The 54,018-nt window shown below is 65.5% G+C and carries 58 protein-coding genes and 3 pseudogenes (2 of these 61 only partly in view); 29 read left to right on the top strand and 32 right to left on the bottom strand.

Going from position 1 to position 54,018, the window contains the following annotated elements; all coding sequences use genetic code 11:
• Positions 1-226: the 5' portion of an OsmC family protein gene (locus EN846_RS23735; protein WP_127392001.1), read on the bottom strand. Its footprint begins 332 nt before the window's first position; 226 of the gene's 558 nt are visible here — the first part of the coding sequence; its start codon is at positions 224-226; the stop codon falls past the left edge of the window.
• A 250-nt stretch (positions 227-476) separates the two neighbouring features.
• Positions 477-1,130: a TetR/AcrR family transcriptional regulator gene (locus tag EN846_RS23730; RefSeq protein ID WP_128346645.1), complete on the bottom strand. Its 654-nt coding sequence runs from the start codon at positions 1,128-1,130 to the stop codon at positions 477-479.
• An 80-nt stretch (positions 1,131-1,210) separates the two neighbouring features.
• Here EN846_RS23730 and EN846_RS23725 point away from each other — a divergent pair, with 80 nt between their 5' ends.
• Entirely contained in the window at positions 1,211-2,104 is an 894-nt protein-coding gene (locus tag EN846_RS23725) for a crotonase/enoyl-CoA hydratase family protein (protein WP_127392002.1), read from the top strand.
• Here the strand turns inward: EN846_RS23725 and EN846_RS23720 are convergent.
• From EN846_RS23720 to EN846_RS23700, 5 genes are all read right to left on the bottom strand, one after another.
• Entirely contained in the window at positions 2,065-2,379 is a 315-nt protein-coding gene (locus EN846_RS23720; RefSeq protein WP_127286164.1) for a cupredoxin family copper-binding protein, read from the bottom strand. The two genes, EN846_RS23725 and EN846_RS23720, sit on opposite strands and share 40 nt — an antisense overlap.
• Positions 2,376-2,900: a DUF4142 domain-containing protein gene (locus EN846_RS23715; RefSeq protein ID WP_127286165.1), complete on the bottom strand. Its 525-nt coding sequence runs from the start codon at positions 2,898-2,900 to the stop codon at positions 2,376-2,378. The genes EN846_RS23720 and EN846_RS23715 overlap by 4 nt, the downstream gene beginning before the upstream one ends.
• A gap of 86 nt (positions 2,901-2,986) precedes the next feature.
• Entirely contained in the window at positions 2,987-3,667 is a 681-nt protein-coding gene (locus EN846_RS23710) for an RNA polymerase sigma factor (RefSeq protein WP_187331456.1), read from the bottom strand.
• Positions 3,668-3,749: 82 nt separating this feature from the next.
• Positions 3,750-4,829, bottom strand: coding sequence for an HPP family protein (locus EN846_RS23705; protein ID WP_127392003.1), 1,080 nt, complete (start codon positions 4,827-4,829; stop codon positions 3,750-3,752).
• Between the two features lie 216 nt (positions 4,830-5,045).
• Entirely contained in the window at positions 5,046-6,218 is a 1,173-nt protein-coding gene (locus tag EN846_RS23700; protein WP_135913961.1) for a cystathionine beta-lyase, read from the bottom strand.
• Between the two features lie 308 nt (positions 6,219-6,526).
• Here EN846_RS23700 and EN846_RS23695 point away from each other — a divergent pair, with 308 nt between their 5' ends.
• The 7 genes from EN846_RS23695 (at position 6,527) to EN846_RS23665 (ending at position 13,577) form a co-directional block, all read left to right on the top strand.
• Positions 6,527-7,162: a DUF1326 domain-containing protein gene (locus tag EN846_RS23695; protein WP_128347158.1), complete on the top strand. Its 636-nt coding sequence runs from the start codon at positions 6,527-6,529 to the stop codon at positions 7,160-7,162.
• A gap of 7 nt (positions 7,163-7,169) precedes the next feature.
• Entirely contained in the window at positions 7,170-8,048 is an 879-nt protein-coding gene (locus EN846_RS23690) for a DUF2182 domain-containing protein (protein ID WP_127391494.1), read from the top strand.
• Between the two features lie 439 nt (positions 8,049-8,487).
• The gene (locus EN846_RS23685; RefSeq protein WP_127284736.1) at positions 8,488-9,516 is read left to right on the top strand and encodes an amino acid ABC transporter substrate-binding protein; all 1,029 of its coding nucleotides are present in this window, start codon (positions 8,488-8,490) and stop codon (positions 9,514-9,516) included.
• Positions 9,517-9,579: 63 nt separating this feature from the next.
• Positions 9,580-10,767, top strand: a complete 1,188-nt coding sequence (locus EN846_RS23680; protein WP_127391495.1) for an amino acid ABC transporter permease — start codon at positions 9,580-9,582, stop codon at positions 10,765-10,767.
• Positions 10,768-10,771: 4 nt separating this feature from the next.
• A complete protein-coding gene (locus EN846_RS23675; RefSeq protein ID WP_128346499.1) occupies positions 10,772-11,929 on the top strand; it encodes an amino acid ABC transporter permease in 1,158 nt (385 codons plus the stop codon).
• 75 nt (positions 11,930-12,004) lie between these two features.
• Positions 12,005-12,808: an amino acid ABC transporter ATP-binding protein gene (locus tag EN846_RS23670; protein ID WP_127284739.1), complete on the top strand. Its 804-nt coding sequence runs from the start codon at positions 12,005-12,007 to the stop codon at positions 12,806-12,808.
• A gap of 103 nt (positions 12,809-12,911) precedes the next feature.
• Positions 12,912-13,577: a TIGR02117 family protein gene (locus tag EN846_RS23665; protein ID WP_127391497.1), complete on the top strand. Its 666-nt coding sequence runs from the start codon at positions 12,912-12,914 to the stop codon at positions 13,575-13,577.
• A 74-nt stretch (positions 13,578-13,651) separates the two neighbouring features.
• Here the strand turns inward: EN846_RS23665 and EN846_RS23660 are convergent, their stop codons facing one another.
• Positions 13,652-14,887 carry an FAD-dependent monooxygenase gene (locus EN846_RS23660; RefSeq protein WP_127391498.1) on the bottom strand — a complete coding sequence of 412 codons (1,236 nt, stop codon included), beginning with the start codon at positions 14,885-14,887 and terminating at the stop codon, positions 13,652-13,654.
• A 19-nt stretch (positions 14,888-14,906) separates the two neighbouring features.
• A complete protein-coding gene (locus tag EN846_RS23655) occupies positions 14,907-15,152 on the bottom strand; it encodes a zinc-finger domain-containing protein (protein WP_127284742.1) in 246 nt (81 codons plus the stop codon).
• A gap of 215 nt (positions 15,153-15,367) precedes the next feature.
• Between EN846_RS23655 and EN846_RS23650 the strand changes: the two genes are divergently transcribed.
• Together EN846_RS23650 and ppx are read left to right on the top strand one after the other, a co-directional pair.
• Positions 15,368-17,563, top strand: coding sequence for an RNA degradosome polyphosphate kinase (locus EN846_RS23650; protein ID WP_127284743.1), 2,196 nt, complete (start codon positions 15,368-15,370; stop codon positions 17,561-17,563).
• Positions 17,560-19,095, top strand: a complete 1,536-nt coding sequence (gene ppx / locus EN846_RS23645; protein WP_127391499.1) for an exopolyphosphatase — start codon at positions 17,560-17,562, stop codon at positions 19,093-19,095. Before EN846_RS23650 ends, ppx begins: the two co-directional genes overlap by 4 nt.
• 114 nt (positions 19,096-19,209) lie before the next feature.
• Here ppx and EN846_RS23640 read toward each other — a convergent pair whose 3' ends face one another.
• The 5 genes from EN846_RS23640 to betI all read right to left on the bottom strand — a co-directional run bounded on the left by EN846_RS23640 (position 19,210) and on the right by betI (position 23,524).
• Positions 19,210-19,632, bottom strand: coding sequence for a DoxX family protein (locus tag EN846_RS23640; RefSeq protein WP_127391503.1), 423 nt, complete (start codon positions 19,630-19,632; stop codon positions 19,210-19,212).
• A 157-nt stretch (positions 19,633-19,789) separates the two neighbouring features.
• The gene (locus EN846_RS23635) at positions 19,790-20,212 is read right to left on the bottom strand and encodes a DoxX family protein (RefSeq protein ID WP_126055158.1); all 423 of its coding nucleotides are present in this window, start codon (positions 20,210-20,212) and stop codon (positions 19,790-19,792) included.
• A 113-nt stretch (positions 20,213-20,325) separates the two neighbouring features.
• The gene (gene fumC, locus EN846_RS23630) at positions 20,326-21,723 is read right to left on the bottom strand and encodes a class II fumarate hydratase (protein WP_127391500.1); all 1,398 of its coding nucleotides are present in this window, start codon (positions 21,721-21,723) and stop codon (positions 20,326-20,328) included.
• A gap of 281 nt (positions 21,724-22,004) precedes the next feature.
• Positions 22,005-22,781: an SDR family oxidoreductase gene (locus EN846_RS23625; RefSeq protein WP_127391501.1), complete on the bottom strand. Its 777-nt coding sequence runs from the start codon at positions 22,779-22,781 to the stop codon at positions 22,005-22,007.
• Between the two features lie 104 nt (positions 22,782-22,885).
• Positions 22,886-23,524: a transcriptional regulator BetI gene (gene betI / locus EN846_RS23620; RefSeq protein WP_127391502.1), complete on the bottom strand. Its 639-nt coding sequence runs from the start codon at positions 23,522-23,524 to the stop codon at positions 22,886-22,888.
• An 83-nt stretch (positions 23,525-23,607) separates the two neighbouring features.
• On the opposite strand from betI, the gene choX reads away from it, so the two are divergent.
• The 3 genes from choX to EN846_RS23605 are packed head-to-tail and all read left to right on the top strand — an operon-like array spanning position 23,608 to position 26,929.
• Positions 23,608-24,546: a choline ABC transporter substrate-binding protein gene (gene choX, locus EN846_RS23615; RefSeq protein ID WP_127284182.1), complete on the top strand. Its 939-nt coding sequence runs from the start codon at positions 23,608-23,610 to the stop codon at positions 24,544-24,546.
• Entirely contained in the window at positions 24,543-25,424 is an 882-nt protein-coding gene (locus EN846_RS23610) for an alpha/beta hydrolase (RefSeq protein WP_245493498.1), read from the top strand. Before choX ends, EN846_RS23610 begins: the two co-directional genes overlap by 4 nt.
• Complete coding sequence (locus EN846_RS23605) at positions 25,421-26,929, top strand: amidase (RefSeq protein ID WP_135859308.1); 1,509 nt, start codon at positions 25,421-25,423, stop codon at positions 26,927-26,929. Before EN846_RS23610 ends, EN846_RS23605 begins: the two co-directional genes overlap by 4 nt.
• Here the strand turns inward: EN846_RS23605 and EN846_RS35915 are convergent.
• On the bottom strand, positions 26,918-27,352 hold the full coding sequence (locus EN846_RS35915) for an NIPSNAP family protein (protein ID WP_245518728.1): 435 nt from the start codon (positions 27,350-27,352) through the stop codon (positions 26,918-26,920). The two genes, EN846_RS23605 and EN846_RS35915, sit on opposite strands and share 12 nt — an antisense overlap.
• A gap of 59 nt (positions 27,353-27,411) precedes the next feature.
• Positions 27,412-27,687 (bottom strand): annotated as a pseudogene (locus tag EN846_RS35910) (NIPSNAP family protein); the annotation flags it as partial.
• Between the two features lie 237 nt (positions 27,688-27,924).
• On the opposite strand from EN846_RS35910, the gene EN846_RS23595 reads away from it, so the two are divergent.
• Positions 27,925-28,581: a TetR/AcrR family transcriptional regulator gene (locus EN846_RS23595; protein ID WP_245493413.1), complete on the top strand. Its 657-nt coding sequence runs from the start codon at positions 27,925-27,927 to the stop codon at positions 28,579-28,581.
• A gap of 33 nt (positions 28,582-28,614) precedes the next feature.
• Here the strand turns inward: EN846_RS23595 and EN846_RS23590 are convergent, their stop codons facing one another.
• Positions 28,615-29,202 carry a hypothetical protein gene (locus tag EN846_RS23590; RefSeq protein WP_127393601.1) on the bottom strand — a complete coding sequence of 196 codons (588 nt, stop codon included), beginning with the start codon at positions 29,200-29,202 and terminating at the stop codon, positions 28,615-28,617.
• Positions 29,203-29,326: 124 nt separating this feature from the next.
• Between EN846_RS23590 and EN846_RS23585 the strand changes: the two genes are divergently transcribed.
• Complete coding sequence (locus EN846_RS23585) at positions 29,327-30,460, top strand: metallophosphoesterase (protein WP_127393600.1); 1,134 nt, start codon at positions 29,327-29,329, stop codon at positions 30,458-30,460.
• A gap of 18 nt (positions 30,461-30,478) precedes the next feature.
• Here EN846_RS23585 and EN846_RS23580 read toward each other — a convergent pair whose 3' ends face one another.
• On the bottom strand, positions 30,479-30,658 hold the full coding sequence (locus tag EN846_RS23580) for a CsbD family protein (RefSeq protein WP_127284176.1): 180 nt from the start codon (positions 30,656-30,658) through the stop codon (positions 30,479-30,481).
• Between the two features lie 168 nt (positions 30,659-30,826).
• Between EN846_RS23580 and EN846_RS23575 the strand changes: the two genes are divergently transcribed.
• The 6 genes and pseudogenes from EN846_RS23575 to EN846_RS23555 all read left to right on the top strand — a co-directional run bounded on the left by EN846_RS23575 (position 30,827) and on the right by EN846_RS23555 (position 34,273).
• On the top strand, positions 30,827-31,486 hold the full coding sequence (locus EN846_RS23575; RefSeq protein WP_127284175.1) for a glutathione S-transferase family protein: 660 nt from the start codon (positions 30,827-30,829) through the stop codon (positions 31,484-31,486).
• Between the two features lie 151 nt (positions 31,487-31,637).
• Positions 31,638-31,958, top strand: a complete 321-nt coding sequence (locus EN846_RS23570) for a metalloregulator ArsR/SmtB family transcription factor (protein ID WP_127284174.1) — start codon at positions 31,638-31,640, stop codon at positions 31,956-31,958.
• Positions 31,958-32,737, top strand: coding sequence for an SRPBCC domain-containing protein (locus tag EN846_RS23565; RefSeq protein WP_127309760.1), 780 nt, complete (start codon positions 31,958-31,960; stop codon positions 32,735-32,737). The genes EN846_RS23570 and EN846_RS23565 overlap by 1 nt, the downstream gene beginning before the upstream one ends.
• A gap of 291 nt (positions 32,738-33,028) precedes the next feature.
• Positions 33,029-33,187 (top strand): hypothetical protein, encoded by a 159-nt coding sequence (locus EN846_RS35245; protein ID WP_187331455.1) that lies wholly within the window; start codon positions 33,029-33,031, stop codon positions 33,185-33,187.
• A gap of 91 nt (positions 33,188-33,278) precedes the next feature.
• A pseudogene (locus EN846_RS35905) lies at positions 33,279-33,563 on the top strand (YkgJ family cysteine cluster protein); the annotation flags it as partial.
• 98 nt (positions 33,564-33,661) lie between these two features.
• Positions 33,662-34,273, top strand: a complete 612-nt coding sequence (locus EN846_RS23555) for a LysE family translocator (protein ID WP_127393744.1) — start codon at positions 33,662-33,664, stop codon at positions 34,271-34,273.
• 12 nt (positions 34,274-34,285) lie between these two features.
• Here the strand turns inward: EN846_RS23555 and EN846_RS23550 are convergent, their stop codons facing one another.
• Both EN846_RS23550 and EN846_RS23545 read right to left on the bottom strand, forming a co-directional pair.
• Positions 34,286-34,672 (bottom strand): nuclear transport factor 2 family protein, encoded by a 387-nt coding sequence (locus EN846_RS23550; protein WP_127393745.1) that lies wholly within the window; start codon positions 34,670-34,672, stop codon positions 34,286-34,288.
• Positions 34,673-34,689: 17 nt separating this feature from the next.
• A complete protein-coding gene (locus EN846_RS23545; protein WP_127393746.1) occupies positions 34,690-35,130 on the bottom strand; it encodes an OsmC family protein in 441 nt (146 codons plus the stop codon).
• 110 nt (positions 35,131-35,240) lie between these two features.
• Here EN846_RS23545 and EN846_RS23540 point away from each other — a divergent pair, with 110 nt between their 5' ends.
• The gene (locus EN846_RS23540) at positions 35,241-35,843 is read left to right on the top strand and encodes a TetR/AcrR family transcriptional regulator (RefSeq protein WP_127393747.1); all 603 of its coding nucleotides are present in this window, start codon (positions 35,241-35,243) and stop codon (positions 35,841-35,843) included.
• A 79-nt stretch (positions 35,844-35,922) separates the two neighbouring features.
• Here EN846_RS23540 and EN846_RS23535 read toward each other — a convergent pair whose 3' ends face one another.
• From EN846_RS23535 to EN846_RS23510, 6 genes are all read right to left on the bottom strand, one after another.
• A complete protein-coding gene (locus EN846_RS23535) occupies positions 35,923-36,363 on the bottom strand; it encodes a TadE/TadG family type IV pilus assembly protein (RefSeq protein WP_127393748.1) in 441 nt (146 codons plus the stop codon).
• Positions 36,360-36,965, bottom strand: coding sequence for a TadE/TadG family type IV pilus assembly protein (locus tag EN846_RS23530; RefSeq protein ID WP_127393750.1), 606 nt, complete (start codon positions 36,963-36,965; stop codon positions 36,360-36,362). The genes EN846_RS23535 and EN846_RS23530 overlap by 4 nt, the downstream gene beginning before the upstream one ends.
• Complete coding sequence (locus tag EN846_RS23525) at positions 36,965-39,022, bottom strand: pilus assembly protein TadG-related protein (protein WP_135859305.1); 2,058 nt, start codon at positions 39,020-39,022, stop codon at positions 36,965-36,967. The genes EN846_RS23530 and EN846_RS23525 overlap by 1 nt, the downstream gene beginning before the upstream one ends.
• Before the next feature lie 269 nt (positions 39,023-39,291).
• Complete coding sequence (gene groL / locus EN846_RS23520; RefSeq protein ID WP_135859304.1) at positions 39,292-40,944, bottom strand: chaperonin GroEL; 1,653 nt, start codon at positions 40,942-40,944, stop codon at positions 39,292-39,294.
• A 69-nt stretch (positions 40,945-41,013) separates the two neighbouring features.
• Entirely contained in the window at positions 41,014-41,310 is a 297-nt protein-coding gene (gene groES / locus EN846_RS23515; protein ID WP_006203049.1) for a co-chaperone GroES, read from the bottom strand.
• A gap of 231 nt (positions 41,311-41,541) precedes the next feature.
• A complete protein-coding gene (locus EN846_RS23510; protein ID WP_127392343.1) occupies positions 41,542-42,336 on the bottom strand; it encodes a class I SAM-dependent methyltransferase in 795 nt (264 codons plus the stop codon).
• Positions 42,337-42,403: 67 nt separating this feature from the next.
• On the opposite strand from EN846_RS23510, the gene EN846_RS23505 reads away from it, so the two are divergent.
• Positions 42,404-43,255, top strand: a complete 852-nt coding sequence (locus EN846_RS23505) for a hypothetical protein (RefSeq protein ID WP_127392344.1) — start codon at positions 42,404-42,406, stop codon at positions 43,253-43,255.
• Here the strand turns inward: EN846_RS23505 and EN846_RS23500 are convergent.
• Positions 43,252-44,013 carry an SDR family oxidoreductase gene (locus tag EN846_RS23500; protein ID WP_127392345.1) on the bottom strand — a complete coding sequence of 254 codons (762 nt, stop codon included), beginning with the start codon at positions 44,011-44,013 and terminating at the stop codon, positions 43,252-43,254. The two genes, EN846_RS23505 and EN846_RS23500, sit on opposite strands and share 4 nt — an antisense overlap.
• 107 nt (positions 44,014-44,120) lie before the next feature.
• Between EN846_RS23500 and EN846_RS23495 the strand changes: the two genes are divergently transcribed.
• Positions 44,121-45,017, top strand: coding sequence for a LysR family transcriptional regulator (locus tag EN846_RS23495; RefSeq protein ID WP_127392346.1), 897 nt, complete (start codon positions 44,121-44,123; stop codon positions 45,015-45,017).
• A gap of 6 nt (positions 45,018-45,023) precedes the next feature.
• Here the strand turns inward: EN846_RS23495 and EN846_RS23490 are convergent, their stop codons facing one another.
• Complete coding sequence (locus EN846_RS23490) at positions 45,024-45,650, bottom strand: TetR/AcrR family transcriptional regulator (protein ID WP_187331454.1); 627 nt, start codon at positions 45,648-45,650, stop codon at positions 45,024-45,026.
• 128 nt (positions 45,651-45,778) lie between these two features.
• On the opposite strand from EN846_RS23490, the gene EN846_RS23485 reads away from it, so the two are divergent.
• The 4 genes from EN846_RS23485 (at position 45,779) to EN846_RS23470 (ending at position 50,452) form a co-directional block, all read left to right on the top strand.
• Entirely contained in the window at positions 45,779-46,960 is a 1,182-nt protein-coding gene (locus tag EN846_RS23485; RefSeq protein WP_135913960.1) for an MFS transporter, read from the top strand.
• A gap of 13 nt (positions 46,961-46,973) precedes the next feature.
• Positions 46,974-48,254 (top strand): D-arabinono-1,4-lactone oxidase, encoded by a 1,281-nt coding sequence (locus EN846_RS23480; protein WP_127392348.1) that lies wholly within the window; start codon positions 46,974-46,976, stop codon positions 48,252-48,254.
• Positions 48,251-49,384: an alanine racemase gene (locus EN846_RS23475; protein ID WP_127392349.1), complete on the top strand. Its 1,134-nt coding sequence runs from the start codon at positions 48,251-48,253 to the stop codon at positions 49,382-49,384. The genes EN846_RS23480 and EN846_RS23475 overlap by 4 nt, the downstream gene beginning before the upstream one ends.
• Before the next feature lie 132 nt (positions 49,385-49,516).
• Positions 49,517-50,452 carry a bifunctional helix-turn-helix transcriptional regulator/GNAT family N-acetyltransferase gene (locus EN846_RS23470; protein WP_127285526.1) on the top strand — a complete coding sequence of 312 codons (936 nt, stop codon included), beginning with the start codon at positions 49,517-49,519 and terminating at the stop codon, positions 50,450-50,452.
• Here EN846_RS23470 and EN846_RS23465 read toward each other — a convergent pair.
• Positions 50,449-51,281, bottom strand: a pseudogene (locus EN846_RS23465) (AraC family transcriptional regulator). The gene EN846_RS23470 and the pseudogene EN846_RS23465 overlap by 4 nt on opposite strands.
• A gap of 149 nt (positions 51,282-51,430) precedes the next feature.
• On the opposite strand from EN846_RS23465, the gene EN846_RS23460 reads away from it, so the two are divergent.
• The gene (locus EN846_RS23460) at positions 51,431-52,930 is read left to right on the top strand and encodes a winged helix-turn-helix domain-containing protein (protein ID WP_127392350.1); all 1,500 of its coding nucleotides are present in this window, start codon (positions 51,431-51,433) and stop codon (positions 52,928-52,930) included.
• A gap of 14 nt (positions 52,931-52,944) precedes the next feature.
• Here EN846_RS23460 and EN846_RS23455 read toward each other — a convergent pair whose 3' ends face one another.
• From EN846_RS23455 to EN846_RS23445, 3 genes are all read right to left on the bottom strand, one after another.
• The gene (locus EN846_RS23455) at positions 52,945-53,277 is read right to left on the bottom strand and encodes a hypothetical protein (protein ID WP_135859303.1); all 333 of its coding nucleotides are present in this window, start codon (positions 53,275-53,277) and stop codon (positions 52,945-52,947) included.
• A gap of 29 nt (positions 53,278-53,306) precedes the next feature.
• Positions 53,307-53,717 carry a hypothetical protein gene (locus tag EN846_RS23450; protein WP_127285530.1) on the bottom strand — a complete coding sequence of 137 codons (411 nt, stop codon included), beginning with the start codon at positions 53,715-53,717 and terminating at the stop codon, positions 53,307-53,309.
• A gap of 75 nt (positions 53,718-53,792) precedes the next feature.
• Positions 53,793-54,018: the 3' portion of an efflux RND transporter permease subunit gene (locus EN846_RS23445; RefSeq protein WP_281015753.1), read on the bottom strand. Its footprint extends 2,876 nt past the window's final position; the window shows 226 of its 3,102 coding nt (coding positions 2,877-3,102); its start codon lies off the right edge, out of view; the stop codon is at positions 53,793-53,795.

The following is a 54,018-nucleotide window of genomic DNA, read 5'->3' as shown; positions in this document are numbered from 1 at the left end:
ACACCTCCGGATGGTCGGCGTCGAATGCGAAGGTGGTCTTGCGATGCTGGTCCTGGCCGAGACCGTAAAAACTCTCGACCGTCGAATGGCTGTGGGTGCCATCCTTCCATTCGCACGCCGCGCGCCACTTGAACTGCGCGGCCTCCGGGGCGTTGGTAAGCGCTTCTTTTGCGGCGAGCAGCGCCTCTACGTTGACGCCATTGTCGGCCTGTACTGCGGAAGCCATGATTATCCTCCCTACCTTGCACTGGCTGAAAAACCCGACCGTTTCACTGACCTCTTGATCAGCTTTGGCCGTGGGGCGGGCATGGTATGGGCAGCCAGGCGTTTCGACAAGTTGTTTCCGGCGGGTGCGGGGTCGCCCTTCGGAGCCAGAAATAGCTATTTCGATCAGGCCGTCCCGGCCCGCGCTGGTCTCGCGCCCGCTTGCCGCCGGCTCACTGGGGCGCCGTTCGAAAAGCGCGTGCCGACCGGCCTCAGCCTTTCGATCCTGGCGCCCGACCGATCACCCGCCCACGCCGCCGCGATGATCGACTGGCTGCTGGCGGAGCCGGCTCTGTCATCCTCACCTTGACCAGCGTCGCCGCGGCGTGGCCGGCGGCGCCTATGTAGTCGGGATCGTGGTGGATCAGCATGCTGGAGAAGGCGCCGTCCATCAAAAGCACGATCTCGCGCGCCAGCATGCCGGGCTCGCTGACGTTGTGGCTTGAAAGCTCTGCGGCCAGCCATTGTTCGAAATTGGTCTTGTGGCGCGACCCGGCCTTGACCGCCGGGTGTCCGGGCATGGCGGCGAGCTCGGCGGCGGTGCGCAGATAGCCGCAGCCTTTCCACTTCGGGTGCCGCGCCACGCGCGCCAGATTAGTGAAGATCGCCGCGACTTTTTTGTCGACGCCGCCCTCGGCGGCGTCGAACCAGCCGCCCATCTGCTTGATGTTGGGTTGGTCGCGGCCGTCGAGATAGGCGGCGATCAGATCGTCCTTGCTCCTGAAATGATAGTAGAGCGTGCGCTTGGTCAGCCCCGCCTTTTCGGCCACCGCGTCGACGCTGACCCGAGCGACGCCTTCGGCATAGAACAGCTTCGTCGCCGCATCGACGATGCGTTTGCGGGTGGGGCTGGCGGGCTCGCTCATGTCGCAAGTATACCGACTAGTGAATATACACACAACGCAAAAGCTGATCCTTTCCGGCAGTTCCATGCCGGAGAGAAAAAATGACCGAGCTTGTGCTTTGCGAAAACCACGACCGCGTCGCGGTGCTGACGCTCAATCGCCCCGAAAAACTCAACGCCTTGAATTACGCCTTGATCGATCGTCTGCTCGAAATGCTCGACAGGATCGAGACCGACGACGCCGTTCGCGCCGTCATCCTGACCGGAGCAGGCGAGCGCGCCTTCTCCGCCGGCGCCGACATCCACGAATTTTCGATCAGCGTCGCCACCGGCGCGGATGTAGCTCTGCGCGACTTCGTCATGCGCGGCCAGCGGCTGACGGCGCGGCTCGAAGCCTTCCGCAAGCCGGTCATCGCCGCCGTCAATGGAATTGCCTTCGGCGGCGGCTGCGAGATCACCGAGGCGGTGCCGCTGGCCATCGCCAGCGACCGCGCGCTGTTCGCCAAGCCCGAGATCAACCTCGCCATGCCGCCGACCTTCGGCGGCACACAGCGCCTGCCGCGGCTGGCCGGCCGCAAGCGGGCGCTGGAGCTGCTGCTGACGGGCGAGACCTTTTCGGCGGAGCGCGCCGCCGAGCTCGGCCTCGTCAACAGGATCGTGCCGCACACCGAGCTGATGCCTGCGGCCCGGGATCTCGCCCGGCGCATCCTCAGCCATTCGGCGACCGCGGTGGCCGGCATCCTCACCGCGGTGGCGCGCGGCATCAATCTCGGCATCGCCGAAGGCCTACTGGTCGAGGCGGAGCAGTTCGCCCGGCTGGTTCCGACCGCCGATCTGCGCGAGGGGCTCGACGCCTGGATGGAGCGCCGCAAACCCGCCTTTGGCGGTTCGTGGATGCACATCACCCGGCCAAGCGAGGCAAGGCGCGCCTCGGTGGCAATGGACCGCGCGGCGGCTCAGGGCGAAACGGCTACCCGGCCCCGCATGTTGGGATGAAAGCGGCAGAAATAGTCGACCGCGCCGGCTTCCTTGAGGGTCGTCTTTCCCGTCGATTTCGGCGGGATAATCACCTCCCAGCCGCCTTTCACCGTGGCCGTGTGGGCGAACGCATCCTTGTTCACCCACTCGATCGTGTCGCCGACCCTGGCCGTAACGCTTGCCGGCGAGAAGACGAGCTTGTCGATGGTCACCGTGATCGTCTCCGCCGGCGCCGGGCTGGCGGTGAGCGCCAGCGCCAGCGCCGCTAATGCCGGCCGTGTCAGCGCCGTCATTTCAGGCTGCCGGCGACATGCTCGGCATGCTGCTGATGCCCCTGGAAGATCTTCAGCCCGGTCTCCAGCAGGCTCTTCAACTCGGCATTGCTCGCCGACGGGATGAGCAGGGTCTCCAGCGCCCCGTTGACCTGCTTGTGGTAGGCCACCTCATTCTCGACATAGGCCTTGTCGAAGGCCGCGCCGTCGAGCTTGGCGAGCTTGCCGCGTTCTTCGGCCGCCGCCTTGGCCAGCGCCTGGCTCGTGGCGTTGTCCTCCGGCGTGACATTGAGCTTCTTGACCAGGTCGAGCGCCTGCTTGTTCACCGTCTCATGGTCGCGCACCATGTCGTTGGCGAAATCCACGACCTCCTTGGTCTTGGACTTCTCGATCGCCAGCTTGGCCGCCTCGATGTCGATCGTGCCCGCCGTGTAGGCGATGTGGGCGATCTGCGGATCGGTCGGCTTGTCGGCGGCCTGCGCCAGCGGCGCGGCGCCGAGCATGAGCAGGGCGGCGAGGGCAACGGTCGGTCGGGTAAACATGGCATCTCCTTCGCCCGGTGGTGCCGGGCTCGCGTTCTTCGGTTAACGCTGATTGGATGCGGGAAGGCCCGAAACGTTCCCGGGAATCAGCCTTCGATCCCCAGTCTTTTCATCACCGCCTCGGTCAGCCGCTCGCAGCGGCGGCCGGCGAAGGGGAAGGCGTCGAGCAGCACCGGGCCGATCTCGTCGTCCAGCGCCTTGCGCACCAGGGCGCGCGCCCGGTGCAGCCTCGTCTTGACGGTCTCGGGCTTGACGCCGAGCAGGTCGGCGGTCTCGTCCATGCTGAAGCCCTCTATGACGCGGGCGATGAACACGCTGCGGTAGACATCGGGCAGGCTGTCGGTCGCCCGTTCGACAAGTGCGAGGATCTGCCGCTGCGCCATCGTCCGCTCCGGATCGTCGCTCGCGTTGAGGGGAAACGGGATGATCTGCGCATCCGGATTCTCAGGCATCGCGACGGTGCGCTTTCGTTTCCGCAGCCGGCCGAGCGCCTCGTTGATGACGATGCGCGACAGCCAGGTCGAGAGCGAGGCATCGCCGCGAAAGGCGGCGAGGCTGGCGAAGGCGCGGACATAGGCCTCCTGGACGATGTCCTCGGCCTCGGCGTCGTTGCGTACCACGCCGCGCGCGATGCGGTAGAGCCGCTGGTTGTGCGTCTTGATGATCAGGCGGAAGGCGTCCGCCTCGCGCGCCAGCGCACGGCGCACAAGCGCCATGTCGCCAGATGCTGTTTCGGGCGCCGCGACAGCGGCAAGCTTCCTCATCATGCCCCGATCTCCTTGCACAGACGCTCCATCGGGACATTGGATGCGCTGGCCGCAAAAAGGTTCCCGGATTTTGGCGCCTATGTTAAGCCGCCGCCAGGCCCTTGTCTGCCGCCTGCACGCGCGCGGCTGCGGCCAAAAGGTCGGTCTGCGTGATCAGGCCGAGGATGCGCCGTTCGCCATCGACGATCACCGCCGCATGGCTGCGCCCGTCGGTCAGCACCGGCAGCAGGCTCATCGCCGGCGTGTCTGGCGAGGCGGTGCCGGCCTTCGACATCACGCCCTTCACCGTGTCGGTGGCTTTCGTCAGCTCGCGCAGGCCGACGGCGCCGACCAGCCTCGCTTCGGCGTCGACCACCGGCAAGGTGCGGATGTTGTGGTCGAGAAGCTGCTGCCGCGCCGCGTCGGCGGAGGCATCTTCCGGCACCGAGATCACGTCGCGCGACATGATGTCTTCGCAAAGCAGCGTGCGATGCGTGCGCACCATCGCCTGCAGCTCGACTTGCCTGAGCAACCGTTCGAGGTCGTCGCGCCCGATGTCGAAGGTCTCGTCGAGCGCGGTCAGCGCCGCGTCGATATCCTCGGGCCGGAAGCCGACGCGCTCGCGTGGCGCCGGATCGGCGGTGCCGTGGCTGTTGGCGGCGGGAGCGGCGACATGCGGATAGTTGCGCCGCGCCAGCCGGTGGAAGAGGAAGCCGAGCGTGACCAGGATGGTCGAGTTCAGCGCCACCGGCACGAACGGGAACAGGAAACCGGCGCTGATGACCGCCGGACCGCCGAGCACGGCGGTGAGCGCGGCGGCACCGCCCGGCGGGTGCAGGCAGCGCGTGAACGACATCGCCGCGATCGCCAGCGCCACGGCAAGGCCGGACGCGATCACCGGATCGTGCACGAAATGCGCCACGGTGACGCCGACCAGCGCCGAGATCGAATTGCCGCCGATGATCGACCAGGGCTGCGCCAGCGGGCTCGCCGGCACGGCGAAGAGAAGCACGGCCGAGGCGCCCATCGGCGCCACCAGCAGCGCCACATGCGGGCCGCCGCCCATCGCCAGCCCGCTGATCACGCCGGTCAGCGCGATGCCGATCGTGGCGCCGATGCAGGCCAGCAGCCGTTCGCGCAGCGTTGCGCCGGCAAGGATGGGGACAAAAAGGCGGAACGCCATGGCAAATCCTGCATGCAAGAGAAATTGCGCTGCCCGCAATGCAGCCGCGGTCGCGGATTTGGAAGCCAAACCAATCCGCGCATTTGCGATTGCGGAGAATATTATTGCGCGACGCGGGTCAGAGGGCTGTCGCCTGCGGCCTTCGCTTTCTCAATCGCGCCAAGGCCTTGCGGTCGTGTGCGGAATCGATCCCTCAACCCGGGTTGTCTTCGCAGGTCAGGCCGTTGCCGCCGCCGCCGCCAGTCCGCGCAACAGGTCGGCCTTGAGGTCGTCGACGTCCTCGAGCCCGACTTGGAGGCGGACCAGCGGCCCCTCATAGGAGCCCTTGGCGACGGTGCGGTCGCCGAGGAACACCGGCACCGCCAGGCTCTCATAGCCGCCCCAGGAATAGCCAAGGCCGAAGAGCTTCAGCGCGTCGAGAAAGGCGTGCTGCGCCTTCTGCCCGCCGCCCCTGAGCACGATCGAGAAGACGCCGCTCGAGCCGCAGAAGTCGCGCTTCCAGAGCGCGTGGTCGGGATGGCTCTCCAGCGCCGGGTAGAGCACCTGCGCCACGCCGGGCTGCTCCTCGAGCCAGCTCGCCAGGGCAAGCGTGCTCTTCCGGTGATGCTCGAGCCGGACCCCCATCGTGCGCAGGCCGCGCAGCACCTGGTAGATGTCGTCCGGGCCGGAGCAACAGCCAAGCGTGCAAAAACCCTCGTAGAGCTGCTTCCAGTACGTCTCGTTGGCCGAGACGGTGCCGAGCAGCACGTCCGAATGGCCGGCTGGGTATTTCGTCGCCGCATGGATCGAGATGTCGACGCTATGGTCGAGCGGCTTGAAATAGAGCGGCGTCGCCCAGGTGTTGTCCATCATGACGATGGCTCCGGCTTGATGCGCCGCCTTGGCGATCGCCGGGATGTCCTGCACCTCGTAGGTGTTCGATCCCGGCGATTCCGTAAACACCACCTTGGTGTTGGGCTTGATCAGCGCGGCGATGCCGGCGCCGATGTGCGGATCGTAATACTCGACCTCGATGCCCAGCCGCTTCAGCATCGTGTCGGCGAAGTGCCGTGTCGGGTGATAGACGCTGTCGACGATCAGGAGATGGTCGCCCGCCGCGAGGAAGGTGAGCAGCGGCACCGTCACCGCCGCCAGGCCGGAGGGTACCGCGATCGTGCCGGCCGAACCCTCCAGGGCGTCGACGGCCTGCGTCAGCGCGTCCATGGTCGGCGTGCCGCGCGTGCCGTAGGTGTATTTCTGGCTGCGCGCCGCCATCGACGCCGCGTCGGGATAGAGCACCGTCGAGGCATGCACGACCGGCGGATTGACGAAGCCGAAATAGTCGCGCGGATTGTTGCCGGAATGGGCAAGCCGCGTGTTGATTCCCATTTCGCCGTTGTCTTTTGCCATGTCTCTCGCCTGTGGTGGGGGTGACGCCAGCCATAATGCGGCGGCTCGGACCACGCAACCGCCCGGTGCCCGCCAGTCGGCGGTGTTTCAATGTGCCAAATCCTTGCCGGGCGGACCGCGGCGGAGCCTGGCTTAGGCGCCGGCGATCGGACTTTGATCCGACTATCAGGCCGTGTGGGAACGTTATATGTTACACGTCTAATATGATCATTGCCGGGTTGCCTTGATGCGCGCCGGACAATTTATCTGGCCGCGGTCCCGTCTCCCCCGCAATGCAGGCACTTCGCGCTAACCAAGGGAGGACTGTGATGCCCGACGTCAAGTGGACGATGAAGGCACGCGAATTCGTCAACTGCAACTGCGCCTATGGCTGCCCGTGCCAGTTCAACGCCTTGCCAACCGAAGGGTTCTGCCAGGCGGTCGTCGGCATGGAAATCGAAAAGGGCCAGCACGGCGACACCAGGCTTGACGGCTTGCGCTTCGCCGGCGTCTTTCGCTGGCCGGGTGCGATCCACCACGGCAAGGGCGAGGCCGCGGTGGTCATCGACGAGCGGGCAACGCAGGCGCAGCGCGACGCGCTGCTTCGCATCCTGAGCGGCCAGGATACCGAGCCCGGCGCCACCATCTTCCAGGTCTTCTCGACCACGCTGGAGAAAGTCCACGATCCGATCTTCGCCGCTATCGACTTCAACGTCGACATCGACGCAAGGACGGCCCGGTTGAGCGTGCCTGGCATTGCCGAGGGGTACGGCGAGCCGATCAAGAACCCTGTTACCGGCGCCGAGCATCGGGCGCGCATCGACCTGCCGCATGGCTTCGAATACACGCTCGCTGAAGCCGGACGCGGCTGGACCAAGGCGACCGGCCCGATCAAATTCGAGGTCGCGGACACGCACAGCCACTTCGCCGAAATCCACCTTTCGCAAAGCGGCGTCGTGCACTGACGCCGCCATGCCCGACACGGCCCTCGAGGCGGTGCTGCGGCGCGACCGCGCGGTCGTCGCCGCGGCGCTCGTCGTCATTGCGGTGCTCGCCTGGGCCTATCTGCTGTGGCTCGCAGCCGACATGAGCATGCCCGCCACGCCCGCGCAGGCGGGCGGCGACATGGCCGGCATGAACATGTCCGATCCGAGCACCATGGACATGAGCGGCATGGACATGCCGGGCATGGATATGGGCGAGGCGGTCGCGCCGGCTTTCCGCGCCTGGGCGGCGGCCGATTTCGGCTTCATCTTCGCCATGTGGGCGGTGATGATGGTCGGCATGATGACGCCGTCGGTGGCGCCGATGCTGCTGCTTTATGCCGGCGTCGGCCGCAAGGCCGCGGCGAGCGGGCGCACCATCGCGTCGACGGGATGGTTCTTCAGCGGCTATCTGCTGGTCTGGATCGGCTTCAGCCTTGCCGCGACCGGCGCGCAATGGCTGCTCGCCCGTCTCGCCTTGCTCGATCCGATGATGGCGACCAACAGCGGCATCCTCGGCGGCGTCATCCTGATTGCCGCCGGTATCTACCAATGGACGCCGATGAAGGGCGTCTGCCTCAGCCAATGCCAGGCGCCGATCGCCTTCCTGACCAGACATGGCGGATTCCGCACCGCGGCGCTAGGCGCGCTGCGGCTGGGTATCGCGCACGGCGCCTATTGCCTCGGCTGCTGCTGGGCGTTGATGGCGCTCCTGTTCGTCGGCGGCGTCATGAACGTGCTCTGGATCGCGGCGATCGCCATCCTCATCCTGCTGGAAAAGACTGTCCCGACGGGCCGAGCTCTCCCGCGAATCTCCGGCGCGGTGATGGTGGCGATCGGCGTCTGGCTGCTCGCCGGCGCCGGGTGATCGTCCGCCTGCTAATCTTCATGCATGTTGATTTGTATTGATGAATGCAGCCGTCGTCCGGTTCGCCCGTGGCGGTCGCCGGCGAGGTCTTCCCCAATGAAACAAGAACAAACGCCAGGCTGATCTTTGCCGGTGTTGGGCTCATGCGGAAGGGCGGACTTTGCCGACTCTGGTTGCACGCTCCGGCTAATTTGCGGGCGCGTTTGGCCGCAATTCGGGCATTTGCGGCAATCGGTTTTCAAACTCTTTGGGAAACGGTCATTTCCCTTGACCTCACAGGAATAATCGCCTTCGATGCAGTTCGTGAATGGGAGGCAGCGCGTCGGTTGCGATGCGGGGATCCGGGAGTGGCCGGAAAGGGAGCTGCGTTCACACGGGAAAAAGATCAGGGTCGCCTGAGAACAGGGTCACCTGTAAAACAGAAAAGGGTATGTGGGTCATGAAACATATTGCATTCGGTATTCTCGGCGCCGCCGCGCTTGGGTTTACGGCATCGGCGGCTTCGGCCGGCACGCTCGACACTGTCAAGCAGAAGGGCTTCATCCAGTGCGGCGTCTCCACCGGTCTGGCCGGCTTCTCGGCGCCGGACGACAAGGGTGACTGGCAGGGCATCGACGCCGACTTCTGCCGCGCCGTCGCGGCCGCCGTCTTCGGCGACGGCTCCAAGGTCAAGTTCACACCGCTCAGCGCCAAGGAGCGCTTCACCGCGCTGCAGTCGGGCGAGGTCGACATCCTGTCGCGCAACACCACCTGGACCATCAATCGCGACACCGCGCTCGGTCTGAACTTCATCGGCGTCACCTACTATGACGGCCAGGGTTTCATGATCAACGCCAAGAAGCTGCCGGGCGTGAACTCGGCGCTGCAGCTTTCAGGCGCCGCCGTCTGCGTGCAGAGCGGCACCACGACCGAGCTCAACCTCGCCGACTACTTCAAGTCGAACAAGATGGAGTACAACCCCGTCGTGTTCGAGAAGCTGGAAGAGGTCAACGCCGCCTATGACGCCGGCCGCTGCGACGTCTACACCACCGACCAGTCGGGCCTCTACGGCATCCGCCTGACGCTGGGTTCGCCCGCCGACCATGTCGTGCTGCCCGAGATCATCTCCAAGGAGCCGCTCGGCCCGGCCGTGCGTCAGGGCGACGACCAGTGGTACCACATCGTCAAGTGGACCTATTTCGCGCTGCTCGACGCCGAGGAACTCGGCATCACCAAGGCCAATGTCGAGGAGATGAAGGCCTCCGACAACCCCGAGATCAAGCGCGTGCTCGGCCAGGAGGCTGACACCAAAATCGGCACCGATCTCGGCGTCTCCAACGACTGGGTCGTGAACATCGTCAAGGCTGTCGGCAATTACGGCGAAGTGTTCGAGAAGAATGTCGGCTCGGGCAGCCCGCTCAAGATCGCGCGCGGCATCAACGCGCTCTGGACCAAAGGCGGTCTGCAATACGCTCCGCCGATCCGCTGATCGAAATGTGATCCGGGAGGCAGGCTGTCTGCCTCCCGGTTTCTCTTTCCAGGGGACGGTCGCATGGCATCGCAGGAAATCCTTCGCGAGGAGCCGAGCAGGGCTTCCTTCATCAATGACCCTAAGGTACGCAGCCTTTTCTTCCAGACGCTGGTCATCGTCATTCTGTTCGGCTCGGTCTGGTGGATCGTGCAAAACGTCATCGACAATCTGGCACGCCTGCACATCGCCTCCGGCTTCGGCTTCCTGAAGGGGCGGGCCGGCTTCGATATCTCGGACACGCCGATCGCCTATACGTCGGATTCGACCTATGGCCGCGCCATCATCGTCGGGCTGATCAACACGATCATCGTCGCCGTCGCCGGCATCATCACCGCCACGATCATCGGCTTCGTCGTCGGCATCGGTCGTCTTTCGCAGAACTGGCTGATCCGCAAGATCTGCACGGTCTATGTCGAAATCTTCCGCAACATTCCGCCGCTGCTGGTCATCTTCTTCTGGTATTCCGGTGTGCTCGCCGTGCTGCCGCCGCCGCGCGAGAGCTACAACCTGCCCTTCGGCTCCTTCCTCAACCAGCGCGGCTTCTATTTTCCGCGCGCCGTCTGGGGTGACGGCTCCTGGCTGATCCTGGTCGCCTTCCTCGTCGGCCTGGCCATGGCGTGGTTCGTCGCCCGCACGGCCCGCCAGCGGCAGATGGTGACCGGTCAGCAGTTCCCGGTGTTCTGGACGTCGATAGCGCTGATCGCCGGCCTGCCGCTGCTTGCCTACGCGCTTAGCGGCTTCCCGCTGAGCTTTGATTTTCCGAAGCAATCGACCTTCAACCTGACCGGTGGCTTCCAGGTCAAGCCGGAATTCCTGTCGCTCTATCTGGCGCTGTCCTGCTACACGGCAGCCTTCATCGCCGAGATCGTGCGTGCCGGTATCAGGGGCGTCAGCAGAGGCCAGACCGAGGCCGCCGGGGCGCTGGGGCTGCGCTCGGGCCCGATCCTGCGGCTGGTCGTGGTGCCGCAGGCCATGCGCATCGTCATCCCGCCGCTGACCAGCCAGTATCTCAACCTGACCAAGAACTCCTCGCTGGCGATCGCCATCGGCTATCCCGATCTCACCGCCACCGCCGGCACGGTGCTCAACCAGACCGGCCAGGCGGTCGAGGGCGTGCTGATCATGATGATCGCCTATCTGGTGCTGAGCCTCGTGACCTCCGCGGTCATGAACGTCGTCAACGCCAGAATGGCATTGGTGGAGAGGTAGGACCATGCAGGAACATGATATGTCCTGGGTGCGTACCGAGATGGCTCTCGCCCAGCCGGCGCCGCCAAGCGAACGCGGGCTCTATGCCTGGGTGCGCAAGAACCTGATCGCCACCCCCGGCGACACCATCCTGACCATCCTCGGCATTCTCATCGTCGCCTGGATCCTGCCGCAGGTCATCAACTGGGCTCTGCTCAACGCCCAGTGGACGGGTCCGGATCGCACCGTCTGCGCCACCGTCGCGCAGGGCGGCATCCAGCCGGACGGCTGGAGCGGCGCCTGCTGGGCCTTCGTCAACGCCAAGTTCGGCCAGTTCATGTTCGGCCGCTATCCGATCGAGGAGCGCTGGCGGCCGATCCTCGTCGCCATCCTGTTCGTGGCGCTGCTGGTCCCGATGCTGATCCCGCGCGTGCCGCGCAAGGGGTTGAACGCCATCCTCTTGTTCCTCGTTCTGCCGATCGTCTCGTTCTTCCTGCTGATCGGCGGCGTGTTCGGCCTGCCGCATGTCGAGACTTCGCTGTGGGGCGGGCTGCTGGTCACGCTCAGCCTGTCCTTCGTCGGCATCGCTGTCTCGCTGCCGCTCGGCACGGTGCTCGCGCTCGGCCGGCGCTCCAAGATGCCGGCCATCAAGTTGCTGTGCGTCATCTTCATCGAGACTGTGCGTGGTATCCCGCTCATCACGGTGCTGTTCTTCGTCAGCGTCATGCTGCCGCTGTTCCTGCCGGAGGGCGTCACCTTCGACAAGTTCCTGAGGGCGCTGATCGGCGTCTCGCTGTTTGCCGCCGCCTATATGGCGGAGGTGGTGCGCGGCGGCCTGCAGGCGATTCCGAAAGGGCAGTATGAGGGCGCCGATTCGCTCGGCCTCGGCTACTGGCAGAAGATGGGCCTGATCGTGCTGCCGCAGGCGCTGAAGCTGGTCATTCCCGGCATCGTCAACACCTTCATCGGCATGTTCAAGGACACCAGCCTGGTGCTGATCATCTCGATGTTCGACCTGCTCGGCGTCGTCAAGCAGAACTTCTCCGACGCCAACTGGGCGACGCCGCAGACCGCGAAATCCGGCCTGGTGTTCGCCGCCTTCGTGTTCTGGCTGTTCTGCTTCGGCATGTCGCGCTATTCAATGTACACGGAGCGCCGGCTCGACACCGGCTACAAACGCTGATGCATGTCGCCCAAGAGTGTATTGCGGTTTTGGGGTAACGACATGCATCAAAGACAACGATAAGGGGAATTGGCCATGACCACCGAAAACGCCGTCAGCGCGGACGACCTCAAGGTCGATGCCAAGAAGATGCACATCTCGACGACCGACGTCGCCATCGACATCGTCGGCATGCACAAATGGTACGGCGAGTTCCATGTGCTGAAGGACATCAACCTCAAGGTGATGCGCGGCGAGCGCATCGTCATCTGCGGCCCGTCCGGCTCCGGCAAGTCGACCATGATCCGCTGCATCAACCGGCTGGAGGAGCACCAGAAGGGCAAGATCATCGTCGATGGCAAGGAACTGACCAACGATCTGAAGAAGATCGACGAGGTGCGCCGCGAGGTCGGCATGGTGTTCCAGCACTTCAACCTGTTCCCGCATCTGACCATTCTGGAGAATTGCACGCTGGCGCCGATCTGGGTGCGCAAGACACCGAAGAAGCAGGCCGAGGAAATCGCCATGCATTTCCTCAAGCGCGTCAAGATCCCTGAGCAGGCCAACAAATATCCGGGCCAGCTTTCGGGCGGCCAGCAGCAGCGCGTGGCGATCGCGCGCTCGCTGTGCATGAACCCGCGCATCATGCTGTTCGACGAGCCGACCTCGGCGCTTGATCCGGAAATGATCAAGGAAGTGCTGGAGACGATGGTGGGTCTGGCCGAGGAAGGCATGACCATGCTCTGCGTCACCCACGAGATGGGCTTTGCCCGCAAGGTCGCCAACCGGGTGATCTTCATGGACCAGGGCCAGATCGTCGAGCAGAACACGCCGGCCGAGTTCTTCGACCATCCGCGCCACGAGCGCACGAAACTGTTCCTGTCGCAGATCCTGCACTGAGCGGTTCCCATATCGAACGCAGAAGCCCGGCCGCAATGCGGCCGGGCTTTTTTCATATGCACGGGCCGAGGCGATCCGTCGTGAGGCCGCAAAGGTGTCGTCGATGAGAAGGTTCTGGCGTTTCCTTGTTGGCCTGCTGGCCGCGTTCGCGCTCACCGCGGCGCTCGGTACGCTGGTGCCGCGCCCGCTTTGGCCGGCGGCCGCAGCGGGCGAGGGCAGCAGGCGCATCCTGGTGCTGAGCAAACCGATCCACACTGACATCGCCATCCCCGTCGATGAAGAGGTGCGCCGGCGGTTCCATTTCCTCACCGATGCCGGCATTCCGGCCGACGTGCCGGAGGTGCGCTACATCGTCTTCGGCTGGGGCGGCCGTGCCTTCTACCTGGAAACGCCGACGTGGTCGGAGCTGAAGGCGGTGCCGGTCCTCAAGGCGCTGACGCTCGACGCCTCGGTGATGCATGTCGATGTCGCCGGCGCAATCAGCGAACCGCATCCCGATGTCGCCGGTTTCGACATCGACGACGATCGTTTCTCAGCGCTGCTCGACTATATAGCGGCGAGCTTCCGGCAGGGACCGAACGGCCCGATGGCCATCGACAATACCGGCTATTCCCGCTTCGACCGCTTCTACGAGGCCAACGGCCATTTCAACGCGCTGGTCGGCTGCAACACCTGGACGGCAGCCGCGCTGCGCACCGCCGGCCTGCGCACCGGCTGGTGGAACCCGCTGCCCGTGTCGCTGGGGTGGTCGATGCGGTTGTATGATTGAAGCCAATCATGAGCGCCTCATTCGTTCGCGCTGTCCCGCCAGCCGATCGCAATTGCGATCGCCCACTAAGGCGGTCAACGCCGCACCACCTTCCGCGCCTCCCACCCGTAGAGCCAGTCCAGATCGGCCGCGAGCTTCTCCGCCGGCCGCGTCGCCAGCACCAGGTTGCGCGCGATCGCCACCGGCCCCCGGGCATGCCAGGCAAGCCGGTTGAGCGCGCCGCGCCTCAGTACCTTCGCGATGCGCGGCCGCCTCAGGTTCTCCCAGACGGCAAGGCTCTGCCCTGGATCGTCGGGGAAGTCGGCGACCATGCCGGCAAGCATCGCGGCGTCCTCTATTGCCATGGCGGCGCCCTGCGCCGCGAACGGCGTCATCGCATGCGCGGCGTCGCCAATGAGCGCGATCCCGGCTGGCGTCGTCCAGCGCTGCTGGGCGACGGTATGGATCGGAAACGCCGTCCACGGACTGGCCTGCGCGACAAGCCTTGCCAGCGCCGGCGCCGTGCCGCGCATGGCGCCTGAGAGGATGGCCGGGTCGGCATGGCCGGACCAGCCTTCGGCGATGCGCTCGCCCCTGGTGAAGGCGGCGAGGTTGAAGGCGCTGCCTTGGCTCACCGGATAGGCCACCAGGTGGAAGCCAGGATGCAGAAAGGTGGTGACGCAGTCCGTGCCGCCGACCGTTGCAAAGGCTTCTCCGGCGGCACTTTCAGCCGCGACCGTCGCGCGCCAGGCAAGCTCGCCCGAGAAGCGGCTCTTGCCGAAGCCCGGCTCCATGACGGCGAGCTTTTCGCGAAGCGACGACCAGACGCCGTCGGCGCCGACCAGCAATTGGCCGCTGGCCTCGATCCTGCGCCCGTCCGCTTCGACCGTCACCGCAACGCCTTGCGGCCCGGTGGCAAGGCCTGTTACTCGTGCGCCGGTGACGAGTTCGATGTCGCGGCACTCCGCGGCCTGCGCTGTCAGCGCCGCCTGTACGTCGGCACGGTGGGCGACGAGATAGGGCGCACCCCAACGGCTCTCGCCGGCTTGCCCCAGCGGCACCCGCGCCAGTTCACTGAGCGTCGCGGCGTCCTTCAGCACCACCGCCTCCGGCCGAACGGCATGCGGAAGCAACCGATCGAGCACGCCGACCTGCCTGAGGATGCGCGTCGCGTTGGGGGAAAGTTGGATGCCGGCGCCGGCCGCTTCGAGTCGCGGCGCCTGTTCGAAAATCTGCACGCGATGGCCGCGTTCGGCGAACGCAATGGCCGCGGTTAACCCGGCGATACCCGCTCCGGCGATGACGACTTGCCGGGAGCGCGCGTCGTCCATCAGATCTGTCGCGAAAGAGTCAGGCGGCCTGGTCGATATAGAGGCAGCCCGGCGGCACCGTTTCCGTCGCCTTCAGCTTCGACGAATAACGGTAGAGCGTCGAGCAATAGGGGCAGACCTTCTCGTTGTCGTCGCCCATGTCGAGGAAGACATGCGGATGGTCGAAAGGCGGGTTGGCGCCCGTGCACATGAATTCTCTGACGCCGATGTCGATCGCCGGATGGCCCGCATCGTTCTGGAAATGGGGAATGGAACCGCCTGCCATCGTCGTCTCCAATTTGGTCTCGGCCTGCTTTCGGCCAGTTTGCATCTGGATCATAACCGGCCTCTTTGCAAGATCGATGAAATGAAACTGTCGCAAAACCCTGTCAGAGGATAAGTTGAGCCGGTTAACCGGCTGGAGCATTTTTGCAGCCAGGCGTAATGCCTGGCTCCGAAAGGATGTTCAAGGAAACCGGGGCAGGGGCAAGAGCAGGAATCATGAACGAACTGAAGCCGGTGCAAAGCGAATTCATCACCATCGAGGCGGCAAGCCCGGAAGCCGGCAATCCAGACCGTTTCGTCAATCGCGAGTTCTCCTGGCTGCAGTTCAACCGCCGCGTGCTGGAAGAATCGCTGAATGCGAACCATCCGCTGCTCGAACGGGTCCGCTTTCTGTCGATCTCGGCCGCCAATCTCGACGAGTTCTTCATGGTCCGCGTCGCCGGCCTCGCCGGCCAGGTGCGCGAGGGCATCGCCCTCAAGAGCCCGGACGGCCGCACGCCGGAGCAGCAGCTCGAACAATTGCTGCGCGAGGTCGAGCGCCTGCAGGAGGACCAGCAGAAAAGCCTGTCGGCGCTGATGCAGCTGCTCAACAAGGAAGGCATCGAGAGCATCACTCGCGACGCGCTGACCAAGGACGAGAGGGCCTGGCTGGAAGAACATTTCCAGGATCAGGTGTTCCCGGTGCTGACCCCGCTGTCGATCGACCCGGCGCACCCGTTCCCGTTCATCCCCAATCTCGGCTTTTCGATGGCGCTGCAATTGCGCCACCGCAAGAACGGCGAGGAGATGAGCGCGCTGCTGCGCCTGCCGGTGGCCCTGAAGCGCTTCATCCGCCTGCCCGACCGCAAGAACCATGTCCGCTTCATCCCGCTCGAGGAAGCGGTCGGCCTCTATATCGGCAAGCTCTTCCCGGGCTACGAGGTCAAGGGCTCCGGCACCTTCCGCCTCATCCGCGACAGCGATATCGAGGTCGAGGAAGAGTCCGAGGATCTGGTGCGCCTGTTCGAGACGGCGCTGAAGCGGCGTCGCCGCGGTTCGGTCATCCGCATCGAGTTCGACATGTCGATGCCACCCGCGCTGCGCGACTTCGTCGCCGGCGAGCTCGGCGTTTCGTCGAGCCGCATCAGCGTCTTGACCGGTCCGCTGGCGCTGAGCCAGATCTCCGAGATCGTCGCCGTCGCGCGCGACGATTTGAAGTTCACGCCCTACAATCCGCGCTTTCCCGAGCGCATCCGCGAGCATGGCGGCGACTGCTTCGCCGCCATCCGCGAGAAGGACATCGTCGTCCACCACCCCTACGAATCCTTCGACGTGGTGGTGCAGTTCCTTCGCCAGGCGATGGCCGACCCGGAAGTGGTGGCGATCAAGCAGACGCTCTACCGCACCTCCAACGACAGCCCGATCGTCCGAGCGCTGGTCGACGCGGCCGAGGCCGGCAAGTCGGTGACGGCGCTGGTCGAGCTCAAGGCGCGCTTCGACGAGGAGGCCAATATCCGCTGGGCACGCGACCTCGAACGCGCCGGCGTCCAGGTCGTGTTCGGCTTCCTCGAACTGAAGACCCACGCCAAGATGTCGCTGGTGGTGCGGCGCGAGGACGGCAAGCTGCGCAACTACGTGCATCTCGGCACCGGCAACTACCATCCGGTCACCGCGCGCATCTACACCGACCTGTCGTTCTTCACCACCGACGCTACGATCGCGCGCGATGTCGCCCAGCTCTTCAACTTCATCACCGGCTATGCCGAGCCGGCCGAGGAGATGCGGCTGGCGGTCTCGCCGTTCACGCTGCGCAAGCGCATCCTGAAGCACATTTCGGACGAGATCGCCCATGCGCGCGAGGGCCGGCCGGCCCGCATCTGGATGAAGATGAACGCGCTGGTCGATCCGATCATCATCGACGCGCTCTACGATGCCAGCCGCGCCGGCGTCGAGATCGACCTCGTCGTGCGCGGCATCTGCTGTTTGAGGCCGCAGGTGCCGGGCCTGTCGGAAAACATAAGGGTGAAATCGATCGTCGGCCGCTTCCTCGAGCATAGCCGCATCTACTGCTTCGGCGACGGCCACGGCCTGCCTTCGGACGAGGCGATCGTCTACATCTCCTCGGCCGATCTGATGCCGCGCAATCTCGACCGCCGCGTCGAGACCATGGTGCCGATCACCAATCCAACTGTGCATGAACAGGTGCTTGGCCAGATCATGCTGGGCAACATCATGGACAACCAGCAAAGTTTCGACGTATTGGCTGACGGAACCTCCCGGCGCGTCGTGCTTGAGGAGGGCGAGGAACCGTTCAACGCGCAGGAATATTTCATGACCAATCCGAGCCTGTCCGGACGGGGTGACGCGCTGAAGTCACATGCGCCCAAGCGCATAGCCCAGTTCAAGCGCCGCAAGAAGAACGGCGCCGCGTGATTTCTACTTCCCAGGGCCGGCTCCAGGACCGGCGGCCGCTGTCGATCATCGACATCGGCTCGAACTCGATCCGCCTCGTCGTCTACGAAGGGTTGGCGCGCTCGCCGACTGTGCTGTTCAACGAAAAGATGCTGGCCGGCCTCGGCCGCGGCATCGTTTCGACCGGCAAGCTCGACCCCGAGGCGGTGACCCGCTCGATGGAGGAGTTCCGCCGCTTCCGCGCGCTCTCCGATCAGGCGGGCGCGGAGCACATGTATGTGCTGGCGACCGCCGCCGCGCGCGAGGCTGTCAACGGCCCCGATTTCATCCACCGCGCAGAGGATGTGCTGAAGACCGAGATCCGGGTGCTTTCCGGGCGCCAGGAGGCGCATTATTCGGCGCTCGGCGTCATCTCAGGCTTCCACCCGGCCAATGGCATCGCCGGCGACCTTGGCGGCGGCAGCCTCGAGCTGATCGACATCAATGGCGAGGCGATCGGCGACGGCATCACCCTGCCCCTCGGCGGCCTGCGCCTGCAGGACATGGCCAAGAACTCGCTCGCCCAGGCGCAGAAGATCGCGCGCGAGCAGTTGGCGCGGGCAAAGCTGCTGAAGGGCGGGCAGGGCAGGGTCTTCTACGCCGTCGGCGGCACCTGGCGAAACCTCGCCCGGCTGCACATGGAGATGAGCAACTATCCGCTCGGCGTCATGCACCACTACGAGATACCGGCCGACAGCGCCCTGAGCTTCCTGAAGCAGGTGACGAAGGCCGAGATCGAGAAGGTCAGGGGCATCGAGGGCATCTCCAAGAATCGTCGCTCGCTGCTGCCCTATGGCGCCGTCGTGCTGCAGGAGATCATGGCGGCGATGCAGCCGTCCAAGATCGTCGTCTCGGCGCTCGGCGTGCGCGAGGGCTTCCTCTATTCGCTGCTCGACGAAGCCGAACAGAAGGCCGATCCGCTGATCTCGGCCGCCGAGGAGCTTGCGCTGTTGCGCTCGCGCTCGGTCCACCACGCGCATGAGCTGGTCGAGTGGACCGGCAAGGCCTTCGCCGCCTTCGGCATCGACGAGACCGGGGACGAGGCACGATACCGCCATGCCGCCTGCCTGCTGGCCGACATCGGCTGGCGCGCGCATCCCGAATATCGCGGCCGGCAGTCGCTCAACATCATCGCGCATGCCTCCTTCATAGGCGTGGACCATCCCGGCCGCGCCTATCTGGCGCTGGCCGGCGCCTACCGCCATGACGGTATCTTCAACGAGGGCATCGCCCCCGAGATCAAGGCGCTGGCGCCGCCGCGCATCCTGGAGCGCGCCCGCCTGCTGGCGGCGATGATGCGCGTCGTCTACCTGCTGACGGCGGCGATGCCGGGCATCATGCCCCGGCTGAAATGGGAAAACCGACCCAACGGCGCGCTGGCCCTGGTGCTGCCGGCCTCGCTCGCCGACCTTTATGGCGAGCGGCCGGCCGGTCGGCTGGCGCAGTTGGCCAGGATCACCAATCGCCGGCTGGTGCTGGCGGTCGAGAATGGGCCAAGCGTCTCGGTCAAATAGGGTGTCTCGGTGAAAATGGTGGGCAGCGCCAAAAAGGCCCACCCGCATCTGGCGCGAAATCATCGCCGCCAATTTTCAACGCGCCTGAGCGAGCCGGCCAATTGGCCGGCCTGGTCAAGTCAGCTGATCTGCGATTCCAACCAGCCGCCCGTCGACCGACCAGGCACCGGCGCCGGCCATCGCCAGCGCCAGGAAGCCGCCTGCGATCGCGATGTCCTTCATCAGCATCTGCTGGTGCAGGAAGGCGAGCATCGCGTCGTCGCCGCCCTGGCCGTAATGACCGATGAAGCCGGCAACGATGCAGAAGGCCGCGAGCAGCAGGGCAACGATCCGCGTCTGGAAGCCGACGAGGACGAGCGCTCCGGCGATCAGCTCGAACAGGCCGGTGCCCCAGGCTGCGAGCGCCGGCAGGGGCAGGCCGAGGCCGGCGAAATAGCTGGTCGTGCCGGAAATATTGGCCAGCGCCTGGAAGCCGGAAGGGATGAAGAGGGCGGCAAGCAGCAGCCGGGACAGGAGAAGCAGCACGTTGCGGAGCATCATCACCTCCCTGCCGGCGACTCCGGCCCGGCATGCCGATCAGTCTACGCTGCCGGGGCTCGCACGGGAATTGGCTAACGAGGCTGCTCTAAGGACAACGAAAAAGCGGCGCGGAAAATTCCGCGCCGCTTTGTCTAGTTCGGGATTTGAGCGTGGCTCAGCCGCGCTTGGCGTCGATCGAGTAGGAACCGGCGCCAGACGAAGCCAGCACGATGAAGCCGCCGGCGATGGCGAGGTTCTTGAGGAACTGGATCATCTGCATCTGGTCGGCCCAGCCGGTGTGGGCGACCAGCCCGGTGGCAACCGTGAAGATCGCCAGCACCCAGGCCACGATGCGGGTCTGGAAGCCGACGAGGACGGCGAGGCCGCCGAGCAGTTCGATGAGGCCGACGAGGACGGCGGTCACGGTCGGCAGCGGCAGGCCGAGGCTGCCAAAATAGCCGGCGGTGCCGGCAATCGCGGTGAGCTTGCCGAAGCCCGAAAGCAGGAAGATGACGGCCAGCAGGATGCGGCCGAGCAGGATGGTGGTGGAGCTGTTGGAAGCGACGCCGGAACCGGCGACAGAAGTGTTGATGGACATGGGACTCTCTCCGGGAGGATTGGAATGACAACCCAGATAGAGCAGGCAGACTGTTCACCAAAGATGCCGATCTGGCGACAGATTGTTCACCCGGTTACGTCGGTGATACTAGCTTACCCCGGATGCGTCATGTCCTCCGGCCGTACCAGCCGGTCGTAGTCGGCCTCGCTGACCAGCCCTGTAGCCAGTGCTTCCTCGCGCAGGGTGGTGCCCTTCTTGTGCGCCGTCTTGGCGATCTTGGCGGCGTTGTCGTAGCCGATGGTCGGCGCCAGCGCCGTCACCAGCATCAGCGAGCGGTCGAGCGCGGCCTTGATGTTGTCCTCGCGCGCCTCGATGCCGACGACGCAATTGTCGGTGAAGGAGACCGAGGCATCGGCCAGAAGCTGCACCGACTGCAGGAAATTGTAGGCCATCAGCGGGTTGTAGACGTTGAGCTCGAAATGGCCCTGGCTGCCGGCGAAGGTCAGCGCCGCGTTGTTCCCGAACACCTGGACGCAGACCTGCGTCAGCGCCTCGCACTGGGTCGGGTTGACCTTGCCCGGCATGATCGAGGAGCCCGGCTCGTTTTCCGGCAGCGACAGCTCGCCGAGCCCGGAGCGCGGGCCGGAGCCGAGGAAGCGGATGTCGTTGGCGATCTTGAACAGCGCCGCCGCAGCAGCGTTGATCGCGCCGTGCGAGAACACCATGGAATCGTGCGCGGCAAGCGCCTCGAACTTGTTCGGCGCGGTGACGAAGGCGATGCCGGTGATGGCGGCGATGCGGTCGGCCACTTTCTCGGCGAAGCCGACCGGCGCGTTGAGGCCGGTGCCGACGGCGGTGCCGCCCTGCGCCAGCTCCTGTAGGCCGGGCAGCGTCATCTCGATGCGCTTGATCGAGGAGGCGACCTGTGCGGCATAGCCGGAGAATTCCTGTCCCAGCGTCAGCGGCGTGGCATCCTGCGTATGCGTGCGGCCGATCTTGATGATGTGCGCGAACGCGTGGCTCTTCGCCTCCAGCGCCTTGTGCAGGTGCTTCAGCGCCGGCAGCAGGTCGTGCACGATGCGTTCGGCGCAGGCGATGTGCATGGCCGTCGGATAGGTGTCGTTCGACGACTGGCTCATATTGACGTGGTCGTTCGGGTGCACCGGCTTCTTCGAGCCCATGACGCCGCCGAGCAGCTCGATCGCCCGGTTGGAGATCACCTCATTGGCGTTCATGTTGGACTGCGTGCCCGAGCCGGTCTGCCACACCACCAGCGGGAAATGGTCGTTGAGCTTGCCGTCGATGACCTCCTGAGCGGCCTCGATGATCGCCTTGCCGAGCGCTGGATCGAGCCGCTTCAGCTCCATATTGGCTTCGGCCGCGGCGCGCTTGACGATGCCCAGCGCGCGCACGATCGACGCCGGCTGCTTTTCCCAGCCGATCTTGAAATTGCCCAGCGAACGTTGCGCCTGCGCGCCCCAGTAGCGGTCGGCGGCGACCTCGATGGGACCGAATGTGTCGGTTTCGGTTCTGGTCTTCTCAGCGCTCACTGGAGGTCTCCGGTTGTCGAATTCGGCAACGGCGTATCGCGTTGCACAAATGGCATCAAGCGGAGATTGGGGGCGAAGAAGATGCAAATCGGTTGAAGAGTTAGCTAATCTCCCCCCTTGTGGGGGAGATGCCCGGCAGGGCAGAGCGGGCGCGAAGGATCACGGCACCTGGGATGATCCGAGCTGCCATTTCATCCGGCCCTCAATGGGCTGAAACGCTGGCGGGACAGCGCCCCCTCTGGCCTGCCGGCCATCTCCCCACAAGGGGGGAGATCGGCTATTCACCCCGCCGTGTAGCCGCCGTCGATGGCAAAGACGCCGCCGCTGGTCCAGGCAGCCTCGTCGCTGGCGAGATGGACGGCGATGCCGGCAAGGTCGCCGGTGCGGCCGATGCGCCCGAGCGGATAGCTGCGCTCGACATGGGCCTTCAACTCGTCTTGCGCGGAGGCCGGCAGGTTTTCGATCGACTTGCGCCGCATTGCGGTGTCGATCGTGCCTGGCGCGATCGCATTGACCCTTATGCCGCGCGGTCCGAGCTCGAAGGCGAGCGACTTGGTCAGCGAGTTCAGCGCGCCCTTGGAGAGCGAATAGAGGCTCGACGGCCGGTTCGGAATCATCTTGTTGGCGAAATAGGAGGAGATGTTGATGATCGAGACACCGGCGCCGAAATGCGGCAACAGCCGCTGCGTCAGGAAGAACGCCGCCGTCACGTTGAGCGCGAAGGAATGCTGGAACTGCGCCTCGCTGACCGTCTCGAACGGCACGAGATAGGCGACGCCGGCATTGTTGACGAGAATATCAAGCAGTTGGCCGGATGCTTTCACCCGGGCAACCGTCGCATCGATGCCGGCGCCGGTCGCGAGATCGGCCGATAGCGTTTCGACCGCCGCGCCACCCTTCGCCTCGCTTGCCATCGCGTCGCGCGCCGTTGCCAGCTTGCCGGCATCGCGGCCGACGATCAGCACATCGGCGCCTTCGCGCAAAAAGGCCTCCGAGATCGCCAGGCCGATCCCGTCCGATCCGCCCGTCACCAGCGCCCGCTTGCCGTGAAGTCGCATGGGATCCTCCGTCATTGCGCGACGAGTGCATCGCTGACGGGCAAGCGCGGTCAAGCCGAAGGCCTATCGCACAGTATGAACTTCGGCTGGGGGACGGTCTGCGCTTAACCGCCGGCCGGGACAGGCTCCCGCATGGCCAGCCTCGCCGCGACATAGCTCTTCACCTGTCGGATCGCCTGTTCGCGCGACACGCTTCCAGGCTGCAGGCCGAGCCGCAGCCATAGACCGTCGATCAGCGCCGTGACGCCAAGCGCAATCTCCTCGGCGTCCTCGGGCAAGGCAAGGGCGCTGAGCCCGGACAAAAGATTGGAGCGCATGCGCGCATGCAGCACCTTCTGGATACGCGCCAGCTTCTCGTCGCGCGGCACCTCGGCGCAGAGCGACAGCCAGGCATAGCACAGCGATGGCTGGAACAGGTGCGGTTCGAAATTGCCGTCGATGATGGCATCCACCCGCTGCATCGGCGTCTGCGCGTGCCGCAGCCGCGCCACCACGGCCTTGCGCAGGACGAGGTTCGATTCGCGCATCGCGTGCTCGAAGAGTTCCTGCTTGCTGCTGAAATAGTGCAGCACGATGCCCTTCGAGGCGCCTGCCTGCGCGGCGACCTTCTCGATTGTGGCGCCGGCAATGCCTTCGCGTTGAAGCACGGCAAAGGCCGCCTGCCGCAGCTCCGTGCGGCGTATGTCGCTGAGACGCTTGAGTTTCAAGGGCGAATTCCGTGCATCGAGAATCGAGGTTGACATTTTCGTCCGCTGAGATCAAGAATTGACCAATGGGACAATATACAAACCAATTGGTCAACAAACCGCGAATGAGGAGAACCGAAATGCATCGCTTGATAGGGGCAGGCGCCGCGCTCTGCGTGCTGGCGCTCTCGACGCAACCGGGCCTGGCGGCCGAGTCCAAGGAATGCAGCGCTGTTCGCATGGCCGAACCCGGCTGGAACGATCTCGCCTTCACCACGGGGATCGCCAACGTCCTGCTTCAAGCGCTCGGCTATCAGCCGCAGAGCCAGGTGCTAGGCATCAACGTCATCTACGAGGGCATGAAGAACAACGATCTCGACCTGTTCCTGGGCTACTGGGATCCCGCGATGGTCACCTATTACGAGCCTTACAAGAAGGATGGTTCGGTCGAGAATGTGCGCGTCAATCTCGAGGGCGCCAAATACACCTTCGCGGTGCCCACCTATGTCTGGGAGGCCGGTGTCAAGGACTTCTCCGACCTGCACAAGTTCGCCGACAAGTTCGGTAAGAAGATGTACGGCATCGAGCCCGGATCCAACCAGTTGATGATGGACGCCATAGCCGACCCGTCGCTGGACCTCGGCGGCTGGCAGGTCGTGGAGTCGAGCGAAGCCGGCATGCTTTCGGAGGTCGGCTACGAGATCAAGGAAAAGCAGTTCATCGTCTTCCAGGGCTGGGCGCCGCATCCGATGAACACCATGTACGACTTCAAGTATCTGACCGGCGGCGACAAGTTCTATGGGCCCAATTTCGGCGCCGCGACGGTGACGACGCAGGTCCGCAAGGGCTACCTCCAGCAATGTCCGAATGTCGCGCAGCTGTTGAAGAATCTCGCCTTCGATGTCGATTTCGAGAATGTCGGCATGGGCTATCTGATCAATGACGGCATGAAGCCCGAGGAGGCTGGACTGAAGGCGATCACGCTGAACAAGGACCGCCTCGACGCCTGGCTCGCTGGCGTGACCACCTTCGAGGGCAAGCCGGGCCTTGCCGCCGTCAAGGAAAAGCTCGGCCTGTGAGCTCTGCTGCGCTCGCCCCTTGGCCGGAACAGGAAGCCTGGGCCAGCCGCAAACGGGTCATCGACCTCGACGGCCTCGAAATGGCCTATGTCGAGTTCGCCGGATCGGAACCGGCGCTGCTGTTGGTGCACGGCTTCACCGACACCAGCCGCAGCTTCTCGCTTCTGGCGCCGCACCTTGCCGGCCGCCGATTGGTCATTCCCGACCTGCGCGGCCATGGCGCCTCGCTGGCAGGAAGGGGCTATGGCATCGGCGACTTCGCCAGCGATCTCGCGGGGTTGGTCCGCAACTTGCGGCTGGAGCGGCCGGTTGTGGTCGGCCATTCGCTGGGCGCCATGATCGCGCTCGAGTTGGCTGCACGGCAACCGGAACTCATCGGCGGGCTGGTGCTGTTGGCCGGCACTCTGAAGCCCGATCTGGCAGTGGACCATCCAATGGTTGCAGGCGTGCGGGAACTGCGCGATCCGATATCGCCGGCGGACCCGTTTTATGCCTGGTGGCATGCCTGCCAGCCCGGCGTGCCGCGGGCTTTTCTCGCCGCCGCCGCCAAGGAGGCGTCGGCGATGCCGGCGTCACGCTGGCGCACCCTTCTGGACGAAATACGCGGAACGGACCTCACCGCCGCCGCGCGCGCCTTGCGTGTCGCGGCACTTGTCATCGGCGGCGGGCGCGATCCGATCTTCGACGCAACCCATCAGCGACGGCTGGCTGAGGAAATTCCCGCCGCGAGGCTCGTGGCCGCAGCCCATTGCGGGCACAATCCGCACTGGGAAGATCCGACGCTGGTCGCGGCCACCATCTCCGATTACGTCCAGACGCGGACCGAAGGCGGGCAAAGCCGCATGGGCGGAGCCGTTTCGAGGCGAGGGCGCTCATGAACCTGGCGCAATACATGGCATCAGACGCCGTCGCCCTGGCCGGCCACGTCCGCTCCGGCGAACTGTCCGCCGTCGAAATTGCCGAAGCCGCGATCGAAGCGATCGAATTGCTCAACCCGGCGATCAATGCGGTGACGCTGATCGACGCGGAGCGCGCGCTGTCTGCCGCAGCGCGCTGCGACGCGAAGGCCGCGTTGGCGGGCGTGCCGTTCCTGGTCAAGGACACCGGCGTTTATGTGCGGGAGTGGCCGACCACCCACGCGTCGCTCTATTTCAGGGATGCCGCGCCGAAGCCCGACAGCGAAATCGTCAGGCGCTGGCGGAACGCCGGCCTGACCTTGCTCGGCAAGACCAACACGCCGGAATTCGCCAATGACTTCGTCACCGAGCCCGTTGTTCACGGCCCGACCTTGAACCCGTGGGACCTGTCGGTGACGGCGGGCGGTTCGAGCGGCGGCGCGGCGGCCGCGGTGGCAAGCGGCATGGTGCCGGTTGCCCACGGTTCCGACATCGGCGGCTCGATCCGGGTGCCGGCGGCCTGTTGCGGCGTGTTCGGCATGAAGCCGTCGCGAGGCCTCAATCCCGTCGGCCCCTATCGCGATCAGGTCGGCGCCGGACTTTTCGTCGAGAACGTTCTTTCGCGAACCGTTCGTGACACCGCCGCAATGCTCGACATCACCGTCGGCCCCGAACCGGGCGCGCCATGCTTCGTGTCGAGATCGGTGCCCTCCTATCTGGATTGGCTGTCGTCGCCGGCCGAGCGCATGCGCATTGCCTGCGTGGCGCATCGGCCGGATGGCGCGCCGGTGGCGGCGGAGATCGAGGAGAAGTTCCGGCAAGCCATGGCGCTGCTGGAGGAGATGGGGCACGAGGTGATTGAGGGCCGCTTTCCGCCGGAGGCCGATGGCGGCGCCGAATGGAGCATTTTCTGGATGTCGGAGGTCGCGTTGCTCGTCGACGAGCGGGCCAACGATATCGGCCGCATGCCTCTGCCCGGCGAAATCGAAGCGCTGAGTTTGCATGCGCTGGACCGTTTCCGCCGCTCGTCGGCCGCCGACTATTTGAAGGCGCAGGCCCGACAGCATCGGGCATCGCTGGCGATGGCAAGGACGTTCGACGGCTTCGACCTGATCATGACGCCGGCGACAGCCGACTTGCCGCCCCTAATTGGCGCTGTCCGTGGCGATGACGCCGCGTTCGATTATGCAGCATGGGTGGATCGGGCCTACGGCTTCGCGCCGTTCACGGAAATCTTCAACGTGACCGGACAACCTGCCGCCAGCCTCCCGCTTTTCCTGTCCAAAGACGGCCTGCCGATCGGCATTCAGCTTGCCGGTCGGCCCAATGAGGACCATAGGCTGCTTGGAATTTCCTACGCGCTGGAACAGGCAACCGGCTGGAGCAAGCGTCGTCCGCCCGTCCAGGTCAGGCTTGCCGCGCTCGCCATCGAGTTGGGCGGCACCTGCCCCCGGAATGGAGCGATTACCGCAAGGCTAGCCGAGTAGCGATCGCGATGTCGGCGAGAGCCGCAATGTTTCCGTCGGCCTGGTCTGGTCTGCCTGCGCCCCGCCTCGAAACGCCTGCCATGCCGGCAAGGCGGCGAGGGCGGTTTGCGACCGGCGGCGCGCGTCTTCGTGGTCGAAGCCGATGACGCCGAGAAAGACGTTTTCGGCCGATCGCACCGGCAGGCGCGGAAAGGTATTTTCCGCATGCTCGCTGATGAAGGCGCCAAGCAGGCGGGCGCCGTTCGCCGCGAGCAGCGGGGCGGCATCCGTTTCGAAACGCTCGGCGTAGTCGGCTTCGGCGCCCGGATGCAAATGATGAATCTGAATCTCAACAATGACAGGCAAGCGCTTCTTATCGCGTTTTCGACCCCATCGCAAGCTGGCCGTCGCACCCTCGACAGGTCGAACCCGGCGCCCGGCCATGCCGGCTTCAGCAGCAGCACGTCGTCGGAATCGATCATCGTCGCATTGGCGGCCTCCTTGTGCGCGGCCCACACCGGGCCGCTATAGAAGGCCGTCAGCGCCTCCTTCCGCGCCGCCATGTCCGCGAAGCCGCGCATCCACACGAACATGTCCGGACGGTCGAGGTCGCGAAACTGGCCGATGATGGTCATGCCCGCCGCCTCCTGGCTTTCGATGAACTCGCGCTCGAAGAGGTCGATCAGCGTTTCGCGCCGTCTGGGCTTTAGCGTGTACTGCCTGAGTTCCACGATCGGTGACGCAAGGCGTGCAGAGGTTTCGTTTCGAGCAAGGTCCATTGTCGACTCCAAAACAGGGTGATCATCCTGTTTTGTAAAACAGACCGGTTGTCCTGTTTTGTCAATCTGCTATTTCTCTCTTCCTTCTCCCTGTGCGGGAGAGGTGGATTGGCGCGCAGCGCCAAGACGGATGAGGGTGCCGGACGGATCGCCGTTCTTGCCAGGCTGGAGCACCCTTCATCCGCCTTCACTTGGTTCAGGCACCTTCTCTCCCAAGGGAAGATGGAGGAGATGGCGATGCGCCAAAAACGCACCAACGACCCGGAAGGCATGCGCCGGCGCGTGCTCGACGTGGCGGAGGAATCCTTCCAGGCGCGCGGCTATCATGCCTCCAGTCTAGGTGACCTGATGGCGGCGGCGGGCGTCACCGGCGGCGCGCTGCATCACCATTTCCCGACCAAGAAGGCGCTGGCGCTGGCGGTGATCGAGGAGCGGGTGGCCGCCGCCGTCGATCAGACCTGGATCGCGCCGGTGCGCGCCGCATCCTCGGCGCGCGAAGGCGTCCGCGCCGTGTTCGAGGCGGTGGCGGCGGAACTGGAACGGCAAGGTTTTGTGCGCGGCTGTCCGCTCAACAACCTCGCGCATGAACTGTCGCTCGCCGACCCGGACTTCCGCATCGCGCTTGCCGGCATTTTTGCCGGCTGGCGGCTGGCGATCGCCGACAAGCTGCGGGTCGACCGGCAAGCGGGCCGGGACGAGGGCACGGACCCCGAGCGCTATGCCACGCTGGCGGTCGCCGCCTATTCGGGCGCCATGTCGATGGCCAAGACGGCGCAGGATGCGGGTCTGCTGCGGGATTGCCTGGCGGGGTTGGAGCAGGGCGCCCCATCCTCACAGAGCGGATTGGTAGAGAGGCGGCGCCGCAGGGTGCTGCCGCGACCGAGAACCCTTTGATGTCGGCCCGCCAGCGCTTCCGGCCGTCAGGCGCTACTGCGGCAGCGGCTTGATCGTCTCGTAGCCGACCACGCTTTCCGAATTCGTTCCCTCGTCATAGCGCCGGGCCAGCGATGCGCCGAGATCCGGCGCGTAGAGCGCGGTGAACGTGTCCAGCGTCTCGCCGGCCTGGTTCTTGATCGTCTCCTTGACCGCCAGCACATTGTATTTGCAGCCGCCGAGGCTGAACGTCTCCTTGCCCTTCACCGCCAGTTCCAGCGTCTTTGTGCCTTTCGGCTGCTTCTTCGGCGACAGCTCGACGAACTGCGTCGTGCTCTTCGCGCCAGCTTTGAGCGGAAACAGCTTTTTCAGGTCGCCAAGCGGGATCATCGCCAGATGGCCGGTCGTGCTGTCGCGAAACACCTCGATCAGCCCGGCATAGAGATACTGCGTCTGCGGCGATTCCGACTGGTATGTGTTGGCGACCGAAACCATGCCGCCGGCCGCCGGCCGGAACTCGCTGCGGACGCCCGGCATCTCCAGCACGAAGCCGGTCTTGGCGGTCTTGGCGTCGACGCATTCGGCGCCATGCGCGGTGCCCGCCGCGGCAAGCAGGGCCATGCCGATCGTTGCGGCCTTCATCGCATCCTCCTCTTCCCGCTCAAGTTGAAGGCGCAAGACTGCCAGACCCATTCCGCCATGTCGATGCTTGGCGGGTCGGGGAGGGAACTGGACGGCCGGGCGCCGCCTGTGCTGAATCTCGGCCATGATGACTCGCTTGCCCATCCGATCAATTTCCCGGCGCAGCGCCCTGAAGCAGTTGGCGGGCTTCGCCGCGGCCGGCGCTTTTGCTCGCCAGGCCTTCGGCCAGACCGGAAAGCGCATCCAGCCGATCGACGCCACCTTCCTGTTTATCGCTGATATCCACGCCTGCCGCATGGCGAGCGGGCTGAGCCCCAACTGCCTGCAGGAGGGCAAGACCGATGCCGCGCTGCTGCGCAGCGTCGCCGCGCTGAACGGCATCGCCGACAAGCAATGGCCGGCCGAGATCGGTGGCGTCGCCACCGGCCTGCGTTCGGCCGGCAGCCGCATCGGCACGCCGCTTGGCCTGGTCACCGGCGGCGACATCACCGACGACGGCGGCGGCCAAGTCACCGAGCCCAGCGAGGGCACGCAGCTGCTGCAGTTCAGCCAGCGCTACCAGCAGGGCATCGGCCCAGACCGCGTCCACATGCCCGTCTATGTCGGGCTCGGTAACCACGACCTCGACCAGAACGGCTCGCCGCCGCATGTCGACTGGTACCGCCGCGAATTGCGCGACTATGTCGAGGTCAACCATCGCGCCGGCGTGTTCTTCAAGCCGCCGGTGCCGGCGACCGACTATGACGTCGACACCGACTGCTATTCCTGGGATTGGGGCGGCCTGCATCTCGTCCAGACGCACCGCTTCGCCGGCGACACCGGCCATGGAGCGCTGAGCAGCCTGCCATGGCTGAAGCAGGACCTGGCTACCTATGCCGGCGACGGCCGCCCGGTCGTCCTGTTCCAGCACTATGGCTGGGATATCTTTTCGACGGAGCGCTGGGATCCGGCCAAGCGGACCTATGACGACGGCGGCACCGGCGCACCGCATTGGTGGGGCGAGGCGGATCGCCAGGCGCTGCTGGCGGCCCTCAAGGGCTACAACGTCATCGCAATCTTCCACGGCCATCAGCACGAGGTGCCGATGATCTACCGCCGCGACGGGCTCGACCTGTTCAAGCCGAAGGCCGCCTATATGGGCGGCTTCGCGCTGGCGCGAGTGACCGGCGACAGCATGGACGTGGTGCTCGGCGAAGCGGCCGGCGACCATGGCGAGGTTGTCTTCACCAACGCGTTCACGAAGGCGCTTCAGGCATGACCGCGAAGGCCTGCCAAATCACATCGCCTTTTTGATCACGGCTTTCATGTCGCCACAGGCCTTCTGCACCTTGCCCGTAGCCTTGTCCGCGATGCCCCTGATTTGCATCGGACGGTTTCCGGTGGCCTTGCCAACCGTCTGCCGGATCGAGCCTTTGATCTGCTTGGCCAGGCCCGCAATCTGGTCGATGTTCACCATCTCCGCATCTCCCGGAGATCCAATCGCGAGAGAAACGGGCTGATGTGCCTCCCGGTTCCGCACAGTCGAAGCGAGCCGCGCGAAGGCGCTGGATGGCAATATCGTCAGCGAAACGCTTTGCCGCTTCGCCGCGCGCCACTAAGGTGGCGGGAAAACAGGGGAACCGCCTTGGCTGAATTCACGCTCTTCATCGGCAACAAATGTTTCTCCTCCTGGTCGCTCAGGCCTTGGGTGGCGATGCGGCATCTGGAGATCCCGTTCGAGGAGAGTTTTGTGCGCCTGCGCACGCCGGAGACCTTTGCCAATCTGGCCAAGGTGTCGCCGACCGGCCTGGTGCCGGTGTTGAATCACAATGGCAGGATCGTCTGGGAAACCCTTGCGATCCTTGAATATCTGGCCGACCTTTATCCCGAGAAAAAGCTCTGGCCGGACGATCTCGGCGCCCGCGCCCTGGCGCGCTCGGTGGCGACCGAGATGCATTCCGGCTTTCGCGAGGTCCGCTATGGCTGGCCGATGAACCTGCGCCGGCCGAAGAGCCACAAGCCGCTCGATCCCGAGGGCGAGGTCCAGCGGGCTCGCATCGAGGCGATCTGGCGGCAATGCCGCGCCGAATACGGCAAGGGCGGCCCGTTCCTGTTCGGCCATTTCACCGCGGCCGACGCCATGTACGCTCCGATCATCACCCGCTTCGACACCTATGGCGGGGAACTCGCGCCCGATACGCGGGCCTATGTCGACGCCGTGCTGTCGACACCGGCGATGCGGCATTGGTACGCGGAGGCGGCGAAGGAACCGTGGCCGGAGCCCGGTCCTCACGAACAGGACTGACCACTAGGAGGGCCTCCGACAGGCTCAAGGCGATCCTCGACGGCCGGGGCGGTTTCGGCATGGGCTTTCAGCCTCGGCAACGACATATCGGGTGAAGAAAATTGACCACCATCCCGGTTCGGCATAATACGTAACCAAATGGATACGTATTATGCCGCAAGCTGATCCTGACCGCTCCGTTTTCCGCGCTATCGCCGACCCGACGCGCCGCGCCATCCTCGACCGCTTGCGGCTGGGTCCGGCGCCGGTCAACGAACTGGCCGCGGCCTTTTCGCAGAGCCGGCCGGCGATCTCCAAGCACCTGCGCATCCTGCGCGAGCTCAACGTCGTCTCCGAGCAGAAGTACGGCCGCGAGCGGCTCTATCGGCTGGAACCGGCCGAACTGAAGGACGTCGCCGACTGGATCCTGCCCTACCGCGACTTCTGGCAGGCGAGCCTCGGCAATCTGAAATCCTATCTGGAGCAAGAGTGATGGCGGGCAACGACAGACCACGCGCGATCGCCGACGTGTCGGCTGGCACCATCCTGGCCACGGTGACGATCGCCGTGCCGCCGGAGCGGGTGTTCCGCGCGATCACCGCCGCGGACCAGATCCCGCTCTGGTGGGGTGCGGACGACATGTACCGCACCACGAAGCACACCGCCGACGTCCGGCCGGGCGGCGCCTGGCGCTCCGAAGGCAAGGGCGCCGACGGCCGTGATTTCCACGTCCAGGGCGAATATGTCGAGGTCGAGCCGCCGCACCGCCTGGTGATGACCTGGAGGGCGCCGTGGGACGGCGACCAGGTGACGACCGTCACCTACACGCTGGAGCCGGTGGAGACCGGAACGCGGCTGACGCTGCGCCACGAGGGTTTTGGCGCGCGCCACGACTCCTGCCGCGACCATGGCTTCGGCTGGGAGCGGGTGCTGGGCTGGCTCGGTCAGTTCCTCGCCGCCGAGGCAGGCATCAAGCCGTCCGGCGTGTTCCATTGCCGGCTGATCCCGCCGCGCCCGGATTTCGCCTTCACCCTGACTGAGGAGGAGCGGGCACTGATGGGCCGCCATGCCGACTATCTGCGGACCCAGCTTCGCGAGGGGAGAATGATGATCGCTGGCCCGGTCGCCGACCCGACCGGGCCCTGGGGCCTGTGCATCCTTCGCGTCGGCACCGAAGCCGAGGCGAGGGCGGTGACCGATGCCGATCCGGTTGTGCGGTCGGGCCGCGGCTTCCGCTACGAGGTGCTGCCGATGATGAGCGTGATCATGTGAGCGCCATAAAAGAACGCCCCTCGCGCGGTTTATTGCGTGGGGGCGTCCTTTTGCCGTCCGAAAACTTGAGATTGCTCTCATGAACCGACGACATCACCATAACGGCTGACCTCGGCATCGGTTCCACAGCCGGCGAAGAAAAATTGCAGCCTCTGTCAGCGCGACTGTGCGGCACCCGGGCGCAAGGCTGGCCTTTTCCGTTTCCGCGGCGCCGATCTGTGCTAGGACCGGCTGGGATTCGTCGATCGACGCGCAGTGCCGCGCGACCCCATGCTCACGGCAAGGAAAGACATGGCCATCAAATTCTCCGCCAAGGCTCCATCCGCGTCTCCGCCTGCAGCCAAGCCGGCCAAGCCGGCCGCCGCGCCGAAGGCCGATAAGCCGGCCGCGACCGACCTGTTCGACGGGTCGGCGGAAACGCCGCCTCGCAAGACCAAAAAGAAGAAATAGCGCTTTGCCGCACGAGGCCGATCACGAAGATTCGAACTGGCCATCCGGCTTTGCCAGCGGCCTCGGCTGGACAGGTGTCGCTGAAGGCGTCGTCTTTGATTGCCAGAGCTGCGGCGCCTGCTGTTCCTACTCGGCCGAATGGCCGCGTTTCTCGACGGAAGACGACGCGCAGCTCGATCGCATCCCGGAGAAATTCGTGTCGGCCGACCTGTCCGGCATGCGCTGCGAGGGCGTGCGCTGTTCCGCGCTCTCCGGCGAGATCGGCAAGCAGACGGCCTGCGGCATCTATGAGCTCCGCCCCGATGTCTGCCGCGCCTGCATGCCCGGCGGCGACGACTGCCTGATGGCGCGTGCCGCGCATGGGCTGCCGCTTGTTGGTCTCCCCCTCGAGGGGGGAGATTGCTCACCGACCCCGCTTGCCCCGCCTCAAGCGGCCGGATACCTTCCGCGCCGGGCAGGGGCTGCGGAGGATCTATGAGCATCGAATTCTTGTTGACGACGCTGATCGTCGTCGCCTCGCCGGGCACCGGCGTTCTCTACACGCTCAGCGCCGGCCTTTCGCGCGGCGCTCGCGCCTCGATCATTGCCGCCTTCGGCTGCACGCTGGGCATCATCCCGCATATGGCGGCCGCCATCACTGGCCTTGCCGCGGTGCTGCACACCAGCGCTGTCGCCTTCGAGACGCTGAAATATCTGGGCGTCGCCTATCTGCTCTACATGGCCTGGAACACGCTGAAGGAGAAGGGCGGCCTCAGTGTCGACGAGAACGTCGCGCCGCGCTCGGCCGGCAAGGTGATCACGTCCGGCATCCTGATCAACATCCTCAATCCGAAGCTGTCGATCTTCTTCTTTGCCTTCCTGCCGCAATTCGTCAGCACCACCGAACCGAACGCGTTTTCGAAGATGCTGGAGCTCTCCGGCGTCTTCATGCTCGTCACCTTCGTCGTCTTCGCCGGCTACGGCATCTTCGCGGCCTCGATCCGCAGCCATGTCGTGTCGCGGCCGAAGGTGCTGACCTGGATGCGCCGCACCTTCGCCGGTGCTTTCGTCATGCTCGGCGCCAAGCTGGCGCTGACGGACCGGTAGCGCCAATCGGCGCTACCCCTTCACATATCCCATCGCCTCGACGATGCGTCCGCCGGCAACGCGCATCAGGTTGACGCCGCGCAGCGAATTGCCGTCCGCCATCCAGTAGCGCCAGCGGATCGTCGCCCGCTCGCCGGCGACGAAGGTTTCTTCCATGTCGAAGCGCGTGCCGGCCTGGGTTGCGATCGCCGTCCATAGCCCGACGCACGCTTCGCCGCCTGTGTGGCGGGCACCCTCGGGCGCCGGTACGGTGTTTTCGATCACGCAGTTCTCGCCCACCAGTTCGGCCAGCGCCGACGGGTCGTGGCGCTGGAACACGTCGTTGAAGCGCCGCATGATCTCGGCCGTCTCTCGAGACTGGTCGTCTGGGTGGATGTCGATGATGCTATCGGGTTTCATTGCGTTTTCCCCTGAGGTCATTGTCCGGCACCGACGAGGATCGCCCTGAGGTTGATCTGAGGCACGCCGGCCAGCGCGCGCGAGACGAGGCAGCCGGCCTTGGCGGATTGGGCAAGGCGCTCGAATTCGTCTTGCGCGAGGTCCGCGACCTCCGCCTCCGTTTCGAGGTCGATGCGCGTGATCGTCGGGCCCGCCGCGGTCGCACCGAGATGCACCCTGGCAATGGTGCGGATGTTCCGCGCGACGTGACCCTCCTGGCCGAGAGCAAAGGTCAGAGCCATCGAGAAGCAGCCGGCATGCGCCGCGGCGATCAGCTCTTCCGGGTTGGTGCCGGGGCCATTCTCGAAACGCGACGGAAAGGAATAGGCGCCCTCGAAGACGCCGCTACCAAGCCGCAGGCGGCCCGAACCTTCCTTCAGCGTGCCTTGCCATTCGGCCGAAGCCTCGCGAATTGTCATCGTGTCCTCCTGGGTCGACGAGTGTATATATAGACCGATCTGCATATTATGTAGACCGATTGTCATATTCTGCGCAAGGCCTATAATGGTTGCTCCTGACAGAGGTTGACATGGCGAACGACACCCGGGCCCGCATACTCGAGACGACCGGCCTGCTGCTGAGGCAGCGCGGCTATCACGGCACCTCGCTGAACGACATTTTGAGCGCCAGCGCGGCCCCCCGCGGCTCGCTCTACTTTCATTTTCCGGGCGGCAAGGACCAGCTGGTCATCGAGGTGACGCGCGCCAGCGTCGCCGAGGTGACGGAGCGGCTGGGTGCTGCGCTGGCGGCGGAAGACAACCCGGCCGTATCGGTCCGCCACATCTATCAGTCGGTGGCTACCATGCTGGAGGAGAACCAGTTCTCGCTCGGCTGTCCGATCGCGCCTGTCGTGCTGGACTCGCCAACACCGGAGCTGGCGGAATTGTGCCGCTCGGCCTTCGAGCAGTGGATTGGCCTGCTGCGCCAGGCATTCGTCAGGGCAGGGGTGCCCGAGCGGCGCGCGCAGGCGCTTGCGCTGCTCGTCGAATCCTCGCTCGAGGGCCTGATGGTGATCGCCCGAGCCACCCGCGACCACGGGCCGCTCACGGCCGTGGCCGATGAAGTGACGGCGCTGGTGGAGGCGGCGGTGCGTGCCGGCAAGGCGGCGGAGCGCGAGGAAGCTACCGTTTAGAGCAGTTCATGCGCCTCCGGAATTGTGTCAAAGCAGAGAGATAGGGCGGTTCGCCGTCTCCGTGAAATGGAGAAACGCTCTAGGCGCCCTGGTTGGGGAAGCAGGCCGTTGCGCTGAGCAGCGGCCCATTGGCCAGCGCGGTCAGGAAGGTCGGCAGCACGGTCGAGAATGTGTAGGATATCCGCACCGTCGAAAACCCGCTGAGGCCCGAGCAGGTCGTGTTGTTGTTGACGGTGATGTTGCTGCCGCTCAGCGCGATGCCGTCGGTCGCGGCCATGGTGCTGATGTAGCTGACGGTGCTGGCCGAGTTGTAGACGCCGCTTTTCGTGCACCCGCTCTGCAGCACGCCAACGCAGCGCGCCGCCGAGGTCGCGGTTTCCTGCAGCGCGTGCTGCACCCAGTACATGCGGCCGAACTCCACCGTGCCGAACAGCACCATCAGCAGCGGCACCGAAAGCAGCGCGAACTCGACCGCATTGGCGCCGGACCTGTCGCGGAGAAATGACGACAGGCTCTTCATTGCGGCTGCACCATGGCCTCGACGCCGATGTTGCCGCTCTTGACGATGCCGAGGGCGCCGAACAGCGGCGCGAACGGCCTGCTTGCGGTGATGGCCACGAACTTTCCGGAAATGCCGCCCTTGGGGCAAGCGGTGCTGCAGGTCACCGACGTGCCCCAGGTGACCGTGGTCCCCGAAACCGTCGGGCAATAGCAGAGGTCGGCGTTGGATGCCGTCCCGCTCTGGCTCGCGGTGGCCGTGCTGGCGTTGTAGGTGATCGAGGCGCCATTGTTGACCACCACCTTGATGGTGCCGCCGGTGCTGCTGAGGCCGCTGCTCACCACCGCCATGATGTTGGCGGCGAGCGTGGCGCCGCCGGTCGATGTGACCTTGTCGGCACCGAGCAGGGCATAGTTGGAGCCGGCGGAGATCGCCGAGGTCAGATCGAATTTTGCCTTGAGCGAAGCGCCGATGTCGACGGTTCCGGCAAGTATGGTGATCAGCACCGGGCTGACCAGCGCGAACTCGACCGCCGAGACGCCGGATCGATCGCGGCAGAGGGAGCGGGCGAGGGCCGAGCCGCGCAACAAGCGCGGCAGGCGGCGAAGGATGTTTGAAATCATCACTGGACCAAGCTCACTTTGCTCGCGGTGGAGGCGCTCGTGGCGGCGATGCATTCGCTCGCAGCGGCCGTGCCGCCCGACAGCGTGATGCGCGAGCCGATCATCTGCAGGCATTTGGTGGCGTCGGTGGCCGAGCCGAGCACGCTGGAGCCGCCGTTCATGATGATCGGGCCATAGGGGAAATAGAAGGCGCCGGAGATCTGCGCATTGGAGCCGCCTTCGGCGAAGGTGGCGCCGGCGGTGACCGAGGTCGAGGTCGGCCCGATCACGGCGAGCTTGGCCGTGGCGCCGGTCTGCGGCGCGGTGAGCACGATGTTGCTGTAGCCGGCCGCGACGCAGAAGACATAGCCGTTGCAGCTTCCCGAGCTCGATTTGGCCTTGCCCGACAGCACCAGCGTCACATCGGTGCCGCTGATGCTGATCGTCGAGCCGCCGCAGCTGGCGCTGCCGCCGCCGCTGCCGCCGAGCGCGAAATAGCCGTCCACCGTGTAGATGCCGGCGCCGAGCAGGATGGCGCCGGAGCCGATGAAGTTGCCTTCGATGTCGTGCTGCGCCGTGGCCGGCACGACAAAGCAGCTGCCGCCACCGCCGCCATTGACGTTGCCGACCACCTGGAACACGCCCGAACTGGTGGCGTCGGCCAGGAGGGTCTTGGAGCCGCCGCCGAGCGTGATGGCGTCGCCATTGCTGCCGGGGCCGATCTTGTAGCTGTTGGCGGTGCCGGAGCCGAAGGTCAACGTCGCGCCGCCGGTGTTGTTGAAGCCGCCGGGCAGCTCGAACGTGCTCGGCCCGCCAAAGGTGAGCGTGCTGGTGTTGCAGAGGCTGACACGCGCGGTGCCGCCGCAGGTGTTGTCGCTGATGCCGATCTTGAAGGTGCCGGCGCCGAACGTCGTGGTGGCGCCGCCGCCGGTCGTCAGGCCCTTGGTGAAGTTGAAGGTTCCGGCGCCGAAGGTCGTTATCCCAGCGGTCGTCACCTGCTTGCCGAAATTGTAGGTGCCGGCGCCGAAGGTCGTGGTTCCGGCCGTGGTCAGTGTCTTGGCGAAATTGTAGGTGCCGGGGCCGAATTTGGTCGTGGCGCTGGTCGTGAGGTCGCCGGCGATGTTGTAGACGGTGCTCGCCGCGCCACTGGTGGCGAAATTGAGGTTGATGCCGCCGCCGATGGTGATGGTGCCCAGGTTGACCGTGGTCTTGCTGCCGCAATTCAGCGTCCAGGTCGAGGTCGCCGATGCCCAGCTGGCCGTGCAGCCGAGCGTGGTTGCCTGGCTCTGCGTCGAGCTCTGGTTCCATGCGAAAGCGATATCGCTGCCGGTGGGGGTGGTCGGCGCCGTCGGCGCGGTCGTCGTCGAAAGCGCGGCCACGGTTGTGATGCGGGCGACGGCGGCGGCGACGGCCGTGTTGCCGGCCAGCGGATCGGCCGTGTACTTCTTGGAGATCGTGCCGGTGATGCCGCTGCAGGGCTGGCTTGGCGCCGTCGTCGAATTGTAGGTGACGCCGATCGCCGAGATGGTCGTTCCGCAAGGCACCGTCACTGTGTTGTTCGACGAGACCGTGCATTTCGGCGCGCTGATCTTGGTGCCGCCGGAAAGCGTGATGCCGGTCTGGGTGCCGTCGAGCGCCAGCATGCAGCCGGGCGTCGACGCCGCCGCACCGACTTCTGCGATCGAGTTGGCGTGGATGTTCAACTGCTGGCGGTCCTGCAGCACCCGCGCCAGGATCAGCGATTTCGGCGTGTTGATCGTCACCGCAACAGCTTTCATGCCGCTGGTCTTCGGCGACGTCACCAGCGAGGCCTGCACGTCGGCCGCGGGCACCCCGTTGAGCACGGCGACATTGACCGCCGTCGCCTTCATCTGATCGGTGGACTTCGTAGCGTTGTAGGCAAGCGCGCCGGCAAAGGCCGAGAGGTCGGCGATGCGCTGGTTGTCGGAGCGCTCGACCAGGGCTCCGCCATATTCGGTGACCAGCGCCGCCATGCCGATGAGCAGCGGCAGCACCAGGGCCGAGATGATGAGGACGTTGCCATCGCGGCTACGCGAAAACCGCCGGAAAATCTGCATGAGGCTGACCTGAAGAACGCTGCAATCTCGAGCAACCTTACGGTGCTCCGTTCTTTAGTAACCGTGAATGTGTTAAAATTTATTGTCCTACAATTTCTGGCTCGGTCACAAGCGCTTGATCGAAATAGCTGATTTGGTTGACGATTTGCTCAGGAAAGAGTCAGCGGGCAGGACTTAGAGCCGCAAGGCCTTCGCTGACGCAGCGTTAAGCGACAACGAAAAAGGGCGCCTTTCGGCGCCCTTTCCGTATGCTTCGCGAGAGAGCTGGATTAGAAATCCATGCCGCCCATGCCGCCCATGCCGCCGCCGGGCATGCCACCGGGCATGCCGCCGGCCGACTCCTTCTTCGGAGCCTCGGCGATCATGGCTTCGGTGGTGACCAAGAGGCCGGCGACCGAGGCCGCGTCCTGCAGGGCGGTGCGAACGACCTTGACCGGGTCGACGATGCCCATGGCGATCATGTCGCCATATTCGCCGGTCTGGGCGTTGTAGCCGAAGGTGGCGCCCTTGTTGTCCAGGATCTTGCCGGCAACGATCGAGGCCTCAGCACCGGCGTTGGCCGCGATCTGGCGGGCCGGAGCCTGCAGCGCGCGACGCACGATGTTGATGCCGGCAGCCTGGTCGGAGTTGGCGCCGGTGGCCTTCAGGTTGCCCGAAGCGCGCAGCAGGGCAACGCCACCGCCGGCGACGATGCCTTCTTCCACGGCCGCGCGGGTCGCGTTCAGCGCGTCGTCAACGCGGTCCTTCTTTTCCTTGACTTCGACTTCCGTCGCGCCGCCGACGCGGATCACCGCGACGCCGCCCGCCAGCTTGGCCAGACGCTCCTGCAGCTTCTCCTTGTCGTAGTCCGAGGTGGTCTCCTCGATCTGCTGCTTGATCTGGGCGACGCGGCCCTGGATCTCGGCCTTCTTGCCGGCGCCGTCGACGATGGTGGTGTTCTCCTTGGAGATCGACACCTTCTTGGCGCGGCCGAGCATGTTGAGGCCGACGTTCTCGAGCTTGATGCCGAGGTCTTCCGAGATGACCTGGCCACCGGTGAGGATGGCGATGTCTTCCAGCATGGCCTTGCGGCGGTCACCGAAGCCCGGCGCCTTGACGGCGGCGATCTTCAGGCCACCGCGCAGCTTGTTGACGACCAGCGTGGCCAGGGCCTCGCCTTCGACGTCTTCCGAGATGATGAGCAGCGGCTTCGAGGTCTGCACGACAGCCTCGAGCACCGGCAGCATGGCCTGCAGGTTGGAGAGCTTCTTCTCGTGGAGGAGGATGTAGACGTCCTCGAGATCGGCAACCATCTTGTCGGCATTGGTGACGAAGTAGGGCGAGAGATAGCCGCGGTCGAACTGCATGCCTTCGACGACTTCGAGCTCGGTCTCGGCGGTCTTGGCTTCCTCGACCGTGATGACGCCTTCGTTGCCGACCTTCTGCATCGCTTCCGCGATCATGGCGCCGACCGACTCGTCGCCATTGGCCGAGATCGTGCCGACCTGGGCGACTTCCTCGGAGGTCTTGATCTTCTTGGCGGCCTTGCCGAGCGCCGCGACGACTTCGGTCACGGCGAGGTCGATGCCGCGCTTCAGGTCCATCGGGTTCATACCGGCGGCAACCGCCTTGTGGCCTTCCTGGACGATCGACTGCGCCAGAACGGTCGCGGTCGTGGTGCCGTCACCGGCGATGTCGTTGGTCTTCGAAGCGACTTCGCGGACCATCTGCGCGCCCATGTTCTCGAACTTGTCCTCAAGCTCGATTTCCTTGGCGACGGTGACGCCGTCCTTGGTGATGCGCGGGGCGCCGAACGACTTGTCGATGACGACGTTGCGGCCCTTGGGGCCGAGGGTCACCTTCACGGCGTCGGCGAGGATGTTGACGCCGCGCAGCATGCGCTCGCGGGCATCACGGGAAAACTTTACGTCTTTTGCAGCCATTGTAAGCTCCTGTCAGGGGTTCGGGTCGAACCCGCAGATTCAAGATTCAGTTGACGGTGAGGCCGATGTTCAGCCGATGATGCCCATGATGTCGGATTCCTTCATGATCAGAAGGTCTTCACCATTGAGCTTGACTTCGGTGCCGGACCACTTGCCGAACAGGATGCGGTCGCCGGCCTTGACGTCCAGCGGCACGAGCTTGCCGGCCTCGTCGCGGGCGCCGGAGCCGACGGCGATGATCTCGCCTTCCTGCGGCTTTTCCTTCGCCGTATCCGGGATGATGATCCCGCCGGCGGTCTTGGATTCGGATTCGACCCGGCGAACGACCACGCGGTCATGAAGCGGGCGGAACTTGGACTTTGCCATTAGTGTCTTCCTCGATGAGAACGGTGAGAACTGTTCCTCCATCCGGCGAGGCCGGATATGAGTTAGCACTCACGCAAGGCGAGTGCTAACGTGGCGCTGAGATAGGCCGGAGGGTTTCGAGAGTCAAGGCGCGCGCAAGGAGCGAACCGCGCGAAATTTTTCCCGGCCTGCATTCGCACGAGGAACGCGGTCTCCGCCGATGGGATCGCGAAGGAATTTTATCGGTGCCCCTTAACGCCTCGGCGAGCGCAGCACCAGCAGCGGGCATCGCTCGGCGAGACCATAGCTGCCTGTTGGAACGACGCCGACATCGTCGAAGAACGCATGCGCCTCGCCAATCAGCACGTCTGCCGGCGCGAAGCTGTAGATAGCCGAAGAGTTGCGGTAGACGTCGATGGTGCCGATGACCGGCAATTCCCACCCGGTGCGTGCTGAAAGCTCCGCGCGGTCGGGAAACAGCGCGTCGAACCGTTCCGCAATGGTCTTCACGGGGATGGCATAGTCGGGCGCGTTGCCCGCCGCGGTCATGGCGACGCGCCATTTGAGCTCATGGAAGGTGGAGACGCCGCCGGACAGCGCGAGCCCCCGTACCGCGTGCGGGTCGTCGGGTGCTTGCGGACCGGCAAAGAGGCGCGCCCCCGCTCGGCCGCCTGGACGGAGCACGCGTGCGATTGCCGCGAACAGCGCCCGCCGTGCGACCGACAAAGCGAGCGCGGAAAGGCACCCGTCACCGATTACCACATCCACGCTTGCGCCAGGAACGGGCAGGTCAAGCCAGTCGCCGTTCACCGCTCTGCGCGACGCCGTGTCGCCCGGCCAGATTCCCGCGATCATTTCGGGAGACTCGTCGACGGCCGTCATCGTCGCCCCGAGGCCGGCAAGTTCCGGCGTCACGCCGAGCAGAACGACGTGTGCTCCGGACAGATCGAGTTCTCGCTCATATGTTGCGACGGCTTCCGCCGGCGGCCTGAGTGGCGGCCCAAGCAACTGCCAGTGCCTGCGAATTGCATTCCAGTGCTGCGTCATGCAAAACGCCCCGGTTCCCACGCAACGGTGTCGATTACTTGATGGCCGCCTGGAAACCAAGGGGCATATGGTGCGCATCGCGGTCATCACGCATGAGTTCGACCGGTTTCAGAGCCGACGTGGGCTGCTGCTGCGCCGCGACAGCCCCTACATGCTCTTCGACCTGCTGGAAGAACTGAAGCGGCGCGGCCATTCGGTCCACGTCCTTGCCGGCACGGCGGCCAGGCCGGAAGCCGACATCGCGGTACTGCATGTCGACGCGACCGTGACGCCGGCCGAATATGTCGAATACGCGCGCGCGTTTCCCTTCTGCCTCAACATCGGCGCCGCCGACATCTCCAAGCGTCGCGTCAGCGGTGCCGTGATCGGCCGGGGCGACGCATGGCAGGGCCCGGTCATCGTGAAGAGCAGCCTCAACAACCACGGAACGCGCGAGCGCTCGCTGAACCGGCGGTCGCGACGCGCCGGCAAGCCGGAGCCGTTTCCCGGCCTCGAAGCCTTGGACGGCTATCGTGTCCATGGCTCGCTTGCCGATGTTCCGACGACGGTGTTCGACCGCGAGGATCTCGTGGTGGAAAAATTCGTTCCCGAACCGGAGCCGGACGGCTTTGGAGCCCGCTTCTGGCTGTTTTGCGGCGAACGCGAACGCTGCACCCGCCACGTCTCGCCGCAAAGTCTCGTGAAGGGCGACGATACGATCCGCCGCGAACCTGTTCCGGTTCCCGACGAGCTTCGCGCGCTAAGGCGTGAACTTGGTTTCGATTATGGCAAGTTCGATTTCGTCATGCATGAAGGCAGGGCGGTGCTGCTCGACGCCAACAAGACCCCTGGGCGAGCCAGGCGCCTTTCGAACTTCGTCGCCGCCGGCAATTCAAATCTCGCCGACGGCTTCGAAGGGCTGATCCGCCAGGTTACCTAGATGTTCATCCCGCCGGAGACTTCGATGCGCTGGGCGTTGACCCAGCGATTGTCCTGCGACAGCAGCGAGGCGATCATCGGCCCGATGTCGTCGGCGACGCCGGTCCGGCCGAGCGCGGTGACGCCGGCCACCATGCGGTTGATCTCGGCATTGTCGCGCACATGACCGCCGTTGAAGTCGGTGGCGATTGCGCCAGGCGCCACGGTGTTGGCGGTGATGCCGCGCTGGCCGAGTTCCTTGGCGAGGTAGCGGGTGAACACCTCGATGCCGCCTTTCATCATCGCATAGGCCGACGAGCCGGGTGCGGCGAAACGGGCGAGACCGCTGGAGATGTTGATAATGCGGCCGCCGTCATTGATCAGCGGCAGCAGCGCCTGGGTGAGGAAGAACACACCCTTGAGGTGGGTGTTCATCAGCGTGTCGAACTCCTCCTCGGTTGTCTCGGCGATCATCTTGCGCAGGCCGGTGCCGGCATTGTTGATGAGATAGTCGAAGCGGTCGCGCTGCCAGGTCTCCTTCAGCGTCTTCTTCAACGCCTCGGCGAAGGCGGGGAAGGTGGCGATGCCGCCGGTGTCGAGTTGGAGTGCTGCGGAGCGGCCGCCGGCAGCCTCGATTTCGGCGACAGCCGCCTCAGCTTCGTCGGCGCGCGAGTGATAGGTAACGATGACGTCGACGCCCTTGCGGGCGAGGCTGAGCGCAGTGTTGCGGCCGAGGCCGCGGCTGCCCCCGGTGATGAGAGCGATGGGCCGAGTGGTCATGGCGAGAACTCCTTCTGTTTTGGATGGAGATGCATATACTCGCCTTGCTGGACGATATAATCGGGCACGGATTGCCAACACTATTCAGCTTATGCGAACAATCGCTGATGGACAGGTTCGACAGCATGCGGCTTTTCACCCGCGTCGTGGAAAGGCGCAGCTTCACCGCTGCCGCCGCCGATCTCGGTCTGCCGCGCTCCAGCGCCACCGCCGCGATCAAGCAGCTGGAGGAGCGCCTGGGTGTGCAGTTGCTTCGGCGCACCACCCGCCACGTCACGACCACTCTCGATGGTGACGCCTATTACCAGCGCTGTATCGGCATCCTCGCCGACATCGAGGACGCCGAGGGCGGCTTCGGCGCGCATGAGGTCCGTGGGCGGCTCAGCATCGACATCAACGGCAACCTGGCTCGCACCGTCGTCATCCCGGAACTGCCGGCGCTGCTCGCCCGCTATCCTGGGCTCAGCTTGCATATCGGCGAGGGCGACCGCCTCGTCGACCTCGTGCGCGAGGGCGTCGACTGCGTGGTGCGCGCCGGCACGCTTCCCGACAGTGACATGATCGCGCGCCGCATCGGCATCGCCCGCGAGGCGACGCTCGCCAGCGCCGACTATGTCGAGCGCCATGGCCGGCCGTGTGACCTGGACGAGCTGGCTGGTCATGTGATGATCGGCTTCGTCTCGTCGCGCACCGGGCAGGTGATGCCGCTGGAATTCACCGTCGACGGCAAGGTGCGCGAGATCGTGCTGCCGTCGCGGGTCACGGTTTCCAACTCCGACACGGCCGCCACGCTGGTGCTCCAGGGTTTCGGCCTCTACCAGGCACCGCGTCGCCGTTTTACCGATGACATCGAGGCTGGTCGTCTGGTCGAGGTGCTTCCAGACAATCCGCCGACGCCGACGCCGATCTCGGTCCTCTATCCGCGCAGCCGCCAGCTGTCGCCAAGGGTGCGGGTGTTCGTCGACTGGCTGGTGGAGATTCTTGGGCCGAAGCTGGATCCCTGACGCCGATCAGAGGAACAGCCGCAACTGCGTGTGGATGATCGACCGGTAGTCATCGATCGTGCGCCGGCTCTCGGCCTCATCCTGTGTCAGCGCCAGCCGCACCACGCCGCCGGCAAGCTGGAAGACCAAGAACACCACGCGGCCGAACGCCTCGCGCCGCTCCGGCTCAAGCATCGGGCCGACATGGTCGCAGAACATTTTCGCCTGCTGCCTGGTCTCGGCGATGTCGAGGTTCTGCAGCGCCTTGTCGGCCTGGATCGCGTTCTGCAGGTCCTGGATGGCCGGATCCGCCGCCACGCGACTGTAGTAGTCGTCGAGCAGCCGATCCGCGGCCGACGTCACATCGTCCACCCCGCGGATCCCGGCGATGATGGCGCCGAAGCGCGCGCGGCTCTCCTCCGCGAAGCGCTCGTAGAGCATCGCCAGGATCGCCGATTTGTTGGGGAAATAGTGATAGACGGTGGCGATCGGTCCGCCGGCCAGCGCACCCACTTCCTTCATCGTGACGGCGTCGATGCCTTTCTCGCCGATCAGCCGCATGGTCGTCGAAAGGATCGCGTCGATGCGCTCGCGGCTGCGCTCCTGCTTCGGCCTGCGCCTGGGCGCCGTCGCCAATCGCCTTGCTTCGCTCATTGCGCCCGATCTCTCGCGAGAGGTCCAAAATTCCGGTTGACAAGAAACATGATTAACTATCAGTTTCCAGAAATGCTGACAGATTGTCAGTTTTTTGGCGATGCGGCAAGGACGTTGAGGAGGCGCCTTTGGTTACACAAGCCGGCGAGACGGACGGCGGCGACTGGCTGGTCGGCAATCCGAGCGGCCCGCAGCTCGCTTCGGCGCTGTGGATCGGTTCGGTCGGCCTGCTGATCCTCGGGCTTCAGCCGGTGCTGCTCGGCGCGCTCTACACCGAAGGCCATGTCACCGGCGACGAGCTGGCGCTGGTCGCCACCGCCGAGATGATCGCCATCGCCATCGGCTCGGGCGTCGTGGCCATGGCCCTGTCGGCCCGCAACATGCGCTGGAAGAGCGCCATCCTCCTGCTCCTGCTGGCGGCGGCCAACTGGTGGACGGCCTATGCCGCCGGCGCCAACGCGCTGATCGGCGCACGCAGCCTGGCCGGGCTTGCCGAGGGCGGGCTGGTCGCCGTCGCCACCGAGCTGATCGCCCGGTCGCGCCGGGCCGAGCGCATCGGCGGCTATTTCGTCACCGTGCAGACCTTGGCGCAATGCGCGCTGGCGCTGACCCTGGCGCTCTATGTCGTCCCGGTCGCCAGCGCGTCCGGCGGCTTCCTCGCCCTCGGCGTGGTCTGCCTCGCCTCGCTGGCGGTCGCCTGGATCGTGCCGGACGACTATGCCGACCTGCCGAAGGATGAGCATTTCGCCAATGTGCTGACGCCCGGATCGATCGCCGCGCTGCTCTCGATCTTCTGCTACTTCATGTTCTTCGGCGCGATCTGGGCCTTCCTCGAGCCGCTCGGGGCGCAGTTCGGCATCGACGGCCGCACGGTCGGCCTGATGGTGTCGGCAAGCCTCGCCGCTCAGGTGGTCGGCGCCCTGACCGCGACGGTCTTCGAGGCGCGCCTCGACTATCGCCTGGCGATCACCGCCATCGGCGCCGTCGCTCTTGTCTGCTCCCTGATTTTCGCCAGCGGACCTGGCCTGACGATATTCTGGGTCGCCGCTTTGGTGATGGGCTTCATCCTGCTGTTCATCGTTCCCTACCAGATCCGCCTGGCGATCACCGCCGACGAGACCCGCACCGCGGTGCTTCTGGTGCCGGCGGCCCAGCTCTTCGGCCTGGCGATCGGCCCAATTGCCGCCTCGCTGCTGATCGACAAGGATTTCCGGCCGGTGCCGGAATTCGCCGCCGCCAGCGCCGCCGCCAGCGTCGCGCTGCTCGGCCTGTTCATCCTCGTGACGCGGCGCCGCCGCGCCGTCGCCTGAGCGGAGAAGCGCGATGCCGAACGCCTGGAGCAACTGGTCGGGCCTGGTGCAGGCCGCGCCCAAGCTGATCGCCGCTCCCGCCGATGCCGGTGAGCTTGCCGATCTGGTGCGCATCGCGCCCGGTCCGCTGCGCGTCGCCGGCGCCGGCCACTCCTTCACGCCGCTGGTCAAGTCCGACGGCACCATCGTCTCGCTGGAGAAGATCGAGGGGCTGGTCTCGCATGATACCGCGACCAGCAGGGCGCGGCTGCGAGCCGGCACGAGGCTCGGCCCGCTGATGCATTTGCTGCAAGGCATCGGCCAGGGCCTGCCCAACATGGGCGACATCGACAAGCAGGCGATCGGCGGCGCGCTGGGCACCGCCACGCATGGCTCCGGCCCGAAGCTCGGCGCCTACCATACGCAGTTGGAGACGCTGCAGTTCGTCGACGGGACAGGCAAACTGCGCGAATACAGCCGGGCAGGGGACCAGGACATGATCCACGCCACCGGCGTCGCGCTCGGCGCCTTCGGCATCCTCACCGAAGTGACGATGAACAACATGCCGACCTACCGCCTGCGCCGCCGCAAATGGGTGCTGCCGATCGCCGAGATGCTGAAAGACTTCGAGACGATGCTGGCTGCGCATCGTTCGGCCGAGTTCTACTACATACCTTTCTCCGGCTACGCGCAGTTCATCGCCAGCGATCTCTCCGACGCCGCGACCACCGCGCGACCGACCGAGGAGGACGAGGCGGGGCTGGCGACGCTGCGCAAGCTGCGTACCGCGCTCGCCTGGCTGCCGTCGCTGCGCCGCCGGCTGATCCTGGGCGCGATCGCCAAGCTGCCGGCCGAGGACTATGTGCAGGACTGGCTCAACGTCTATGCCAGCGATCGGCAGACCAAGTTCAACGAGATGGAATATCACCTGCCGTTCGAGGAGGGGCCGAAGGCGCTGGCCGAGATCATCGAGCTCACCGAGAAGCGCTTCCCGGAAGTCTACTTCCCGATGGAGGTGCGTTCGGTTGCGCCGGACGAATTCTGGCTTTCGCCCTTCCACAAAAGGCTCACCTGCTCGATCGCCATCCACCACGATGCGGCCAACGATCCCGAGCCCTTCATGCGGGCGGCCGAGCCGATCTTCCGCAAGTATGGCGGCAGGCCGCATTGGGGCAAGATGCACAGCCTGAAGGCCGCGGATTTCAAGAAACTCTATCCGCGCTGGGATGACGCCATGGCGGTGCGGCGCGATATCGATCCCGAAAACCGTTTCGTGTCGCCCTACATGGCCAGCCTGTTCGGCATCGACACATGAGCGCCTATTTCGCCGATCTCTCCGAGGCGCTTAGGCAAGCCGGCATCTTCCAGCCCGCGCTCGTGCTCGACCGCGACCGGCTCGACCGCAACATCGCGCTGGTGAAGGAAAGACTGGCGCCGGGCCTCGCCGCGCGGCTGGTCGACAAGTCGCTCGCCTCCATGCCGCTGCTTCAGCATATTGCCGGCGCGCTCGGCTCCAGCCGTTTCATGACCTTCCATCCGCCGATTACGCAGGCCGTACTCGACGCCTTTCCCGAGGCGGATCTGCTCTACGGCAAGCCGATGCCGGTCGGCGCGGCGAGAGCCGCGCTCACCAAGGGCGGCGCCGCCTGGTCGCGCGTCTGCTGGCTGATCGACACCGAACAGCGGCTGGCCGAGTATGGCGCGCTGGCGGCCGAACTTGGCACCGACCTGCGCTTTGCCTTCGAGATCGATGTCGGGCTGCATCGCGGCGGATTCGCCAGCCCCGAGGACATAAAGGCGCTGACCATCCCGAACGGCCTGCGCTGCGAAGGCATCATGGCCTACGAGGCGCACGCGCCGGAAATCCCCGGCCTGTTCGGCGGCCAGGGCGGCGCGCTGAGGAAAGCCCAGGCGCTGGCCGAGGAATTCGCCGACAGCCTCGGCGAGGATCAGCGGCGCATCCTGAACATAGGCGGCTCGAAGACGGCGTTGCTGCACCATGGCGGGGTCGCCAACGAAGTCTCGATCGGCTCCGCTTTCGTGCTGCCCAGCGATTTCGACGTGCCCGGCCTGGATGGCCTCCAGCCTGCTGCCTTCATCGCGACGCCGATTCTGAAGGTGGTGGAGCCGGTGCTGCCGGGGCCGGCCTCGGTGTCGCGGATGCTCACGGCGCTTGGCCTGTTCCCGCGCAAGGGCTGCTATCTCTACGGCGGCAAGTGGATGGCCGGGCCGGTATTTCCGCAGGGCATGAAGGTGAACGGCCTGATGGGCCTGTCCTCCAACCAGCAGTTCATGGCCCTGCCGGCCGGAGCCGACGTGAAGCCCGGCGACTGCGCCTTCCTGCGTCCGACGCAGAGCGAGGCCGTGCTGCAGCACTTTGGCTCGATCGCGGTGTTTTCGGGCGGACACATTGTCGAGCGCTGGCCAGCCTTGCCGATGGGGTGAGGTGGCCAACGGCCGTTGCCGTGATCCTTCGCTGTCCCGCCAGCCTCAGGCGTTCTGTCTGGTGCTTCGAGCAAGCATTTACTTGACTCCGTCAACTAAATAGCCAATCTTCTCCCTGACAGGAGAAGCGCCATGACCATCCATCATCCACCCGGCAAGGAGCGCATCGACGCCGTGCGCGCCTTCAACCGCTTCTACACACGCCAGATCGGCCTGCTCGACGAAGGCCTGCTGAAGAGCCCGTTCTCGCTGACCGAGGCGCGGGTGCTTTATGAGCTCGCCCATCACGATGGCCTCGTCGCCAGCGACCTTGTTCGCGACCTCGGCCTCGACGCCGGCTACGTCAGCCGTCTCTTGAAGAAATTCGAGGAACGCGGTCTCGTCGAGCGCGCCGCTACCGAAGCCGACGCCCGGCGCTCCTCGATCGCGCTGACCCAGGCGGGCAGGGATGCTTTCGCGCCGCTCAACAAGGACTCGCATGCGCAGGTCCAGGCCTTGCTCGACAAGCTCCCGCCGGCCGAGCAGGACAGGCTGGTCAAGGCGATGGGCACCGTGCAGCGCCTGCTCGGCGATCAGCCGGAACCCAGGGTGCCGTATGTATTGCGGCCCTTGCAGGTCGGCGACATCGGCTGGGTCACGCGGCGCCAGGGCCTCATCTATGCGCAGGACTATGGCTGGGACGAAACCTATGAGGCGCTGGTCGCCGAGATCCTGGCCGAGTTCGTCAGGAAGTTCGATCCGAAATGGGAGCGTGCCTGGATCGCCGAGCGGGAAGGAGAGGTCGTCGGCTCGGTCTTCCTCGTGCGCAAGTCGGACCAGGTGGCGAAGCTTCGCCTGCTCTATGTCGAGCCGTCCGCGCGCGGCCTTGGTATCGGCAGGCGGCTGGTGGATGAATGCATCGGCTTTGCCCGCGTCAAAGGCTACAGGACGCTGACGCTGTGGACCAACGACATCCTCGGCTCGGCCCGCCGCATCTATCAGGCGGCGGGCTTCGAACTGACGGAAGAAGAACGCCACCATTCCTTCGGCAAGGATCTGGTCGGCCAGACCTGGAATTTGTCGCTCTAACCCTTCACCGGTATCCAGATCTCCAGGCCGCCATTGCCGCTGCGCGGATCGAATTCGGGGCCGTAGCGCTCGAACTCCGGCGCGTCGGCGACCTCATGGCCGGAGGCCGGCAGCCATTTGTTCCAGATCGTGTTGACCGTGCGGCGGATGGTCGAGATGTGCTCGCGGTGCGAGAACACCGCATATTTCTGCGCCGGTACGCGCACGCGGAAGAACTCTTTCGGCACTTCCGAGAAATCGCTGACCTCGACGCCGGCGACATAATCGAAATTGCCGGCGTCGTCGCCGTTGACGCAGACGCCGTAGGCGACGTCGCCGGTCTCGCCGGGGATGTTGCCGATATAGGGTCCAAAACGCTGCCACAGCATCGGAATGCCGGCGCTGGTCTCGCAGCTGTAGCGTTCGCCGAGCCCGGCGATGAGGAAGGGGCGGCTGGTCTCGAAGCGCGGCGGTTCGAGATTGCTGAGAAAAGACTGGTCCATCAGGATCGGCTCCACGAGGTCTAGGGTGTTGGTCGAGCCTTGCGCGCGCACCAGTTCCGGCGTGGTGCCGAACAGGTCGCGGAAGGCGCGGGTGAAAGCCTCATGCGAGCCGTAGCCGGCATCGAGCGCGACCGAGAGGATGTCGGGCGCGCCGCCGGCAAGCTTGCGCGCCGCCTCGCTCAGCCGGCGCGCGCGCATGTAGCCATCACCGAGCGCCCCGTGGCGGCGCCGAAGGCGCGCGTCACGTGGAAACGCGACACGCCGCTGCTTTGCGCGACATCGTCGAGCGAAATCGCGTCCGGCAGATGGCTTTCGACAAACCACAGCGCTTTCTCGGTCGGGTTCATGGTTCCTCGCATTTGGCCGGCCGACGATAATGCCCGCGCGGACTGCCAATTTGATCCAAATTGCGCACTGGGCAATAATGCGTCGGTCATGCCCCGTCGATGTGGGAATTCGAAGCGGCATGATCCTTGTCCGGGGAAGGGGTGTCCCGATGACCACGGCGGCTGCCGATCAGGTATACCGGTTTGGCGGGTTCACGCTCGACCTCGCCATGGGCACGTTGCGCGGCGTCAACGAGCCGCTGTTCCTGCGCCCCAAGGCCTACGCCCTGCTATCGCATCTTGCCCGCAACATGGGCCGTGTCGTGCCGAAAGCGGAGCTGATGGATGTTGTCTGGCCGGGCGTCTACGTCACCGAGGACTCGCTCACCCAGTCCGTGCGCGAAATCCGCAAGGTGCTTGGCGAGGATATGGTGCGCACCGTCTCCAAGCGCGGCTACATGCTTGCCGCGGAGGCGGAACCCGCGCCCGAGATGAGTTCCCAGCCGATCGTGGCGGTCGTTCGCTTTCGCAACGAGAGCGGCGATCCGGCCGACGAAGCGATGGTCGACGGCTTTGCCGAGGATCTGATCAACGGCGTGGCCCGCTTCGGCACAGTCACCGTGCTGGCGCGCAATTCGAGCTTTTCCTTCTCCTCGTTCGGCCGTGGCGAGTGGCCGCAGATCCGTGCCCGCATCGGCGCCGACTACCTGGTCGAAGGGTCGCTGCGCCGGCAGGGCGAGCATGTCGTGGTGGCCGTCAGCCTGGTCGACATCGCGACCGCCAGCCAGCTCTGGGGCGACCGCTACCAGTCGCAGGGCGCTGGCCTGTTTGCGACCGGAGGCGAGATCGTCGAGCAGATCGTCAGCCGGCTGGTCACGCGGGTCACCAATGCCGGGCTCGAGCAGGCCTCACGCAAGCCGGTGACTAGCCTCGCCGCCTATGAGCTTCTGCTGCGCGGTTTTGCGCTGCTGCGCGATCCGGCCCAGACCGACCAGCGCGGCGCCGAGGCCTTGTTCGAGGCGGCCATCGCCAAGGATCCGAATTATGGGCTGGCCTACACCTATCTCGCCCTGGCGCGCTCGCTGGACGGGGAGTTCGGCCGCGCCAGCGACGCGGTGCTGCAGAACGCGCGTGACCTTGCCGACAAGGGCCTCGCCTTGTCGCCGGACCAGCCGACCGGCCATCGCGTGCAATCGCTGATCCGCCTCTATATGCGCGACCACGAGGCGGCCGAGCACCACATGCGCATCGCGCTGCAGCTCAATCCCTGCGATGCCGACAGCATCGAGCAGATGGGCATGCTGCTGACCATGCGCGGCCGGCCGCTGGAGGCGCTGACCTGGCTGGCGCGCGGCATCCGCATCGATCCCTTGCACCCGCACTGGTACCAGTTCGACCGTGCGCTGGCGCTCTATATGATGGGGGAATACCGGCAGGCGGCGGAAGCGCTGGAACTGGCCACGCGTCCGGCACCCTGGATCCGGACGCGACTGGCGGCCTGCTATGCCCAGATGGGCGACATGGAGAAGGCGCGGCGGCAGATCGCCCTCATCGAGGAGGGCGATGCTTTTGCGCCGCTCGACTACGCGCTGCGCGGCGTGCCCTTCGAGAACCGGGCAGATGCCGAGCATCTCGCCGAAGGCGTGCGGCTTGCCCTCGGCGAGGTTTAGCCCGAGGCCGATCGTCAATCGACGACGACCACGATGTAGCGGCCCTGATAGGCCCGGTAGTAGGTGCCGCCGCAACGCCAGACGTCGAAGCCGTTGACCTTGGTGCGGACGCAGCCGGCCGGCAGCGTCGCGACCCAGGCGGTGGTGTGCCTCAGCACCCGCCATGTCGTGTTGCGGCGGGCGACGCCGGCGGCGCTGCGCGGCGTCCAGGGATGGCCGACGCGGGCCTCGGCCGCGCCGACCAGCGACAGCGCCGGCACCGTGCCGCCGATGATCTCGACGGCGGCCATGCCGATGGCGAGCAGGGCAGCGGCCGAACGCATTTTCGTTATTGATTTCATACGCATGTTCTCTCTCCTTAAGGCTCGATCGAAGTTCAACGGGGGGACGCGGCAAGCCGGGCGGTGCCCGCCAGAGCCGCGAGGTGAGCAACCACGAACAGAAAGTGCGCCGCGGTTGTGACGTAGCCGACGACGAGCACGTCGGCGGCGATGAAGAACTGCCAGAACAACAGGTTTGCCGTTCCGAGCAGCATGTGGACGGCAGCCAGGAAGGCATGCCAGGTCCGCGAATAGGCGATGCGCGAGAGCGTGACCCCGATGATCAGGGCCAGTCCGTGCGCCTCGATGAAGCCGATGCCGGTGCCGGGCGCGTCGGCGAGCAGTATGGCTTCGGCGCCGCGCCCGAAGAACGAGCCGGCAATGTCGGTGGCGAGCCCGCCGGCCGATGCCAGGATCAGGAAGCCGGCGTTGACGCGGATGAGCAGGTTTCCAAAGAACGGTGTCATGGTCGTTTCCCTTCGGTTACGTGTTTGGCTGCCACGGCGGCATTCCGCCGTGGCTTGTCGGAATGCGTGGCCGCATCAGGCGGCGATGGCTTGCGGCTCGGCGGCCGCCACGGCGGGATCCGCCGCTGCTGTCGTTTCGGCCGGCGCCTTGATGCCGAACCAGGTGACGTAAAGCGTCGGCAGGAACACCAGCGTCAGCACTGTCGCCACCATCAGGCCGCCCATCACCGCGTAGGCCATCGGCCCCCAGAACACGGTCGGCGCGATCGGGATCATGCCGAGGATGGCGGCCGCCGCCGTG

Source organism: Mesorhizobium sp. M4B.F.Ca.ET.203.01.1.1 (assembly GCF_004791025.1).
GTDB lineage: Bacteria > Pseudomonadota > Alphaproteobacteria > Rhizobiales > Rhizobiaceae > Mesorhizobium > Mesorhizobium abyssinicae.
This window is presented reverse-complemented; position numbering and strand designations above follow the sequence as displayed.

What these genes read in the sequence shown, in the direction of transcription:
- EN846_RS23585 (WP_127393600.1), top strand. Translation starts at nt 29,327, where the DNA reads ATGATGACTCGCTTGCCCATCCGATCAATTTCCCGGCGCAGCGCCCTG.
- EN846_RS23705 (WP_127392003.1), bottom strand. Translation starts at nt 4,829, where the DNA reads ATGGCGTTCCGCCTTTTTGTCCCCATCCTTGCCGGCGCAACGCTGCGC.
- EN846_RS23505 (WP_127392344.1), top strand. Translation starts at nt 42,404, where the DNA reads ATGGTGCGCATCGCGGTCATCACGCATGAGTTCGACCGGTTTCAGAGC.
- groL (WP_135859304.1), bottom strand. Translation starts at nt 40,944, where the DNA reads ATGGCTGCAAAAGACGTAAAGTTTTCCCGTGATGCCCGCGAGCGCATG.
- EN846_RS23635 (WP_126055158.1), bottom strand. Translation starts at nt 20,212, where the DNA reads ATGTCCATCAACACTTCTGTCGCCGGTTCCGGCGTCGCTTCCAACAGC.
- EN846_RS23590 (WP_127393601.1), bottom strand. Translation starts at nt 29,202, where the DNA reads ATGAAGGCCGCAACGATCGGCATGGCCCTGCTTGCCGCGGCGGGCACC.
- EN846_RS23540 (WP_127393747.1), top strand. Translation starts at nt 35,241, where the DNA reads ATGGCGAACGACACCCGGGCCCGCATACTCGAGACGACCGGCCTGCTG.
- EN846_RS23510 (WP_127392343.1), bottom strand. Translation starts at nt 42,336, where the DNA reads ATGACGCAGCACTGGAATGCAATTCGCAGGCACTGGCAGTTGCTTGGG.
- EN846_RS23670 (WP_127284739.1), top strand. Translation starts at nt 12,005, where the DNA reads ATGACCACCGAAAACGCCGTCAGCGCGGACGACCTCAAGGTCGATGCC.
- EN846_RS23660 (WP_127391498.1), bottom strand. Translation starts at nt 14,887, where the DNA reads ATGGACGACGCGCGCTCCCGGCAAGTCGTCATCGCCGGAGCGGGTATC.
- EN846_RS23530 (WP_127393750.1), bottom strand. Translation starts at nt 36,965, where the DNA reads ATGATTTCAAACATCCTTCGCCGCCTGCCGCGCTTGTTGCGCGGCTCG.
- EN846_RS23700 (WP_135913961.1), bottom strand. Translation starts at nt 6,218, where the DNA reads ATGGCAAAAGACAACGGCGAAATGGGAATCAACACGCGGCTTGCCCAT.
- EN846_RS23725 (WP_127392002.1), top strand. Translation starts at nt 1,211, where the DNA reads ATGACCGAGCTTGTGCTTTGCGAAAACCACGACCGCGTCGCGGTGCTG.
- EN846_RS23555 (WP_127393744.1), top strand. Translation starts at nt 33,662, where the DNA reads ATGAGCATCGAATTCTTGTTGACGACGCTGATCGTCGTCGCCTCGCCG.
- EN846_RS23640 (WP_127391503.1), bottom strand. Translation starts at nt 19,632, where the DNA reads ATGCTCCGCAACGTGCTGCTTCTCCTGTCCCGGCTGCTGCTTGCCGCC.
- EN846_RS23695 (WP_128347158.1), top strand. Translation starts at nt 6,527, where the DNA reads ATGCCCGACGTCAAGTGGACGATGAAGGCACGCGAATTCGTCAACTGC.
- EN846_RS23625 (WP_127391501.1), bottom strand. Translation starts at nt 22,781, where the DNA reads ATGCGACTTCACGGCAAGCGGGCGCTGGTGACGGGCGGATCGGACGGG.
- EN846_RS23715 (WP_127286165.1), bottom strand. Translation starts at nt 2,900, where the DNA reads ATGTTTACCCGACCGACCGTTGCCCTCGCCGCCCTGCTCATGCTCGGC.
- EN846_RS23470 (WP_127285526.1), top strand. Translation starts at nt 49,517, where the DNA reads ATGACCATCCATCATCCACCCGGCAAGGAGCGCATCGACGCCGTGCGC.
- EN846_RS35915 (WP_245518728.1), bottom strand. Translation starts at nt 27,352, where the DNA reads ATGGCCGGGCGCCGGGTTCGACCTGTCGAGGGTGCGACGGCCAGCTTG.
- EN846_RS23455 (WP_135859303.1), bottom strand. Translation starts at nt 53,277, where the DNA reads ATGCGTATGAAATCAATAACGAAAATGCGTTCGGCCGCTGCCCTGCTC.
- choX (WP_127284182.1), top strand. Translation starts at nt 23,608, where the DNA reads ATGCATCGCTTGATAGGGGCAGGCGCCGCGCTCTGCGTGCTGGCGCTC.
- EN846_RS23525 (WP_135859305.1), bottom strand. Translation starts at nt 39,022, where the DNA reads ATGCAGATTTTCCGGCGGTTTTCGCGTAGCCGCGATGGCAACGTCCTC.
- EN846_RS23675 (WP_128346499.1), top strand. Translation starts at nt 10,772, where the DNA reads ATGCAGGAACATGATATGTCCTGGGTGCGTACCGAGATGGCTCTCGCC.
- EN846_RS23545 (WP_127393746.1), bottom strand. Translation starts at nt 35,130, where the DNA reads ATGACAATTCGCGAGGCTTCGGCCGAATGGCAAGGCACGCTGAAGGAA.
- EN846_RS23690 (WP_127391494.1), top strand. Translation starts at nt 7,170, where the DNA reads ATGCCCGACACGGCCCTCGAGGCGGTGCTGCGGCGCGACCGCGCGGTC.
- EN846_RS23535 (WP_127393748.1), bottom strand. Translation starts at nt 36,363, where the DNA reads ATGAAGAGCCTGTCGTCATTTCTCCGCGACAGGTCCGGCGCCAATGCG.
- EN846_RS23500 (WP_127392345.1), bottom strand. Translation starts at nt 44,013, where the DNA reads ATGACCACTCGGCCCATCGCTCTCATCACCGGGGGCAGCCGCGGCCTC.
- EN846_RS35245 (WP_187331455.1), top strand. Translation starts at nt 33,029, where the DNA reads ATGGCCATCAAATTCTCCGCCAAGGCTCCATCCGCGTCTCCGCCTGCA.
- EN846_RS23655 (WP_127284742.1), bottom strand. Translation starts at nt 15,152, where the DNA reads ATGGCAGGCGGTTCCATTCCCCATTTCCAGAACGATGCGGGCCATCCG.
- EN846_RS23570 (WP_127284174.1), top strand. Translation starts at nt 31,638, where the DNA reads ATGCCGCAAGCTGATCCTGACCGCTCCGTTTTCCGCGCTATCGCCGAC.
- EN846_RS23680 (WP_127391495.1), top strand. Translation starts at nt 9,580, where the DNA reads ATGGCATCGCAGGAAATCCTTCGCGAGGAGCCGAGCAGGGCTTCCTTC.
- EN846_RS23550 (WP_127393745.1), bottom strand. Translation starts at nt 34,672, where the DNA reads ATGAAACCCGATAGCATCATCGACATCCACCCAGACGACCAGTCTCGA.
- EN846_RS23480 (WP_127392348.1), top strand. Translation starts at nt 46,974, where the DNA reads ATGCCGAACGCCTGGAGCAACTGGTCGGGCCTGGTGCAGGCCGCGCCC.
- EN846_RS23595 (WP_245493413.1), top strand. Translation starts at nt 27,925, where the DNA reads ATGCGCCAAAAACGCACCAACGACCCGGAAGGCATGCGCCGGCGCGTG.
- groES (WP_006203049.1), bottom strand. Translation starts at nt 41,310, where the DNA reads ATGGCAAAGTCCAAGTTCCGCCCGCTTCATGACCGCGTGGTCGTTCGC.
- EN846_RS23650 (WP_127284743.1), top strand. Translation starts at nt 15,368, where the DNA reads ATGAACGAACTGAAGCCGGTGCAAAGCGAATTCATCACCATCGAGGCG.
- EN846_RS23710 (WP_187331456.1), bottom strand. Translation starts at nt 3,667, where the DNA reads ATGATGAGGAAGCTTGCCGCTGTCGCGGCGCCCGAAACAGCATCTGGC.
- EN846_RS23565 (WP_127309760.1), top strand. Translation starts at nt 31,958, where the DNA reads ATGGCGGGCAACGACAGACCACGCGCGATCGCCGACGTGTCGGCTGGC.
- EN846_RS23605 (WP_135859308.1), top strand. Translation starts at nt 25,421, where the DNA reads ATGAACCTGGCGCAATACATGGCATCAGACGCCGTCGCCCTGGCCGGC.
- EN846_RS23730 (WP_128346645.1), bottom strand. Translation starts at nt 1,130, where the DNA reads ATGAGCGAGCCCGCCAGCCCCACCCGCAAACGCATCGTCGATGCGGCG.
- EN846_RS23580 (WP_127284176.1), bottom strand. Translation starts at nt 30,658, where the DNA reads ATGGTGAACATCGACCAGATTGCGGGCCTGGCCAAGCAGATCAAAGGC.
- EN846_RS23450 (WP_127285530.1), bottom strand. Translation starts at nt 53,717, where the DNA reads ATGACACCGTTCTTTGGAAACCTGCTCATCCGCGTCAACGCCGGCTTC.
- EN846_RS23495 (WP_127392346.1), top strand. Translation starts at nt 44,121, where the DNA reads ATGGACAGGTTCGACAGCATGCGGCTTTTCACCCGCGTCGTGGAAAGG.
- EN846_RS23665 (WP_127391497.1), top strand. Translation starts at nt 12,912, where the DNA reads ATGAGAAGGTTCTGGCGTTTCCTTGTTGGCCTGCTGGCCGCGTTCGCG.
- EN846_RS23685 (WP_127284736.1), top strand. Translation starts at nt 8,488, where the DNA reads ATGAAACATATTGCATTCGGTATTCTCGGCGCCGCCGCGCTTGGGTTT.
- EN846_RS23460 (WP_127392350.1), top strand. Translation starts at nt 51,431, where the DNA reads ATGACCACGGCGGCTGCCGATCAGGTATACCGGTTTGGCGGGTTCACG.
- EN846_RS23475 (WP_127392349.1), top strand. Translation starts at nt 48,251, where the DNA reads ATGAGCGCCTATTTCGCCGATCTCTCCGAGGCGCTTAGGCAAGCCGGC.
- EN846_RS23490 (WP_187331454.1), bottom strand. Translation starts at nt 45,650, where the DNA reads ATGAGCGAAGCAAGGCGATTGGCGACGGCGCCCAGGCGCAGGCCGAAG.
- betI (WP_127391502.1), bottom strand. Translation starts at nt 23,524, where the DNA reads ATGTCAACCTCGATTCTCGATGCACGGAATTCGCCCTTGAAACTCAAG.
- EN846_RS23720 (WP_127286164.1), bottom strand. Translation starts at nt 2,379, where the DNA reads ATGACGGCGCTGACACGGCCGGCATTAGCGGCGCTGGCGCTGGCGCTC.